60 protein-coding genes and 1 riboswitch (2 of these 61 cut by a window edge) are annotated in these 57671 nt (G+C 36.9%); of the genes, 19 read left to right on the top strand and 41 right to left on the bottom strand.

Annotation, left to right across the window (positions count from 1 at the left end):
- From ABC382_RS18850 to mutY, 7 genes are all read right to left on the bottom strand, one after another.
- Nucleotides 1-714: the 5' portion of an ABC transporter substrate-binding protein gene (locus ABC382_RS18850; RefSeq protein ID WP_322612012.1), read on the bottom strand. 903 nt of this gene lie to the left of the window's left edge; 714 of the gene's 1617 nt are visible here — the first part of the coding sequence; it begins with the start codon at nt 712-714; its stop codon lies beyond the left edge, outside the window.
- Between the two features lie 31 nt (nt 715-745).
- On the bottom strand, nt 746-1726 hold the full coding sequence (locus ABC382_RS18845) for an ABC transporter ATP-binding protein (protein ID WP_274794502.1): 981 nt from the start codon (nt 1724-1726) through the stop codon (nt 746-748).
- Nucleotides 1701-2714, bottom strand: coding sequence for an ABC transporter ATP-binding protein (locus ABC382_RS18840; protein ID WP_312507507.1), 1014 nt, complete (start codon nt 2712-2714; stop codon nt 1701-1703). The genes ABC382_RS18845 and ABC382_RS18840 overlap by 26 nt, the downstream gene beginning before the upstream one ends.
- A gap of 285 nt (nt 2715-2999) precedes the next feature.
- Nucleotides 3000-4745 (bottom strand): ABC transporter ATP-binding protein, encoded by a 1746-nt coding sequence (locus ABC382_RS18835; protein WP_322612011.1) that lies wholly within the window; start codon nt 4743-4745, stop codon nt 3000-3002.
- A gap of 286 nt (nt 4746-5031) precedes the next feature.
- Nucleotides 5032-5580 carry a nucleoside tri-diphosphate phosphatase gene (gene ntdP / locus ABC382_RS18830; RefSeq protein ID WP_274794505.1) on the bottom strand — a complete coding sequence of 183 codons (549 nt, stop codon included), beginning with the start codon at nt 5578-5580 and terminating at the stop codon, nt 5032-5034.
- 321 nt (nt 5581-5901) lie between these two features.
- On the bottom strand, nt 5902-6078 hold the full coding sequence (locus ABC382_RS18825; protein ID WP_274794506.1) for a gamma-type small acid-soluble spore protein: 177 nt from the start codon (nt 6076-6078) through the stop codon (nt 5902-5904).
- An 80-nt stretch (nt 6079-6158) separates the two neighbouring features.
- Nucleotides 6159-7208: an A/G-specific adenine glycosylase gene (mutY, locus tag ABC382_RS18820; protein WP_274794507.1), complete on the bottom strand. Its 1050-nt coding sequence runs from the start codon at nt 7206-7208 to the stop codon at nt 6159-6161.
- 197 nt (nt 7209-7405) lie between these two features.
- On the opposite strand from mutY, the gene ABC382_RS18815 reads away from it, so the two are divergent.
- On the top strand, nt 7406-8392 hold the full coding sequence (locus ABC382_RS18815; RefSeq protein WP_322612010.1) for a metal-dependent hydrolase: 987 nt from the start codon (nt 7406-7408) through the stop codon (nt 8390-8392).
- A gap of 35 nt (nt 8393-8427) precedes the next feature.
- Here ABC382_RS18815 and ABC382_RS18810 read toward each other — a convergent pair whose 3' ends face one another.
- The 3 genes from ABC382_RS18810 to recX are packed head-to-tail and all read right to left on the bottom strand — an operon-like array spanning nt 8428 to nt 9827.
- Complete coding sequence (locus ABC382_RS18810) at nt 8428-8697, bottom strand: YfhJ family protein (protein WP_274794509.1); 270 nt, start codon at nt 8695-8697, stop codon at nt 8428-8430.
- The gene (locus ABC382_RS18805) at nt 8698-9027 is read right to left on the bottom strand and encodes a YfhH family protein (RefSeq protein WP_274794510.1); all 330 of its coding nucleotides are present in this window, start codon (nt 9025-9027) and stop codon (nt 8698-8700) included.
- Nucleotides 9024-9827 (bottom strand): recombination regulator RecX, encoded by an 804-nt coding sequence (recX, locus tag ABC382_RS18800; RefSeq protein WP_274794511.1) that lies wholly within the window; start codon nt 9825-9827, stop codon nt 9024-9026. The genes ABC382_RS18805 and recX overlap by 4 nt, the downstream gene beginning before the upstream one ends.
- Nucleotides 9828-10081: 254 nt before the next feature.
- On the opposite strand from recX, the gene ABC382_RS18795 reads away from it, so the two are divergent.
- From ABC382_RS18795 to rlmD, 3 genes are read left to right on the top strand one after another with little or no spacing between them, the layout of a single operon-like run.
- Nucleotides 10082-10990 carry a TIGR01777 family oxidoreductase gene (locus ABC382_RS18795; RefSeq protein WP_322612009.1) on the top strand — a complete coding sequence of 303 codons (909 nt, stop codon included), beginning with the start codon at nt 10082-10084 and terminating at the stop codon, nt 10988-10990.
- Nucleotides 10991-11046: 56 nt separating this feature from the next.
- On the top strand, nt 11047-11871 hold the full coding sequence (locus tag ABC382_RS18790; RefSeq protein WP_274794513.1) for a polysaccharide deacetylase family protein: 825 nt from the start codon (nt 11047-11049) through the stop codon (nt 11869-11871).
- A gap of 37 nt (nt 11872-11908) precedes the next feature.
- Entirely contained in the window at nt 11909-13288 is a 1380-nt protein-coding gene (gene rlmD, locus ABC382_RS18785) for a 23S rRNA (uracil(1939)-C(5))-methyltransferase RlmD (protein WP_412927012.1), read from the top strand.
- 333 nt (nt 13289-13621) lie between these two features.
- Here rlmD and ABC382_RS18780 read toward each other — a convergent pair whose 3' ends face one another.
- Nucleotides 13622-14257 carry a hypothetical protein gene (locus ABC382_RS18780; RefSeq protein ID WP_274794515.1) on the bottom strand — a complete coding sequence of 212 codons (636 nt, stop codon included), beginning with the start codon at nt 14255-14257 and terminating at the stop codon, nt 13622-13624.
- A gap of 239 nt (nt 14258-14496) precedes the next feature.
- On the bottom strand, nt 14497-15681 hold the full coding sequence (locus ABC382_RS18775) for an MFS transporter (RefSeq protein ID WP_274794516.1): 1185 nt from the start codon (nt 15679-15681) through the stop codon (nt 14497-14499).
- Between the two features lie 369 nt (nt 15682-16050).
- On the opposite strand from ABC382_RS18775, the gene ABC382_RS18770 reads away from it, so the two are divergent.
- Nucleotides 16051-16236: an SE1561 family protein gene (locus tag ABC382_RS18770; RefSeq protein ID WP_274794517.1), complete on the top strand. Its 186-nt coding sequence runs from the start codon at nt 16051-16053 to the stop codon at nt 16234-16236.
- Nucleotides 16237-16354: 118 nt separating this feature from the next.
- Here the strand turns inward: ABC382_RS18770 and ABC382_RS18765 are convergent, their stop codons facing one another.
- Nucleotides 16355-17155, bottom strand: coding sequence for a YwqG family protein (locus ABC382_RS18765; RefSeq protein ID WP_274794518.1), 801 nt, complete (start codon nt 17153-17155; stop codon nt 16355-16357).
- 190 nt (nt 17156-17345) lie between these two features.
- Here ABC382_RS18765 and ABC382_RS18760 point away from each other — a divergent pair, with 190 nt between their 5' ends.
- Nucleotides 17346-18884 (top strand): fumarate hydratase, encoded by a 1539-nt coding sequence (locus tag ABC382_RS18760; protein WP_412927011.1) that lies wholly within the window; start codon nt 17346-17348, stop codon nt 18882-18884.
- 289 nt (nt 18885-19173) lie between these two features.
- Nucleotides 19174-21078: a heavy metal translocating P-type ATPase gene (locus ABC382_RS18755; RefSeq protein WP_412927010.1), complete on the top strand. Its 1905-nt coding sequence runs from the start codon at nt 19174-19176 to the stop codon at nt 21076-21078.
- Between the two features lie 54 nt (nt 21079-21132).
- On the opposite strand, the gene ABC382_RS18750 is transcribed toward ABC382_RS18755, so the two are convergent.
- Nucleotides 21133-22047: a YihY/virulence factor BrkB family protein gene (locus tag ABC382_RS18750; protein WP_274794521.1), complete on the bottom strand. Its 915-nt coding sequence runs from the start codon at nt 22045-22047 to the stop codon at nt 21133-21135.
- A 22-nt stretch (nt 22048-22069) separates the two neighbouring features.
- Nucleotides 22070-22396, bottom strand: a complete 327-nt coding sequence (locus ABC382_RS18745) for a YtxH domain-containing protein (protein WP_274794522.1) — start codon at nt 22394-22396, stop codon at nt 22070-22072.
- A 177-nt stretch (nt 22397-22573) separates the two neighbouring features.
- Here ABC382_RS18745 and ABC382_RS18740 point away from each other — a divergent pair, with 177 nt between their 5' ends.
- Nucleotides 22574-22795 carry a DUF1128 domain-containing protein gene (locus ABC382_RS18740; protein WP_036123318.1) on the top strand — a complete coding sequence of 74 codons (222 nt, stop codon included), beginning with the start codon at nt 22574-22576 and terminating at the stop codon, nt 22793-22795.
- Nucleotides 22796-22850: 55 nt separating this feature from the next.
- Here the strand turns inward: ABC382_RS18740 and motB are convergent, their stop codons facing one another.
- Together motB and motA are read right to left on the bottom strand one after the other, a co-directional pair.
- Nucleotides 22851-23615: a flagellar motor protein MotB gene (gene motB / locus ABC382_RS18735; protein WP_274794523.1), complete on the bottom strand. Its 765-nt coding sequence runs from the start codon at nt 23613-23615 to the stop codon at nt 22851-22853.
- The gene (gene motA / locus ABC382_RS18730) at nt 23599-24402 is read right to left on the bottom strand and encodes a flagellar motor stator protein MotA (protein WP_274794524.1); all 804 of its coding nucleotides are present in this window, start codon (nt 24400-24402) and stop codon (nt 23599-23601) included. The genes motB and motA overlap by 17 nt, the downstream gene beginning before the upstream one ends.
- 189 nt (nt 24403-24591) lie before the next feature.
- Here motA and ABC382_RS18725 point away from each other — a divergent pair, with 189 nt between their 5' ends.
- The 3 genes from ABC382_RS18725 to ABC382_RS18715 all read left to right on the top strand — a co-directional run bounded on the left by ABC382_RS18725 (nt 24592) and on the right by ABC382_RS18715 (nt 26838).
- A complete protein-coding gene (locus ABC382_RS18725; protein WP_274794525.1) occupies nt 24592-25833 on the top strand; it encodes an aminopeptidase in 1242 nt (413 codons plus the stop codon).
- Nucleotides 25834-25972: 139 nt separating this feature from the next.
- A complete protein-coding gene (locus ABC382_RS18720) occupies nt 25973-26107 on the top strand; it encodes a hypothetical protein (protein ID WP_274794526.1) in 135 nt (44 codons plus the stop codon).
- Between the two features lie 167 nt (nt 26108-26274).
- Nucleotides 26275-26838 (top strand): beta-class carbonic anhydrase, encoded by a 564-nt coding sequence (locus ABC382_RS18715; RefSeq protein ID WP_274794527.1) that lies wholly within the window; start codon nt 26275-26277, stop codon nt 26836-26838.
- A 71-nt stretch (nt 26839-26909) separates the two neighbouring features.
- Here ABC382_RS18715 and ABC382_RS18710 read toward each other — a convergent pair whose 3' ends face one another.
- The gene (locus tag ABC382_RS18710) at nt 26910-27497 is read right to left on the bottom strand and encodes a GNAT family N-acetyltransferase (RefSeq protein WP_412927009.1); all 588 of its coding nucleotides are present in this window, start codon (nt 27495-27497) and stop codon (nt 26910-26912) included.
- Nucleotides 27498-27715: 218 nt separating this feature from the next.
- Entirely contained in the window at nt 27716-28519 is an 804-nt protein-coding gene (locus ABC382_RS18705) for a polyphosphate kinase 2 family protein (protein ID WP_274794530.1), read from the bottom strand.
- Nucleotides 28520-28719: 200 nt separating this feature from the next.
- Between ABC382_RS18705 and ABC382_RS18700 the strand changes: the two genes are divergently transcribed.
- Nucleotides 28720-29433, top strand: a complete 714-nt coding sequence (locus ABC382_RS18700; protein ID WP_274794531.1) for a hypothetical protein — start codon at nt 28720-28722, stop codon at nt 29431-29433.
- Between the two features lie 28 nt (nt 29434-29461).
- Here ABC382_RS18700 and map read toward each other — a convergent pair whose 3' ends face one another.
- Nucleotides 29462-30217, bottom strand: a complete 756-nt coding sequence (gene map / locus ABC382_RS18695) for a type I methionyl aminopeptidase (protein ID WP_274794532.1) — start codon at nt 30215-30217, stop codon at nt 29462-29464.
- A 281-nt stretch (nt 30218-30498) separates the two neighbouring features.
- Nucleotides 30499-31059 (bottom strand): energy-coupled thiamine transporter ThiT, encoded by a 561-nt coding sequence (gene thiT / locus ABC382_RS18690; RefSeq protein ID WP_322611954.1) that lies wholly within the window; start codon nt 31057-31059, stop codon nt 30499-30501.
- Between the two features lie 119 nt (nt 31060-31178).
- Nucleotides 31179-31286: riboswitch (TPP riboswitch) on the bottom strand.
- Nucleotides 31287-31413: 127 nt separating this feature from the next.
- On the opposite strand from thiT, the gene ABC382_RS18685 reads away from it, so the two are divergent.
- Both ABC382_RS18685 and ABC382_RS18680 read left to right on the top strand, forming a co-directional pair.
- Nucleotides 31414-31737, top strand: a complete 324-nt coding sequence (locus ABC382_RS18685) for a magnetosome magnetite crystal formation protein family (protein ID WP_274794534.1) — start codon at nt 31414-31416, stop codon at nt 31735-31737.
- 55 nt (nt 31738-31792) lie between these two features.
- A complete protein-coding gene (locus tag ABC382_RS18680) occupies nt 31793-31915 on the top strand; it encodes a hypothetical protein (RefSeq protein ID WP_274794535.1) in 123 nt (40 codons plus the stop codon).
- A 40-nt stretch (nt 31916-31955) separates the two neighbouring features.
- On the opposite strand, the gene ABC382_RS18675 is transcribed toward ABC382_RS18680, so the two are convergent.
- The 9 genes from ABC382_RS18675 to ABC382_RS18635 form a co-directional block, all read right to left on the bottom strand.
- Nucleotides 31956-35036: an SMC family ATPase gene (locus tag ABC382_RS18675; protein WP_322611953.1), complete on the bottom strand. Its 3081-nt coding sequence runs from the start codon at nt 35034-35036 to the stop codon at nt 31956-31958.
- Nucleotides 35033-36190 carry an exonuclease SbcCD subunit D gene (locus tag ABC382_RS18670; RefSeq protein ID WP_274794537.1) on the bottom strand — a complete coding sequence of 386 codons (1158 nt, stop codon included), beginning with the start codon at nt 36188-36190 and terminating at the stop codon, nt 35033-35035. The genes ABC382_RS18675 and ABC382_RS18670 overlap by 4 nt, the downstream gene beginning before the upstream one ends.
- A gap of 137 nt (nt 36191-36327) precedes the next feature.
- Nucleotides 36328-37230: an SGNH/GDSL hydrolase family protein gene (locus ABC382_RS18665; protein ID WP_322611951.1), complete on the bottom strand. Its 903-nt coding sequence runs from the start codon at nt 37228-37230 to the stop codon at nt 36328-36330.
- A 31-nt stretch (nt 37231-37261) separates the two neighbouring features.
- Nucleotides 37262-38491, bottom strand: a complete 1230-nt coding sequence (locus tag ABC382_RS18660; RefSeq protein ID WP_322611950.1) for an aminopeptidase — start codon at nt 38489-38491, stop codon at nt 37262-37264.
- 1 nt (nt 38492) lies between these two features.
- The gene (locus ABC382_RS18655) at nt 38493-39641 is read right to left on the bottom strand and encodes a DEAD/DEAH box helicase (RefSeq protein ID WP_322611949.1); all 1149 of its coding nucleotides are present in this window, start codon (nt 39639-39641) and stop codon (nt 38493-38495) included.
- Nucleotides 39642-39862: 221 nt separating this feature from the next.
- The gene (cuyB, locus tag ABC382_RS18650; RefSeq protein WP_274794541.1) at nt 39863-40564 is read right to left on the bottom strand and encodes a cysteate racemase; all 702 of its coding nucleotides are present in this window, start codon (nt 40562-40564) and stop codon (nt 39863-39865) included.
- A complete protein-coding gene (locus ABC382_RS18645; RefSeq protein WP_322611948.1) occupies nt 40561-41793 on the bottom strand; it encodes a carboxylate--amine ligase in 1233 nt (410 codons plus the stop codon). Before ABC382_RS18645 ends, cuyB begins: the two co-directional genes overlap by 4 nt.
- A 61-nt stretch (nt 41794-41854) precedes the next feature.
- Nucleotides 41855-42844, bottom strand: coding sequence for a C39 family peptidase (locus ABC382_RS18640; RefSeq protein ID WP_322611947.1), 990 nt, complete (start codon nt 42842-42844; stop codon nt 41855-41857).
- Nucleotides 42845-43032: 188 nt separating this feature from the next.
- Entirely contained in the window at nt 43033-44529 is a 1497-nt protein-coding gene (locus tag ABC382_RS18635; RefSeq protein ID WP_312507228.1) for a class I adenylate-forming enzyme family protein, read from the bottom strand.
- Between the two features lie 379 nt (nt 44530-44908).
- On the opposite strand from ABC382_RS18635, the gene ABC382_RS18630 reads away from it, so the two are divergent.
- Nucleotides 44909-45511: a metallophosphoesterase family protein gene (locus ABC382_RS18630; protein ID WP_322611946.1), complete on the top strand. Its 603-nt coding sequence runs from the start codon at nt 44909-44911 to the stop codon at nt 45509-45511.
- 44 nt (nt 45512-45555) lie between these two features.
- On the opposite strand, the gene ABC382_RS18625 is transcribed toward ABC382_RS18630, so the two are convergent.
- The 6 genes from ABC382_RS18625 to ABC382_RS18600 all read right to left on the bottom strand — a co-directional run bounded on the left by ABC382_RS18625 (nt 45556) and on the right by ABC382_RS18600 (nt 49240).
- On the bottom strand, nt 45556-47307 hold the full coding sequence (locus ABC382_RS18625) for a methyl-accepting chemotaxis protein (RefSeq protein WP_322611945.1): 1752 nt from the start codon (nt 47305-47307) through the stop codon (nt 45556-45558).
- 283 nt (nt 47308-47590) lie between these two features.
- Complete coding sequence (locus ABC382_RS18620; protein ID WP_274794548.1) at nt 47591-48175, bottom strand: DUF305 domain-containing protein; 585 nt, start codon at nt 48173-48175, stop codon at nt 47591-47593.
- A 94-nt stretch (nt 48176-48269) separates the two neighbouring features.
- Entirely contained in the window at nt 48270-48461 is a 192-nt protein-coding gene (locus ABC382_RS18615; RefSeq protein ID WP_274794549.1) for a cysteine-rich CWC family protein, read from the bottom strand.
- A gap of 80 nt (nt 48462-48541) precedes the next feature.
- The gene (locus ABC382_RS18610; protein WP_274794550.1) at nt 48542-48739 is read right to left on the bottom strand and encodes a gamma-type small acid-soluble spore protein; all 198 of its coding nucleotides are present in this window, start codon (nt 48737-48739) and stop codon (nt 48542-48544) included.
- Nucleotides 48740-48752: 13 nt separating this feature from the next.
- On the bottom strand, nt 48753-48962 hold the full coding sequence (locus ABC382_RS18605) for a hypothetical protein (RefSeq protein ID WP_274794551.1): 210 nt from the start codon (nt 48960-48962) through the stop codon (nt 48753-48755).
- A gap of 44 nt (nt 48963-49006) precedes the next feature.
- Nucleotides 49007-49240, bottom strand: coding sequence for a hypothetical protein (locus ABC382_RS18600; protein ID WP_274794552.1), 234 nt, complete (start codon nt 49238-49240; stop codon nt 49007-49009).
- Between the two features lie 132 nt (nt 49241-49372).
- On the opposite strand from ABC382_RS18600, the gene ABC382_RS18595 reads away from it, so the two are divergent.
- Nucleotides 49373-49867, top strand: a complete 495-nt coding sequence (locus tag ABC382_RS18595; protein ID WP_274794553.1) for a L,D-transpeptidase family protein — start codon at nt 49373-49375, stop codon at nt 49865-49867.
- A 54-nt stretch (nt 49868-49921) separates the two neighbouring features.
- On the opposite strand, the gene ABC382_RS18590 is transcribed toward ABC382_RS18595, so the two are convergent.
- A complete protein-coding gene (locus ABC382_RS18590) occupies nt 49922-50686 on the bottom strand; it encodes a DUF2935 domain-containing protein (RefSeq protein WP_322611944.1) in 765 nt (254 codons plus the stop codon).
- A 245-nt stretch (nt 50687-50931) separates the two neighbouring features.
- On the opposite strand from ABC382_RS18590, the gene ABC382_RS18585 reads away from it, so the two are divergent.
- Nucleotides 50932-52605, top strand: a complete 1674-nt coding sequence (locus tag ABC382_RS18585; protein ID WP_322606337.1) for a ribonuclease J — start codon at nt 50932-50934, stop codon at nt 52603-52605.
- 47 nt (nt 52606-52652) lie between these two features.
- On the opposite strand, the gene ABC382_RS18580 is transcribed toward ABC382_RS18585, so the two are convergent.
- Entirely contained in the window at nt 52653-53309 is a 657-nt protein-coding gene (locus ABC382_RS18580) for a restriction endonuclease subunit S domain-containing protein (RefSeq protein ID WP_322611943.1), read from the bottom strand.
- Nucleotides 53310-53521: 212 nt separating this feature from the next.
- Between ABC382_RS18580 and ABC382_RS18575 the strand changes: the two genes are divergently transcribed.
- On the top strand, nt 53522-53911 hold the full coding sequence (locus ABC382_RS18575) for a helix-turn-helix domain-containing protein (protein WP_274794557.1): 390 nt from the start codon (nt 53522-53524) through the stop codon (nt 53909-53911).
- A gap of 35 nt (nt 53912-53946) precedes the next feature.
- Here the strand turns inward: ABC382_RS18575 and ABC382_RS18570 are convergent, their stop codons facing one another.
- Entirely contained in the window at nt 53947-54822 is an 876-nt protein-coding gene (locus ABC382_RS18570) for a radical SAM/SPASM domain-containing protein (RefSeq protein WP_274794558.1), read from the bottom strand.
- A 191-nt stretch (nt 54823-55013) separates the two neighbouring features.
- Here ABC382_RS18570 and ABC382_RS18565 point away from each other — a divergent pair, with 191 nt between their 5' ends.
- A complete protein-coding gene (locus ABC382_RS18565) occupies nt 55014-55430 on the top strand; it encodes a hypothetical protein (RefSeq protein ID WP_312507233.1) in 417 nt (138 codons plus the stop codon).
- Nucleotides 55431-55485: 55 nt separating this feature from the next.
- Here the strand turns inward: ABC382_RS18565 and ABC382_RS18560 are convergent, their stop codons facing one another.
- Both ABC382_RS18560 and yhbH read right to left on the bottom strand, forming a co-directional pair.
- On the bottom strand, nt 55486-56889 hold the full coding sequence (locus ABC382_RS18560; RefSeq protein ID WP_274794560.1) for a SpoVR family protein: 1404 nt from the start codon (nt 56887-56889) through the stop codon (nt 55486-55488).
- Between the two features lie 44 nt (nt 56890-56933).
- Nucleotides 56934-57671: the 3' portion of a sporulation protein YhbH gene (yhbH, locus tag ABC382_RS18555; RefSeq protein WP_274794561.1), read on the bottom strand. 420 nt of this gene lie beyond the right edge of the window; the window shows 738 of its 1158 coding nt (coding positions 421-1158); the start codon falls outside the window, past its right edge; it ends in the stop codon at nt 56934-56936.

The following is a 57671-nucleotide window of genomic DNA, read 5'->3' as shown; positions in this document are numbered from 1 at the left end:
AATATAGTAATCTGGATTTTTTTCAATTGTGATAGAATCATTTCGTACCCAGCTAACAAACTTGAATGGACCTGTTCCTACAGGATTTGTTGATAATCCTTCTTCATCTGCCTCAAAGGCTGTTGGAGAAGCAATCGCAAATGGAGACATGGCTAAATTTTTCAGGAACGGTGCTTGTGGTTGGCTTAGTTTAAATACAACTGTATAGTCACCCTCAGCAGTTACTGAGTCAATAATTTGCTTGCCACCAACGACAAATTGAGTACTAAAGTATGGATATTTATCAGTACTTGATTTCCAACGTTCAATATTTTTAACAACTGCCTCGGCATTGAAGTCTGTACCATCATGGAATTTAACACCTTCTTGGAGCTGGAAAGTATACGTCAATCCATCCTCTGATGCCTCCCAAGATTTTGCTAGACCAGGATTAATTGTTACATCTTGCTCACCAAAGTTTACAAGCGTCTCGTAAATATTAGCTGTCACTGTAAAGGATTCACCGTCTGTGACAACAGCAGGGTCTAGTGCTACAGAATCTCCACCACGACCATAAACTAAAATTTTTGGTTCACCACTGCCAGCTGAATCGCCACCAGTTGATGTATCTTTACTACCCGTATCCTTAGTATCTGAGCCGCCACAAGCTGCTAAGATCGTCGAGAGAATAAGGAGTAGCATTACACCCAAGGTCCAAAGCTTCTTTTTCTTCATTGATTTTCCCCCTATGTCGTTTTTATATCATTTAATGTTGGAGCGCCTCATACAGATGGCAAGCAACATAATGACCTGGTTTTACTTCTTGCATTTTAGGCACTACTTGTGAGCATTGTTCCTTTTTAAAAGGACATCTCGTATGGAAGGTACAACCGCTCGGCGGATTTGATGCACTTGGGATATCTCCAGAAATAATAATCTGTTCACGCTCAAATGTAGGATCTGGAACTGGAACTGAAGATAAAAGTGCCTGTGTATATGGATGAAGCGGTTCAGCATACAAGTCCTCACTCGCTGTCAACTCAACTAATTTACCTAAGTACATTACGCCAACACGATTGCTAATGTGACGTACAACCCCTAAATCATGTGATATAAAAATATACGTTAGCTTTAAATCTTTTTGCAGCTTTTGCAATAAATTCAAGACTTGTGCCTGAATGGACACATCTAGCGCCGAGACTGGCTCATCCGCAATAATTAAGCGAGGGTTCGTCATCAATGCTCTAGCAATGCCAATACGCTGCCTTTGCCCTCCACTAAACTGATGCGGATAACGCTTGATATGATATTCATTTAACCCAACAATCTCCAGAAGCTCCAACACTTTTTGTTTTCGCTCTTTGGCATTACCGATGCCATGGACAATAAGTGGCTCCTCTAATATTTTGCCGATATTATGGCGCGGATTTAATGAGGCATAAGGATCCTGAAAGATCATTTGGATATCCCTGCGTGCCTTCCTCATTTCGTTGTTAGATAATTCTGAAATCATTTTACCTGCAAATTCTATTTTACCTTCAGTTGGCTCTAGCAAACGCATTAATAGGCGACCCGTCGTCGATTTGCCACAGCCAGATTCTCCAACAATACCTAATGTCTCTCCTTCAAACACTTCAAACGAAACATCATCTACCGCCTTTACATCTCCTGCATGAGAATTAAGGACACCCTTTCGAATAGGGAAATATTTCTTTAAACCATCAACCTTTAATAACGCTTTCGACACGTTGCTCCACCTCCTGCTCCTCTAGTAAAAAACATCTTGATTTATGGTTCTCTGCTGCCTCAAATAAAGGTGGTGTTTCCTGTAAACAGCGTTCCATCGCATATTCGCAGCGTGCCGCAAAGCGACAACCAACTTGAATACTTCCAGGTTTAGGAACACTGCCAGGGATGGAGTATAGATTATCCTTTTTATAGCGCATATCAGGCACTGATTGAATAAGACCTTGTGTATATGGATGTTTAGGATTCTTAAAAATTTCTTGAATCGGCGCCTCCTCTACAATTTGTCCAGCATACATAACAATCACACGCTCACACGTTTCTGCTACAACACCCAAATCATGTGTAATTAACAATACAGCTGTATTCAATCTTTTATTTAAGTCTTTCATTAGCTGTAAAATTTGTGCCTGAATGGTAACATCCAACGCAGTTGTTGGCTCATCTGCAATTAGTACCTGAGGGTCACAAACCAGTGCCATGGCAATCATCACCCTTTGGCGCATCCCTCCAGATAGCTGATGCGGATAATCTTTTAGTAGGTCCTCTGCTCGTGGTAAACCTACAAGTTTCATAATGTCGATTGCTCTTGAAACCGCTTCCTTTTTCGACCACTTAGGATTATGAATTAATATAGCCTCTTTGAGCTGATCACCGATTGTAAATAAAGGGTTTAGAGAAGTCATCGGTTCTTGGAAAATCATTGCTATGTCTTTACCACGTATTTTTTGCATTTGTTTATCTGTACATTTCGCAAGGTTTTTGCCATCTAGCAATATTTCACCACCTGTAATTTTTCCTGGTGGTGATGGAATTAACCCCATGATGGATAGCGACGTAACACTTTTACCACTTCCCGATTCCCCTACAATCCCTAAAATTTCTCCTTCATGGACAGAAAAATCGATATCGTCTACAGCAGGAATTTCTCCATTATCTGTAAAAAAGGTTGTTTTTAACCCTTTTATTTCTAGTAGCTTTTTCCTCATGTGTAACGCCTCACCCTACCTATATTTTACTTAATTGTATAATAATATTAATAGAATACTATAACTTTCGTTAAATTCCTTATTTTCAGATAATTCTAACTAAAATACTGAACTCTTTCAATCATTAATATTCTGCAAATTACATAGAATTTCTACAATAATCGCCTTCAATAATAATTAAATCTTATAAAGGGATAATTTTTTACATTTATCACAAAAAAATAGCCTTCCATTTATAAATAAACGAAAGACTTTTTTGAAATAATTTCATAATTTGTACGAATTTTAATCCAAATGCTGTACTTGGAATAAATTATAATACGTCCCTTGTTTGTCCATTAACTGCTCATGTGTACCGCTTTCGATTAATTGACCATGATCTATGACAAAAATTTTATCAGCATGGGTAATAGTAGAAAGTCGGTGTGCGATGACAATAGTTGTCCGTTCATGAGCGAGCTGATCTAAGGATTCTTGAATCAATGCTTCACTTTCTAAATCTAAGGCAGAAGTAGCTTCATCCAGAATTAAAATCGGTGGATTTTTTAAAAATACACGTGCAATAGCAACACGCTGTTTTTGTCCTCCCGATAGCTTTACTCCTCGTTCACCAACCTTTGTGTCATAACCATTTGGCAGACTCATAATAAAGTCATGGGCATTTGCCGCTTTGGCTGCTTCGATGACCTGTTCATCTGTTGCATCTGGGCGACCCATTAAAATATTCTCTTTAACAGAATCACTAAAAAGTATATTATCTTGCAGGACGATCCCAATTTGTGAACGCAACGAATGTAAAGTGACATCTCGTACATCGTATCCATCAATGGTTACTTGACCACTTGTTGTATCGTAAAAACGAGGAATTAAACTGATAATCGTGGATTTACCACCGCCACTCATGCCAACAAAGGCAACAGTCTCTCCAGGATTAATCGTAAAATCAATTGAACTTAAAATAGGTGACCCCGTTTTTTCATATTGGAAGGATACATTGTGAAAGCGAACTTTCCCATTTGCACGTGGTAGTTCACGTGCATGTTCCCTATTTTTCACTTCATAGGGCTCGTCTATTAAATCAAACATCCGATCCATTGAGGCAATTGATTGCGTTAAAGTGGTTGATGAGCTTACAAGTCGTCTCAGTGGACCATATAATCGCTCAATATAAGCAATAAAGGCAACCATCGTACCGACAGAAAGTGAGCCATTTATTACTTGGTAGCCCGCATAGGCTATAACTAGCAATGGCGCAACATCGGTAATAGTATTCACGACTGCAAATGATTTTGCATTCCATTTTGTTTGATCAAGTGCCTTCTCTAAAAATTCCCCATTTGCTGTATCAAATAATTTTTGTTCATGCTTTTCTAACGTAAAGCTTTTAATAATACTCATACCCGCTACACGTTCATGTAAATAGCTTTGTACACCTGCAAGTGCTTGAGAACGTTTACGTGTTAAGTCTCGCAGTTTGCCAAAAAAGTATTTAACACTCAATGCATAAAATGGAAAGGCAACTAACGCCACTAATGTCAGCTTTACATCCATCGTTAGCATGATGACAATGGCAATAACAATTGTCGCAAGATCCAGCCATACATTCATTAAACCTGTCATAACAAAGTTTTTCGTTTGTTCGACATCATTAATGACCCTTGAGATCACATCTCCAGCACGTGTATTGGCATAATATCTTAAACTTAATCGCTGTAAATGTGCATAGATTTCCTTACGAATATCAAACAAAACCTTATTGCTTACGTGTTGTGCAAAATATTGTCGATAATACTCAATTGGTGGACGGATAATAAAGAACACAATAATCGTTCCGCCTAGCCAATAAAACAGCTCTTTCGTTTTTTCTACATCTGTTAAATCTTCTGCTGCAATAATATCGTCTAACACAATCTTAATGAGCAGTGGAATAAATAGAGGAATAGCAAATTTTACTATACCAATGATAATCGTTAAAATAATTTCCCATGTATATGGTTTTACAAAGCGCATATACCGCCTGATACTTCCCAATTTTTTATCACATCCTTACAAAAAGAAACAGACATTCAATGATGAATGCCCTAAGTATTATAGCAATATTTTGATTAAAATACAGTTATGATGACTTTATAGCGAACTATTTTATATTCGCTGTTATTACACCTAATTTTCCGAGGACACATACAACATGTGCTGAAATTAACAAAAAACAGGCAAAAATCATTTACGCGTCTTGATTTACCGAGTGACTTAAATAGAAAAACCGAACTATCTGGAGTCACTACTATAGAGTCTCACAGAATAGTTCGGATTTTCTTTAACAATCATCTGACTGCATATCAAGTTGGAATTTGTAACGATTTGTCCAGACATCGATGAAATCGGGTGCAAATGGTCCTCTTTTTTGTTGAATCCAGCTTATTAATTTATCGACATTGCGCTTTAAAATTTTATCAATGACATCAGGATAAGACATTTCCTTACGATGAAGCTCATATTCATCCTCGTCTAAGAGGGTATAAGACATATCAGGAAAAACTTTAATGTCTAAATCATAGTCGATATATTTAATGGCATTATTATCGAAAACAAACGGTGAGCTTAGATTGCAATAATAATACACTCCGTCTTCCCGTAGCATACAGATGATATTAAACCAGTGTTCCGCATGGAAGTAACAAATAGAAGGCTCTCTCGTTAGCCATGTACGACCATCGGATTCTGTCACAAGTGTCCGTTCATTCGCACCGATCATGATATTCTTCGTACCTTTTAAAACCATCGTTTCTTGCCAAACACGGTGGATACGGCCATTGTGCTTATAACTATGTATTTGTATCGTTTCTCCTTCTACCGGTAATGCCATTTTGAAGCCCACCTTTTCGTCTATGCTACCTAAATCTAGCAGTCTCTAGTATATTATAGCAATGTGTACGCGAAAGGTGTAGTTAGAAAACCACAAATTTCACTACGCTATTTTGAATTCGTATAAAATTTAGTCAATTATAAATGAATTTTATTATAACATCCACTTTGTTGATATTTTTTAGTTTTTTCACCAACTATTCTACTTCTAAAGGCACGCCTATATTCACTTCTTTCCTCAATAAGAAAGGGGCTGTCTTATTCATCTTTTCGGATTTCAGACAGCCCCTTAGAGGTAAATGCATTATGCAATTACAAAGTGTTATTCACCTAAATCTTGGTTAGTTTTCGAGAAACGACCTGAAGATTGAGCTTTCTTTTGCTCTGCTTTTGCATTTTGCTTTTGCACTTCATTTACGTCCGTTTCAAAACCAAACTCTTCACTTTGACGTTGCATGTTTTTATTCGGTTGGAAATTTTGGTTGTTTTGCTTTTTCATTATTCATTCACCTCCACGCTAATTATTGTGTACGGAGGTGATGACATTTATGCTCATGAATTGATGATTTACAGAAGGATTTATTTCCCTATGATTTGCTTTTTTACTTCTTCCCAAATTTTTAACATAGGAACCGGCATCGGTAATCGTTCTATCTGCTCCGGCGTTAACCAATTGCCCATTGTAGCTGTCTCACATTTCATATAATAGCTATTTAAATGCCATGTTAAATGTGAAAAAACATGTTTAAAAGAAATCAGCTCCTGTTTAGCTTGTCCCTCTAATGGGTATTCCTTTGTAAAGTTTTCAATTGATGATTGACTAGTATCAATCATCGGAAATTGCCATAATTTAGCCAGCAATCCTTCCTCAGGTCGTTGTTCCATTAGAAATTTTCCATTAACATCTTCACATATAAGGACTTCGTACGTGAGATGCTTCATTTTTATTTTCTTTGATTTGACAGGTAACTTTTCTGGTTCGCCCTCATTAAATGCGGTGCAATACTCTCTTACTGGACATAATAAACATTTTGGAGAGGTAGGCGTACAAATGAGTGCCCCTAGTTCCATTAGACCTTGGTTAAAAGAGGAAGCATGATTAGGATCAATTAGCTCTTCGACCGCTACTTCAAAAATTTTCTTCGTTTTTGGCAAGGCTATATCATCATGTATATCAAGCACTCTACTTAAAACACGCATAACATTGCCGTCAACTGCATGTTCAGGCTTATTATAGGCAATACTTAAAATAGCTCCAGCCGTATAGGGGCCAACACCTTTTAATTTCGATATTTCGTGACGATTATCGGGCACAACGCCACCGTAATTTTCTAAAACTTCACGAGCACCTGCTTGTAAATTACGTACACGGGAATAATAACCAAGACCTTCCCAATGCTTCAGTAAATAGTCTTGTGGTGCTTCCGCGAGTAAATCTAATGTTGGAAAACTTTCCATAAAACGATTGTAATAAGGAATAACTGTGTCGACACGTGTCTGCTGTAGCATCACTTCCGATACCCAAATTTTATAAGGGTCTGTTGTATGTCTCCACGGTAAGTCGCGTTTCTCAGCGTTAAACCATTCGACTAAAGATTGTCGAAATTCTGTTACATATGGGTAATTCACAGTGACCTCCGATGTTTTTACGATTTAATTTATGATGAAAAGGGTATACAATTAGGAAAAGTACATTCGGGAATAATCGACAAAAATTGTCTTTATTCCAAGACTGAATGTTAGAAATTTCAATATACCTTTTATTATTGAAATAAAGATGTATGCACATTGTACTCGATTTTATTGCATACTAGGAGTGGATATTTTTGGATTCAGGTACACATTTCGTTATGGGTATAGCCCTTGGCGGTCTTGCATTAGCCGACCCTGTAGTAGCCAACCATTCAATGACTTTTACTGCAGTAATGGCAGGTACAATTATTGGCTCACAGGCTCCAGATGTCGACACTGTGCTAAAACTACGTAATAACGCCATCTATATTCGTCATCACCGTGGAATTACACATTCACTACCAGCTGTAGCTATTTGGCCCATTTTAATTACAGTTGTTTTATCGCTTATTTTGCAAGACGTAAATGTGTTTCATTTATGGCTTTGGACATTTTTAGCTGTAGCCCTTCACGTCTTTGTTGATATTTTTAACGCCTATGGTACTCAAGCAATACGACCATTTTCTAGAAAGTGGGTAGCGTTAGGTGTTATAAATACATTTGATCCAATTATTTTTTCCTTACATTGTCTTGGTATTGTGTTATGGGCATTTGGTACAAATCCTGTTTGGACATTTAGCATCATGTATGTCGTCATTGTAGTTTATTATATTTTACGATTTTCTGTTCAAAAAGCTGTAAAAAAAGCTGTGCATCATACCTTACAGGACGAAGAATACGTCATTGTAGCACCTACTATGCGCTTCTTTCATTGGCGAATCGCAGCCAAATCTAAAACACATTACTATGTAGGGCGAGCTTATGGAAGGACAGTTAATATTTACGATAAATTCGAAATTAAGCCTTTACCAAAAACTGCGCTTATCCATGCTGCAATGAAAGACCCTAACTTAGCAGCATTTGTGTCCTTTTCCCCCATGTACCGATGGGAAATCTCAGAGCTTGAAAACGGCTTAACAGAAGTAAGATTAATCGATCTGCGTTACCGTAGCGATAATCGTTATCCTTTCGTGGCCGTTGCACATTTAAATGATAATAATGAAATCATGACGTCCTATACGGGCTGGATTTTCACAGAAGATAAGTTACAGAAAAAACTACAAATCGGTGCAAGTAATTAAGCAGTAAACCCTGACCAATAGTGGTCAGGGTTTTCTTATTGGATCATATCATCACTAGCATCTAATAAATGAGAGTACTTTGGATTGCGTCCTGCAAAGGTATGGAGTTTATCACCATAGCTTGTAATTAATTGGCGTACTAGATTTTCTGTATAATCTGCGCCTCGATAAGCGTATCCTGCTTTGGCAGCTGTTGATTCAAAGTCACTCCATAACAGTTCAACCCAAACACGTGCTCGGCCCACTGACATTTGCGGATTTTTTGCCAGCAACTCAGCTGTCAATTTTTCAATTTTATCTTCCACTTACTTTCCCACCTTTACAGGGGATAGTATAGATACAGGTAATGCTTCTTGATACTTGTTTCCACCTAAACGGTGTCCCCAAGCAAAGCGTCCCTTTAGATAATCTACTTGGAAAAATTCATTATCCGAACCATCAATACGATACATTTCTCCTGGTACAATCGTATCCAGATCTACTAAATAAGCAGCTGCCATTAAGGCTTTGCGTTCATAAACAGCAAACTCATTGATAATTCCTAGCTGCTCGGCCTTACGTGCTTTTTCTTTTAGAAAAGCTATTTCCTCACGTAGTTCATGCTCTGACATAGCAGCATAATTTTTTTCGTTCATTCTTCATTCTCCTTCTCTTCTATAAAACGATCTATTACCTCTATAGGAAAACCCTTTTGATAGAGCGCCTGTTTAATTTTCATTTTCAGCTCATAACCAGTATACTTCGATACGTACTTTTTCCAAACTTTTTCGCCTTGAACATCGAGGAGCTGTTGCCAGTTGTCTTCATCTTGTCCAAGCTCTATTTGGTTAAGCACCTCTTCAACAATAGAAAATGCATAACCTTTTCTTAACAGATAATCTTGGATTTTTGCCTTTACTTGTGTTGGTGTTTTTTTGTTTTCTGAACGAACAATTTTATCGGCTAACTGGCTAGCTAGGTTTAATTGTTCTTCGAAACTATATGTAGCAAGCACCTCATCCTGTAAGTTTTTATCTATGCCTTTTTTGATAAGATCTTGTCTAATCGCTCTTGGCCCTTTTTTCATAGTAGCCTTTTTTGTATCGAGCAATGCCTTTGAGTAATTTTCATCATTGATAAAACCATATGTTTTTAACTTCTGGATTGCCTCTAACACCACTGCTTCTCCAAATTCTAATGCAAGGAGCTTTTTCTTAACCTCATGCTCACTTCGCATTTGATAAGATAAAAAATTTAATCCTTTATTAAATGCCTTACGTATTTCATCCTCATAGGCAATTTCCTGGATTTCAAATTCGTCCAGTACTTTCCCCTTTGTTAAACCAAATTGAATGAGAATAGCTTCATCAACCGGAAAAGCATATTCTTCATTTAAATAAATATTATAGCGCTCAGGATTGTTTTTTTGACGTGCAATTTTTGTAATCATACGCATAGCAAACACCTCACTCTAGTTATTATAGCATTTCTTTTTAAAGGATTTGATAATTGGTATTAGTATTTTGCCTACGTACACTGGTATTCACCTCTCTAATTAGGTAGTTATCTCTGCTTGCATGGGTACTATATATTAACGAAGATTTTTTGCGCCTCTGACACATACGTTTTCAAACCATACGCTACAGATGTTCACTAATAGGTTACATGGTAAACTTACAAGTAAGCTTATATTCGAAAAGAGGTGTTGTTATGAAAATCGTTATTGCAGGTGGTACTGGCTTTGTTGGAAAAGCCCTTATAAAGCTATTGCAAGACTATGGTCATAACCTTTTTGTCTTAACACGTCATCAATCAAAAATAGATAATGGCGTTCACTATGTACAATGGCTACAGCCGCACCAGCCTTCTGTAGAGTTATTTGAAGGTGTAGATGTTTTTGTTAATCTTGCAGGTGTTTCTTTAAATAATGGGCGCTGGACGAAAAGACAAAAAAAGGCTATCTATTGGAGCCGAATGACTACGACACTTGAAATAATACGGATAATGGAAATACTTACGAAAAAACCTAAAGTATTTGTTAATGCTAGTGCGGTAGGTATTTATCCGACTTCAACAGAAGCAATCTATGATGAAGATTTTACGGCTTATGCAACTGACTTTTTGGGAACAACCGTCCATGATTGGGAACGCCATGCAAAACGAGCAGAGCGTTTTGGGATTCGGGTTGCTCTCGCACGTTTTGGTGTCATTTTAGGACGAGACAACGGTGCACTCCCACCAATGCTATTACCGTATAAAATGCATGTAGGTGGAACTATTGGCTCCGGTGAACAATGGCTGTCATGGGTACATATCGATGACGTAGCACGTGCCATTTATTTCGCTATAATGAATGAAAGTATCCATGGACCATTTAATGTAACGGCCCCAAATGCTATGAGAATGAAAGATCTTGGACAAACACTTGCAAAGGTCATGGGTAGACGTCATTGGATGCCTGTGCCAGGTTTTGCTATACGTTTAGCTCTCGGTGAACAAAGTAAACTTGTTTTAGAGGGGCAACATGTCCTCCCAACAGTTTTAGAAAAACATCATTTTACATTTCAATATCCTTATTTAACACAAGCACTTGAAGACATATTAAATGCTCGGAAATAGTGGATAATTTCTAGCTTTTTTACGCATCCTAATGAAAAAGAAAGGATGCGTTTTTTATGTGGAAACAACATATTGTAGGTGCGGTAATCGCTACTTTTATTATTGCCGCAGGAATTAGCTTTAATCCAAATTTTGCTGCCGGTTCTGATGAACACCATTGGGGCTTTAAGCGCGCTAAAAATGGGGAGCAGGCAGAGGCAGGAGCGCAGCTTGATCAGTTACTTGATAAATATGGAGCTATTTACAAAGGAAAGCCGGATAAAAAAATTGCCTATTTAACATTTGATAATGGCTATGAAAACGGCTTTACCGAAAGTATTTTGGATACATTGAAAAAGGAAAATGTACCTGCAACCTTCTTTTTAACAGGACATTATTTAGACAGTGCCAGCGATTTAGTGAAACGCATGGTAAAAGATGGTCATACAATCGGGAATCACTCTTATGGTCATCCCAATATGGCTCGTCTCTCTCCAGATGGAATGCGTGCAGAATGGAAAAAGTTCGATGGAAAGCTACGCGAATTAACTGGAATTGACCGCACAACTTATGCCCGTCCACCCGAAGGTATTTTTAATGCAAAAGTGTTAGAGGTGGGAAATGCAGAAGGTTATCGTCATATTTTCTGGTCTGTAGCATTTAAGGATTGGATGAAGGATGAACGACGTGGTGCGGATTATGCTTATAATGCACTAATGGAACAATTGCATCCTGGAGCGGTTATATTAATGCACACAGTAGCACAGGACAATGCTGAAGCTTTACCAATGTTTATTGCAGAAGCAAAAAAACAAGGCTATACATTTTTATCACTTGACGATTTAGTATTAGAATATGATGATTTCCCTGTTGCTTTGCAATCCCCTGTACCTTCGTTATAATGGGGAGATGACATTATAAAGCAGGGACGTGGAACGTTTGACGCAGCAAACAACGATGACCGTGGGACAAAAATTCCCATTAACAATAAAAAGACTTGGTATTAATGGTGAGGGTGTAGGATTTTACAAACGTAATGTAGTATTTGTGAAAGGGGCAATTCCTGGAGAAGAAATTACAGCTCAAGTAACAAAAACACAGCGTAATTTTGCTGAAGCTGAAATATTATCAATCCGAAAAGCTTCAAAATACCGTCAGGAAGCACCTTGTCCAGTTTACAACGAATGTGGTGGCTGTCAGCTTCAGCACATGACTTATGACAAACAGCTAGTGGAAAAGCGTGATATTGTTATTCAAGCATTAGAACGTTATGCAAAGCCATTAGCTGAAACTGTAGAGGTACGGAAAACACTTGGTATGGATAATCCTTGGCACTATCGTAATAAAAGCCAGTTCCAAGTGCGTAAAGAAGGCAAGCGCGTATATGCTGGCTTATTTGCAGAAGGAAGTAACAAGCTATTGAATATAAATGATTGCCTTGTTCAGCACCCCGTCACTTCTAAAATTACTGTTGCAACACGTAAGATTTTACAAAAATTGAATATAACTATTTACGATGGTCGTACGCTTGATGGTTTAGTTCGTACGATTGTAGTTCGTACTGGTATACGCACTGGGGAGACACAAGTAGTACTTGTAACTACTCGTAAAGAAATTCCTCATTTAACTGAACTTATAACACGTATTAAAAAGATTGATCCTAGCATTGTATCCATTGCACAAAATATAAATCGTGAGAAAACTTCTTTAATCTTTGGTGATGAAACGATTGTTCTTGATGGTAAAGAAACAATCCACGAGGAGCTTGGTGAATTGGCCTTTGATTTATCAGCACGCGCCTTTTTCCAGCTAAACCCAACGCAAACTGTTCATCTCTATAATGAAATTAAAAAGGCTGCTGCTTTAACTGGTAAAGAAATAGTTGTAGATGCTTATTGTGGAGTCGGAACAATTGGACTTTGGCTAGCAGATCAAGCGAAGGAAGTCCGTGGGATGGATGTCATTCCTGAAAGCATTCAAGATGCACGTAAAAATGCACGTAATCATGGCTTTAAGCATACTAAATATGCAGTTGGTACAGCAGAAAATGTCCTAGCTAAATGGAGAAAAGAAGGGTTTACACCAGATGTTATTACTGTAAATCCACCACGTACAGGACTTGCTCCTGAGTTTATTCGAACAGTGCTTAAGCTTAAACCTAAACGTTTTGTTTATACCTCTTGTAACCCATCGACTCTAGCTAAGGACTTACAACAATTATCGAACCTTTATCATGTTGAGTATATTCAGCCTGTTGACATGTTCGCTCAGACAGCTCAGGTGGAATGCGTGGCAAAGCTTGTATTGAAAAATAAATAAATGGCAAAAAGGACGTCTCAAAAAAATCGAGACGTCCTTTTCTTTATTTAGCACAGCACAAGCTGCCTGGTGGATGATAGACGGTCTAGAAAAGTCGATACCTTAACCATTTCCCCAGGATTTAAAAGATTTTTAAATGTTGAATTTTGAGCTTTTACCAAAAGAACTTTAAGACGTAAGCTTTGTACTTTTATCTTTACTCTTTAAGCTTTCAATTTAGTTTAGTTGAAAGTTTCCATTGGGTAAGGCATGTTTAAGGTTTTTACTCGCACACATGCCTTCAAGCGCGAGCGACTTTTCGTTCTCTATTTTCGCTAGGTCATGCAAATCTCGTTAAGCTTGTACTTCAATAAATGTTGTGGCATTCGACTCTGATAGAACAGCATCAACCTCAGATTCAAATTCTTCAATTCGATTACTCAATGTTTCTATTTGTTTTTTGACGTTTAGTGGATCGATTAATTCATACTCATTTCTTTTCATAAATGTTTCAGTATGTAGTTTGACTTCCTCTGGAGATTGTTTGTCTTTATTGCCTAATATGTTAATTAAATAAGTTTCCAACTTGGCTGGTAATGCATCATTTTCTTTGGCAACTGTATGAATTGCTGAACGGTATTGATGCTGCATAACTTCGAGCAAATTCTTTTCAAATTGAATAGATTGCTTTCGTTCAATTGCCTCTGCAACTGTCATTTCTTCCTTGCCAACTTTAACCTTAGTTTGGGCATTAGATTGAACAACGAGTGCTTTTATTTTATTTCGATAGTGAATTAAGCCAATCACCTTATCATACGAAGCTTGCATTTGTTTTTCATACTCACCAATTTCTATACCATTAATCTTACTATTACTTTTTCGATTAGCTAATACCGAGCTAACCTCATTTGTTGCTGCTTCAATTCTTATATTCAACATTTTTAATTCTGTTAACGCACGATGAATAGATAATTTTTTCATTTCAGTCATGATAAAATCTCCCTGTCTAAACAAGTGTATTTTTTTATTATAAATGGTAATATTAACAATGTCCAAAATATACCTTTAATTTTTTATTGATTTCAAAAGAACATGTCTGTATAATATCTTTCTAGGTGCCAAACCTATGTAACTTGGACGGAACATCCTTGTTACGCAAAAAACGCCATAACAGCACGGATTTGCTGGGCGTTTTTTTGTTTTGAGCGGGAAGATGAGCCCCGCTCTTTTTATTTTGCCATCGATGGTTGTTTATGCTTCTGACGTCCAAAAATAAGTAAAACGATTGCAACTGCAAGCAATAGCATTGCCACAAGTAAAAGGAAGCTATAATTTTTTACATATTCTAAATAAACCCCACCTAAAAAAGGTCCTGTTAAGCTACCAATGCTTAGAGCAATACCGCACAGTAAATTTCCTGTAGGTAAAAGCTCCTTTGGTGTTAAATCCGCCATAAATGTAATTCCTAAAGAAAACATCGAGCCAACTAACGTACCCGTTAAGAAAAACGCTACAGCCACAGCCATTTGGGAATGCTCTAAAAAGCTTGCAATTCCGAAAATGATAGCACCCCCAAATGACCCTATCAGCAAGATGTTCCTTCTCCCGATTTTATCGCCTAGTGCACCTAGTGGAACTTGAGTCAAAATACCACCAAATGTAAAGACAGATAAAATAATAGGAATCATACCGACTTCAAAGCCTTTGCGTAAAGCATAAACTGGAAACAACGCATTTAGTGAAGACTCCAGAAACCCATAAACGAAAGGTCCTAAAAAGGCAATCCAACCAAATACAATGGCCATTTTATAACGTTGCCATCCTCTTGCTTTTAAGTCACCAGTTAGTCGCTCTGGTTTTTCATTTTGTAAGAAAAATACAAAGGACCATGCGAATAGGCACATGATGGATGAGACGATAAACGGTAAAGCTTCTGTAATTTCTATCAGCTTGACTAAGAGTGGCCCAACTGCAAAGCCTATACTAAATGATAAACCATAGATGGCCATGCCTTTCCCCAAACTTTTAGGATCTGCTGTACTTGTAATCCATGTTTGTGTCGCATAGTGTAAAGCATGATCTCCTACACCGATTAGTAAACGAAGTACAAACCAAAAGGTCACACTCTTCCATAAGGGAAATGCAAGTAAAGACGCAAAAACAAGTGCTCCACCAACTAATATAATCGGTTTGTAACCCCATTTCCGTAAAGGCTGCTCAATAAAAGGTGAAATTAATAATGTTCCTATGTATAAGCCTGTTGCATTCAAGCCATTCAATGCAGAGGATACCCCATCACGTTCAAATATGATCGAAATAAGCGGTAGTAGCATCCCTTGTGAAAAGCCTGATATGGATACAATTAAAACTAAAATGGTAAATCTTTTTTTGCTGTAATCTGAGAAGTACGTCATTTTTCCCTCCAATATCAAGTCATTCTTCCAAAGAACAGCATACCAAAAAGCCTTAGCGCTCACCACATGTGATTTTACGCTAAGGCCTAACTAATACTTATCCTCATTTAATTGTATAAACACGAATTTCGGCTTTTGATTATTACCGAGTACTTGTTTAAACTCCCTCCTTTTCGAGTTAGTGTCGCAATTATTTTTTCAATCAGCTCCTTTACTTTATCTTAAAACAACTTTAACATACATCAACAATATTGTAAATATTCTGTCTATTCATTTTTAAAATTAATCGCTAAGTCCTAGGTGTTTACCTAAACATTGAAATTTCAGCTAAAATCAGCTACGATGAAGGGGATGAAATGAGGTGTACGAATGTCAAATCCAATCACTGATAAAAAGCAGCAAGTAACTTATTTAAAAGAGCGTCTTGAAATGTTTTTAGAAGTATTAGATGCCCTTGATCCTGAAACAGCTGAATTAGAAGATATTGATCGTTTAATTCAAATGATGGATGATTTAGAAGATAAAATGGAGCAATTTAATGCTCGTGAACAATAATGAATCGTAAATAGACAAGCACTATTTATACTCGCCTAAAGACTATTGGCAAACTTCAACATTTAAAAATTTGCCTATAGTCTTTTTACTTTAGTAAAGCTTTAATTTTCGCTTGTTTTTAATGACAGTCCCAGTTATATAATACTTTGCTAAAATCTTTATTCTTTAATTCTTCCTCTGTAATGAAGAAGTTACCAACACCACAATCACCCCAAAGAATATCATCCCCCACACTATCTACTTGTAACAGCAAGATTGTAGAGTCAGTATAATCTCCGTATGCTCTTGGATCTTCTTGTGTAAAGAACGGATAACCACCTATTTTATGACCATCCCCCGTTAAAGCATCATAGAATGCATCCTCTAACATTTCATCCTCCTCTATAGAAGTTAAGATGCTGCCATACTTGTCATTACTTCTAAAATCATCAATCGACAATGGTTCCAAACCTTTTTCAAAGGATAATGCCATTTCACGCTCTACAGGAAAATACATTTCCTCACCCTCAATATTGACAAATGAAAAATCCTGGACAAGTTGCGATTCATCATACGTGATTGTTTCATGGAAAATAACCCGAAAACCTTCTTGATGTTGTCCATTATCGAAATCCATTCCTAAAACGTCATCATACCCATCAATATAAAACTGCAATATTCCTTCCTCGGGGAAATTTGGTAAATGGTTAGGTACCTCTGCAAAATTAATTTGAGCTAATAGTTTCAATGGTTGTCCATTGATGTTTTTGGGGTACTCCATCGACAATGGAAAATAAGGATCCCCTGCAAACTTACTTTGAAACAAAGTTGTTGTACTGATTTCCGTATCAACTAATACAACAGGTTTCATAGTTTCCTCTATTAACGGTCTATATTGTTCAATTTTCTCGGGTAACTCAAGTAACGTTTTAGCACACATACTAGTTCCTCCTTAATTGTGGATTCTCCTTCATATTAGAACAAACGTTCTGTAAAATCAACTCTCAACTAAAATACTATTAAAATATGCTCTTATTTAACACTCTCAGATAAGGACTCTTTTTTTCATTAGTTGAAAAGAGTATAATGTAACGTGGAAATAATCAATTTTTCTATGGGGGGCAATACCAATGAATCTACAAACTTTGGAGAAAAGTCTTTACGATTTAATTACTGAAACATCTACGAATTTACCTAAGGATGTTCGTCGTGCTATTAAAAAAGCAAAAGAGGCTGAGAATGCTGGCACTCGTGCAGCAATGAGCTTAGACACAATCTCTACTAATATTATTATGGCAGAAGATAACGTGTCACCAATTTGTCAGGATACAGGACTTCCAACTTTCAAAATTTATACACCTGTTGGCGTAAATCAATTAGAAATTAAAGCTGCAATCAAAAAAGCAATCAATGATACGACAGCAGATGCAAAATTACGTCCAAACGCAGTGGATTCCTTAACTGGTGCAAACAGTGGTAATAACCTTGGTGATGGTTTACCAGTTATGAAATTTGAACAATGGGAAAAAGACTACATTACAATTAAGTTAATTTTAAAAGGTGGCGGCTGTGAAAATAAAAACATACAATACAGTCTACCATGTGAACTAGAAGGTCTTGGTCGTGCGGGTCGTGACTTAGACGGTATTCGTAAATGTATTATACACTCAGTATACCAAGCTCAAGGGCAAGGCTGTTCAGCTGGTTTCATTGGTGTTGGTATTGGTGGAGATCGTTCTTCAGGCTATGATTTAGCAAAAGAACAATTATTCCGTCATGTAGAAGATACAAATCCAAATCCAGATCTTGCAAAATTAGAAGAGTATGTAGTTAAAACAGCTAATACATTCGGTATCGGTACAATGGGCTTCGGTGGTGAGGCAACATTATTAGGATGTAAAATCGGCGTAATGCACCGTATCCCTGCTTCTTTCTATGTATCTGTAGCATATAATTGCTGGGCATACCGCCGCATGGCTGTAGACATTGATCCTCAAACTGGCGAAATTATTAAATGGCACTATCAAGAAGGCGAAAAAGTTACCTTCAAAGAAGATGAAGTGGCTGCTACAACAGAAGATACAACAACAAATGTAGTAGAGCTTACTGCACCAATTACTGAAGAACAAATTCGCTCACTAAAAGTTGGTGATGTCGTTTCTATTTCTGGTCGTATGTATACTGGTCGTGACGCTATCCACCACCATTTAATGAGCCACGATGCACCAGTTGACCTAAACGGACAAGTTATTTATCACTGTGGACCTGTTATGGCAAAAGACGAAGAAGGTAATTGGACAGTAAAAGCTGCTGGTCCAACGACATCTATTCGTGAGGAACCATACCAAGGTGATATCATGAAAAAATTTGGTATCCGTGCTGTAATCGGTAAAGGTGGTATGGGACCAAAAACATTAAAAGCTCTTAATGAACATGGTGGTGTTTACTTGAACGCTATCGGTGGAGCAGCTCAATACTACGCAGACTGCATTAAAGGTGTTGACGGTGTTGATTTAATGGAGTTTGGTATTCCTGAAGCAATGTGGCACTTAAATGTTGAAAACTTTACAGCAGTTGTAACAATGGACTCACACGGTAACTCATTACATGCAGATGTTGATAAATCATCATTAGAAAAACTAGCTTTGCATGCTGAAAGAGTCTTCTAATTAAATAAAAGGTTGCAGTGATCTATTTTACTGCACAATTTAGTAAGGCACAGAATATTCCTAGTGAATAGACTGTGCCTTATTCTTTATTCGAAACAGACTCCCCTAACCGCCTTATGAACAACATAAAACTCCTTCAAACTTCCTACTTTATTTTTATAAATTCCTTTGTTATAATAATTCTAAATAAAATAGATGGTGATTGAAATCTATTTTCAATTAAAACCACTGAATAAACACTTATTTATAGAGGTTTTGATATTGATTTTCATTATCAGGAGGGATATGAATGGAATACTCTAATCGAGAAAATATAAATTTAATTGAGAAAGTTAAGGAGCATGCTGAATTAATCGCTGCTCTTATGGCCGGCATTTTTATTTTACTTGCTTGGCGTTTAGATACAAACGGACAAACAACTGCATCAGTTCTACTGTATTTAATAGCGTTTTGTGTAGGTGGTTTTGCAAAGGCCAAAGAAGGTATTGAAGAAACGATTGAAGATCGGAAACTTAATGTGGAACTACTAATGGTATTAGCCGCCATTGGTTCGGCAGCAATAGGCTATTGGACAGAGGGAGCTATTCTTATTTTTATCTTTGCTGTAAGTGGTGCTCTTGAAACATATGCCATGAATAAAAGTCACCGTGAAATATCAGCCCTTATGAACTTACAGCCAGAAGAAGCTTGGTTAGTGCGAGGCGGTTTTGAGCCAATGAAGGTGTCAGTCTCAACGTTACAAATCGGTGATCATTTACTTATTAAACCTGGAGAACGCATTCCAGCAGATGGGGTTATTTTCAAAGGGCAGTCTTCCATTGATGAATCTGCGATTAGCGGTGAGCCATTACCTGTTTTAAAAAACGAAGGTGATGAAGTATTTGCAGGCACAGTTAACTTAAATGGTGCTATTACGATGGAAATGACAAAAGCTAATTCAGAAACACTATTCCAAAAAATTATACAACTTGTTCAAAGTGCACAAAGTGAAAAATCACCCTCTCAGCAATTTATTGAGAAATTTGAAGGGACTTATGTAAAATTTGTATTATTAGCTGTTGCCATAATGATGTTCCTTCCCCACTTTTTACTTGGCTGGGACTGGACAACAACATTTTACCGAGCAATGGTGTTATTGGTAGTTGCCTCGCCATGTGCACTTGTTGCATCCATCATGCCTGCTACATTAGCAGCAATCTCTAATGGTGCAAAAAATGGTGTCCTATTTAAAGGTGGTTTACATTTAGAACATCTCAGTGTTTTACGTGCATTAGCAGTTGATAAAACAGGTACTTTAACACAAGGTAAACCCGAAGTTACAGATTTCATTGTCCGAGATGGTGAAGATCATGCTAAGGCTTTAGCCATTCTTGCAGGGATTGAATCTCAATCCAATCATCCACTTGCCCAAGCCATTACCTCGTATGCTAAGGCTCAAGGCATTACTGCCTTGCCTCAAGCAACAATAGAGGATATTCCAGGCTGGGGTATGAAAGGAACAATTCAAAACAAGGAATATCAAGTAGGAAAACCAGAGTTTGTGGATGCGCAACTTGCCAATGATTTTGCAAACGGCGCAGTGACTAAGCTGGCAGCAGAAGGAAAAACAGTTATTTTCATTCGCGATGAACATGGAATTGTTGCATTAGCAGCATTAAAAGATACTGTACGCTCCGAAGCTAAGAAAGCTGTCAATTTATTAAAAGAGCTTGGTATCCAAGTGGTAATGCTAACAGGCGACAATGAAAAAACGGCTAAAGTGATTGCTCAAGAAGCTGGCGTTACGGAATATGTTGCAGAATGTCTGCCTGAAACAAAGGTAACTGAAATGAAACGATTACTTACCCAACATCAATTTGTTGGTATGGTCGGCGATGGTATTAATGATGCTCCTGCGCTTGCTACTGCAACTACAGGGATTGCTATGGGTGAAGGCACAGACGTTGCACTAGAAACAGCAGATGTCGTGCTAATGAAAAATGACTTATCTAAAATCGCTTATGCTGTTCGCCTATCACGAAAAATGCAGCGAATAATAAAACAAAATATATTCTTTTCAATTGGAGTTATTGTCCTATTAATCGCCTCAAACTTCTTACAAGTAGTCGACTTACCTTTAGGTGTAATTGGCCATGAGGGTAGTACAATTCTAGTAATATTAAACGGTTTACGCATGCTTAATAAAAATGTCTAGGCTAACATAAAACAGCCCCGCTCATCTTGTACCAAGAAGCGAGGCTGTTTTTTCTTATTTTAGCATTTCCTTTTGAAGTGCCCTTTTCTGCATTGTAGCATTTAATATCCCACCAAAGATAAGGATAATCCCCGTAAAATATAGCCAGAGCATTAAAATAATGACGCCACCAATACTACCATATGTAGCAGAATAATTAGCAAAATTATTAATATAAAAAGAGAAACCATATGTGACTGCTAACCAAGCGAATGTAGCAAACATCGCTCCTGGCCAAACGCCCATTATTTTCAAGCGAGGACTTGTATTAGGTACAATCCAGTAGATCCCCATTAAAACGATAAAAATAAGTATTGGTGGAATGGACCATCTTAATCTATGCCAAATGGATTCAAACTGCTCCTCTATTCCAATGATTGAGAATAGGAAATGGCCAATTTGCTGACCAAATACAGGCAATAAGAGAGCAATCGCAATAACAAAAACGAGAGCGACTGTAAAAACTAATGACAAGCCTCTATCTAGTATACCTACTCTACCCTCTGTATCATAAGCTTTATTTAATGCACGAATCAGCGCATTAATGCCTTTAGATGCAGACCAAATTGTACCTAGTACCCCGATCGACAATAAGCTACTATTTCTATTTGTTAAAATCTCATTCAGCGTATTTTCAATCAGTTTATACACTTCATCTGGTAATACATTCACTAAAAATGAATAAACCTGTGTCGTTTTTAAGTTTAAATAAGGTAATAACGTCACTAAGAAAATAAGTAAGGGGAAGAACGATAATAAAAAGAAATAAGCCAATTGTGCAGCAAGCGCAGATATTTCAACTCGCTTTAGCCGACCTATTAAATCTTGGACAAAGCCTTTGGATGTCATCACACTCACTTCCTCTTCAGGAGAGACGAACGATTTCACAACTCCAAAAGCATTATGCATAGTTGCTTTTTTCTTCTCCATACAATTCCTCCTAAAACTACCTTTATTCCTTATGAGGTACAGTAAAGGCTGATTTGGTGTCTTCAATCATTCCCTGTATTGTAGAAGGTAAATCTTTAAATTCATCAACCTTTTCTGCAATTGTGTTGACATTTTCTGACACACTTTCACAAAGTACCTTCGCAGCTAATACTTTTTCCTCAACTAAATCCTGTAATTCTTCTCGATTGGTTGCATAATAAGAAATGGCTTCCTTCATTTTTTTAGTTGTGGCAATTGTTTTTTCCCGAGTTGTACGATCTAGCATACTTAATGCAGCACCAACTGCTGCTCCTGCCACGATAGATGCTAATAATTTACTTTGACCCATATTAAAACCCCCTGCTTGTGTAATTGCATATTCCCTATTATTTCATAAATAAACAGTCTACTGCCCTTATTCTACCCAATAACAGTCTATTTTTAAAGCAATGCCCAAATACGGAGTTGACATTTTTTTTATTCAATGAAATGATATGTGCGAGGAGAACGAAAGGTAGGGTAAAAAATGGATTTATCAGTTCCATCTAAAGAAAACGTTGTTTATATGGTTGATCAAATGAAAGACAAGCTTCGCATGGTGAATGTCGATGCGATGAAATCGGAACACTTCGATGAAGCAAATTATGAAGATTTAGTGTATTTATATGAAATGGTTATGAAAAGAGAAACATTTAGCCCAAGTGAAATGCAAGCAATTGTCGCTGAATTAGGATCTTTACGTAAATAAGTCAATAAAAAGGCCATTAGCAAGAGACATTTTGTCTGTTGCTAATAGCCTTTTTTTATTGTGTATTTTTAGCTTCCGAACCATCCTCAGTCACTAATGGCTGGATGAGCACCTCAACACGACGATTCTGTGCACGACCCTCTGCTGTATCATTCGGTGCAATAGCTCGGTTTTCACCATAACCCTTCGCACTAAAGTTCTCCGATTTTAATTGTGAATTACTATCCAATAATACCATGTAAAAATTGGATGCACGCATTAAGGACAACTCTAAATTTGATGAGAAATTAGGTCCAGCTGGCACATTATCCGTATGACCCGTAATGACAATGTTACGTGGCGGATTAGACACTAGTACATCTGCAAGCTCTTTGGCAATTGGAATATATTCTGGTTTAATCGTTGCTTGACCAGGATCAAATAAAATACTATCTCGAATTGTCACAAGTAACCCTTCATCCGTCATCTCTGTTGCAAATTGTTCTTCCATTTCATTGACGGCAATAAAGTTATCCACACTATCTTTAATAGCTGCTAGCTCTTGCTGATCTTTTAAATAGGCTGAATTTTGCTGTGGTGTTTGGTCGCTGTCCGCATTTGGAGTTGGTACTGGTGCTGGTTGCTCTAAAAAGCTTGTTCCACCTTCAAATACTTGATTAAATACTGCTGACATTCTATCTAACTTTTCTTGGTCGACTGAACTTGAAGCAAATAAAATAATAAACACCGCTAAGAGCAGCGTTAAGATATCTGCATATGGTACTAACCAAGATTCATCAATATGCTCATCATGCTTTTTTTTCTTAGCTTTCTTTGCCAAGGCCACCCGCCCCGCTTTCACCAGAAATTTGACGACGTTCTTCCATCGTTAAGTATGATGATAATTTCTGTTCAATAACACGTGGAGCCTCCCCTTCTAATACTGAAAGGATACCCTCAATCATCATTCTCTTTTGTTTTACTTCTAAAGCAGACTTACGCTTTAATTTGTTTGCAAATGGGTGCCATAACACATAACCAGTAAAGATACCGAGTAATGTAGCCATGAAGGCTGCCGAAATAGCATGTCCAAGTTTTTCAATATCGTTCATATCTGCCAATGCGGCAATTAACCCTACTACTGCACCAAGAACCCCTAGAGTAGGTGCATATGTACCTGCTTGCGTAAAGATAGCAGAACCACTAGCATGACGCTCTTCCATTGCCTCTACTTCTTCCGTTAGTACGTCACGAATGTAATCAGCATTTTGACCATCAATTGCTAATGTAAGACCATTTTTTAAAAATGGGTCTTCAATTTCCGAAGCTTTACTTTCTAGCGCTAATAATCCTTCACGACGAGCTAAATCAGCCCATTGTGAAAACATTTTAATAATTTCTATATCATCTGCTAATTTAGTTTCTTTAAAAAGAATTTTAAATAGCTTTGGTACACGCTTTAACTCCTTCATAGGAAAGGCAATTGTTACTGCGGAAATAGTACCAAAAATGATAATTAGAATGGCTGCTGGGTTATAAAATGCAGATAAACTTACACCCTTCATGACCATCCCTACTAACAGCGCTATTAACGCAATTATCAACCCTATAACTGATGACTTATCCATCCTAGAACCTCCAAATCTACTAATAATGTTAATTTCGGCTGTTTTTCCATAATTTAAATATATAAATGTAGTATAAATGTATTTCACTTATTTTTCGATGAAATTAATGCTTTTTATTCACATTTCGACCATTTTTGATTATATTGAATTAAGAATATTACACTAAACTGTCTTATTTCGAAAGGGGATATGAATTTGTTATTATCATTCGACACAAAATTAATAAAATATGCTGAATTGGCGGTAAAAGTAGGAGTAAATATCCAAAAAGATCAATATCTTTATATAAGCTGTTCGACCGATAACTTAAAATTAGCACAAATAATTACTAAAATTGCTTATAAAAATGGTGCAAAGCAAGTATTCGTCGATTTATCAGATGACGAACTTGTACGCGCTCGCTATGAAGGAGCACCAAAAGACTCATTTGATTTCTTCCCTCCTTGGAAAGTACAAGAGCGTGAATGGTTGGCGGATCATGGAGCTGCATTCTTAAGCATTAGTTCACAAAACCCAGATTTATTAAAAGGTATAGAACGAGACAGAATCATGGCCTTTCAAAAAGCATCTGGTCAAGCATTGGCTAACTATTATCAATGGCTACAAGCAGATAAATTTAGCTGGTCAGTGATTGCTGCACCTTCTAAGGCTTGGGCAGCAAAGGTTTTCCCTAATTTACCAGAAGAGCAACAAATCGATGCCTTATGGGAAGCGATCTTTGCAGCGACACGTATTGACGTTGAACAGTCTGTTGAAGCTTGGCATGCTCATGATCAGGAATTACATAGCAAAGCCGACTATTTAAACTCAAAGCAATATAAGTCACTTCACTATACTGCTCCAGGCACTGACCTCATGATTGAGCTACCTGCACATCACATATGGACAGGTGGGAGTAGTATCAACATACAAGGCCAGGCATTTATGGCCAATATGCCTACAGAAGAAATTTTTACTGCACCGTTAAAAACAGGTGTTAATGGCTATGTAACAAGCACTAAGCCATTAAGCTACGGCGGCAATATTATCGATCATTTTACATTAACATTTAAAGATGGTCGTATCATTGACATCAAGGCTGAGCAAGGGCAAGACATTTTAGCTGCTCTAGTTGAAACGGATGAGGGAGCTCATTACCTTGGTGAAATAGCATTAGTACCACATGCATCACCTATTTCACAATCTAATTTGTTATTTTACAATACATTATTCGATGAAAATGCCTCCAATCATTTAGCCATCGGAAGTGCTTATGCATTTTGTATAGAGGGTGGTAAAGAAATGACTACTGAGGAATTAAGTGCACATGGACTTAACCAAAGCTTGACTCATGTTGATTTTATGATTGGTTCGAACAAAATGAATATAGACGGAATTACTAACGATGGTCAAAAAGAACCTATATTCAGAGATGGAAATTGGGCATTCTAAATAATCCATTCCTACTACTAGTATTCTAGGCTAACTATGTTAAGGTTGTCATAAATTATCCTTAGATTTTACTAGGAACCTATTGTATAATTGTTTTAGGGTAATTAATAGATCATTTAAGTAGAGAGGAGCTCTAATAATGTTCATTACAACTGTTCTTGGCTTTACAGTAGTTTTATTAATTTCTATGGCATTCTTCATCCACTACCTACAAGTTGGTTTAGATAGCAAGTCTTCAGTAACTGTAGATCCAAAGCCAAACGAAAAATTCTAATGTATAAAAAACAGCTACTATAAAGGTAGCTGTTTTTTTATAGCCTACATTTTAAAAATGTATGAAGTTGCTCCTTTATTGTAAAAATTATCTGAATAAAGTCTTTATAGTTTGCATATTTAAAATTTTGCTCTAAAATATTTTTTGTAAGGAAGGGAGCAATTTTCATGACAATGTTACAAGATATTTTAGAGTTTAACAAAGTGTTTGTCGAAGAAAAAAAATATGAACCATTCATCACTACAAAATATCCTGATAAACGTATTGTTGTTTTATCTTGTATGGATACTCGACTTGTAGAGCTTTTACCGAAAGCAATGAATTTACGTAATGGCGATGTTAAAATTGTGAAAAGTGCTGGCGCTTTAGTTAGCCATCCTTTCGGCGCAGTTATGCGTAGTTTATTGGTTGCTGTTTATGGCCTACAAGCAGATGAAGTTTATGTCGTTGGGCATTATGACTGTGGTATGAGTGCAGTTGATCCCGAAGCAATGTTAAGTGAAATGATTAAAAGAGGTATTGATCCAAAAACAATTAATATGCTAGAATATTCCGGTTTTGACTTAAAAGAGTTTTTACGTGGTTTTGGTGATGTAGCGACAAGTGTTAAAAAAAGTGTTGATACAATTCGAAATCATCCGCTAATGGTGAAAGATGTACCTGTTCATGGCCTCATTATCGATCCAAATACAGGTCATCTAGATTTAATTGAAGATGGTAATAAACAATAGTCATTACCTTTTGATTTACAACTAATAAGGTGCCTATCTTTCTCCATAACGAAAGATAGGCACCTCTCTAATTATTCATCCTCTAAACGTGCATATATAAAATGATCTACCCATTGACCATTTATATACAACAGCTTTCTTAACAGACCTTCCTGTTGAAACCCTGCTTTCTCTAATACGCGCATAGAAGGTGCATTTTGAGTAGAAACATATGCCTCTACACGATGTAGGTCTATTTGATCGAACGCGAATCGTACCACCATATTTACGGCCTCTGTGACGATTCCCTTCCCTACATAAATTTCATCCATCGCATAGCCAACAAATGCACTTGAGTATGGTAAGCGTTTTACAGCATAAAGTGCAATATGTCCTATTAGATTGTTTGTACCATGCTCAAAAATACCAAAAGTATATTCTCGCTTTGACTCCATCAAATAGAGACTTTCTTGAATTTTTTTATATTGAGCGTCAATTGTATAATATTCTGGTCTTTGTAGTGGCTCGTAAATAGACCAAAAGTATTTATTTCGGCTTACGAGACCCGTTAAACTTCGTGCATCTTTTTCTTGGAATGTGCGGATGTAGCATTTTTCTCCCTTTATCGTTACCACATTCCCACCCTTTTTTCTTAATAGATTCCAAATTTTAAGCACCATTTCTCCACACTAGCCTTCCAATAAATATCAGTACATTCATCATTCTGGTAACATCACTACTTTGAATTTAACATAGCTTAAAAAATGGTTTTCATTCGCTACATTTCAAAGGTTGAACATTTAGTTTATTTCATTGTATGTAAGAAAAGATGCTGCTACAACTAAAACAACTCATGTCCTATTTCATAGCAGCACAATTCATTATTTTAATTTGGTTCTTACTTCTCGTCCCCAATTTCTAAACTGGACGAATCAGCATCCTCTAGTTGGCCATTATCTAATACATTTGTTAAATGGAGACCACGTTTTAGAGCCTCTCGTTCAATATGTGCAATGGTTTCCTGCAGCACCTGTACACGGGCGTGCTTTTTATCATCACCAGCAACTAAGATCCATGGAGCATCCTTTTTATCAGTCTTTTCAAACATTTCATTTGCCGCTTCAATATACTGTGGTGTTTTTTCACGATTTCGCCAATCTTCGTCTGTTAGCTTCCAAGATTTATAAGGGTTTTGTTCCCGTTCTTTAAAGCGTTTTAATTGTTCTTCATCTGATACATGAAGCCAAAACTTAATGATTATGTAATCTCCTGCAGTTAAAATTTTCTCGAAGTTATTGATTTCTTCATACGCACGAGACCATTCATCCTTTGATGCGAATCCTTCGATACGTTCTACTAATACACGACCATACCAAGAACGATCAAAAATAGCGATTTGCCCATGCTGCGGTAACTTTCTCCAGAATCTTTGTAAATAGTTATAGCGCAATTCATGAGGCTGTGGAGCTGAAATAGGGTGTACAACATAACCTCGTGGATCGACACGTTCAATTAGTCGTTTAATAGCGCCACCTTTACCAGCGGCATCCATTCCTTCAAATACCAAAATTAAACCAATTTTGTTTTTTAATAAAAACTGTTGGGCATTTAACATTTCATATTGGAGTACTTTTAATTTCTTTTTATACATTTTTTTATCTAGTTCAATCGATAAGTCTAGATTTTTCAAATTTTGTGCCAATGAAACTTCACTCCTTTTATGTAGATAATCCCATTGTACTAAAGAAAAATATAGATGCCTATTGAGATGGTAAATTGTAGTGATTATTAGCAAAACAACACGATACATTGTTGGAAATTTCCGTTATAATAAAAAAAGTGACAGTACTATACTTATTTGTCTTTTCCCTATACAATCTAAACACGAAGGGAGAGGAAATCATGCCTCGGTTTATCTTGATGACAATCTCTTATCTTGTCTCATTCATCCTAACCTTTTTATCCTTTTTCATGAAAATAAACGGTCAATCTTCTCTAGAAATTTCTAATCGGTTTTCTGTAGTATTTGCACCAGTTGATATTAGTCATGCAATATGGATTGTCATTTATTTATTAATTGGCTATTGGTTATTGGTGAACATTAAAAAGACATCTATGAAACAGTCTGCTCTCTTTAGTTGCATAAATATTTTGCAAGCCTTAACGATATATGTATGGCATCATGAGTTATTTATTGTTTCTCTTGGCATCACCTTGCTTTTGGTCTTGTACTTATTTATGTTGTATAATACGTACTCTCTTCACGACAAAGCGTTGTCAGGTCGTATTCCTTTCTCCATTTATTTTGCATGGATGACATTTATCTTGATTACGAATAGTAGCTTTACGTTAACGGCTTATGGTTGGAACGGCTTTGGTCTTAGCACTCCTCTTTGGGCAGTAATTTTACTGACACTTGGTGGAGCTATTGCACTACATATCCGCTTTCATCACTTTGATACCATGTATCCGAGTGTTTTTATTTGGGCTTATTTAGGAATCGCTTTACATAATGGTTTTGATGAGCTTCTTGTAACAACTGCCGCCTTATTTTTATGTGGTGTTCTCTTTGTTGGTATTTTATTTATTAAAAAAAATCCTGCCCACCAAAAATAAATTGGTTAGCAGGATTTTAAATTATATCCTATTCTTCATCTAAGGAAGTTAAAATAATTGGTTTATCTTTAGTGACAATAACTGAATGTTCAATTTGAGCTACAAGCGATTTATCAGGTGTAACAAATGTCCAACCATCACCAGCTTCTACAATATGCTCTGCTTTTGCTGAGATAAATGGCTCAACAGCAAGCACCATTCCTTCTTTCATAATCGTAGAATCCCATGCATCATAATAATTTAAAATATGATTAGGCTCATCATGTAAAGATTGACCTAAGCCATGTCCTGTTAAATTCATAATAACAGTTAAACCATTAGCATTCGCCTCTCGTTCAACCGCTTTACCTATTTGATTTAATTTAGACCCAGCTTTAACCTTTGTCATTGCTCGATCAAAAGCACTTTTAGCAACTCGGCATAGTTTTTCTTTGTCCTCATAACCCTCACCAACAACAAATGAAATGCCAGTATCTGCAAAGTATCCATTTAAAGACCCAGAAACATCGATATTCACAATATCCCCTTCTTGAATAACACGTTTTCCTGGAATACCATGTGCCACTTCTTCATTGACACTAATACATGTATATCCTGGGAAATCATATTCCCCCTTAGGTCCAGAAATAGCACCAGCCTCTGCAAACATGCGGCCAGCAATTTCATCTAGCTCAAGTGTTGTAACACCTGGTTTTGTTGCTGCTTTCATGGCTTCACGAATTTCGGCACAAATGCGTCCAATTTTTTTAAAAGCTTCAATCTCTTCTTGCGTTTTTACAATCATTTATAACGTCCCTTTCATCTAATATCTATTCTTTAATATAACATAACTTTTTATGCGTATAACGATAAACGCTTTAAATATTGTATGCTTTCCTACAATGCAAAGTGCTAAAAGAGCTATTCATGACCAAAAGTCCCTTCACATGAGTGAAGGGACTTGCTTGTTGTTGAAAAAAGTTGATAATTTTGCTAATGATTCTGTGCGAAAGCGAATATCATCAAGTAGTATAGAACGAAAAGCTTTTATACCCTTTTACAATAAATCATTTGAGGAAACTTTTATTATGCTTTTCTTTGCATTAATTGTGGAGCGGCTGTGAATAAAAGCACCCCTACAATTGCCGTTAAAATGGTTGCTGGCAACATATATGTACCATTATAAATGATAGAATAGATCCATGCATTTTGATCACCCGCATACTCTGCAAAAAATACAGCTCCAGCAATTGTATGTGCTGTGTATCGTAAAAAGCCTGCAAAAACAGTACCTATGATAATGTAAAGTGCCATTTTCGTTTTGTTCATATTTTTTGCAGCATCCAACACAGGTCCACGTACAACAGCTGCTAATCCTACAACTGTAAAGGCAACACCATAATCCAATAATCCTTGAAGCCAGTGCACAATATAAGCACCAAACATGGTTTGCATAACACCCACAAGTACTCCCGTTGTTAGCCCAGCAACTAAGCCCCAACGAAATGCAATCAACATAATAGGCACCATGACAAGACTAACAGAGCCACCTTGTGCCCATACTTTAAAGGATACTTGATCGAGCACAAGGCCAATCGCTGCAAATATCGCAATCTCCACAAGCATTAATAGTCTTTTTTTGTCCATACATATTCTCTCCTTTGTTCCGATGTAGGATACAAGAGCAGGAATAGAAATGCAGACATCTTTTTTATTCCTAAAGAATGAAAAAACGATGCCAGGACAGAGCCTGACATCGTACAAGTGTCGGTTTCTATCCACATCCCTACGCAAGTGTTAACTTACAGGTTCAAAGAGTCAAGGCATTACGTGCCCAGTCTCAGCTGACATCATCAGCTCCCCTTGTGGTCGTTACATCTGAATTTATTTGAACAATCCCATTGTACGCAAAGGATTGGATGATTACAACCTCTTCCATACATTATTTTTTTGAAACTTTGCCGTTTTTCATGCGTAAATATTAAAAAAGGAGGTACAACTATGGAGAACCAAAAAATTTTATCTGCCTTTAGTTATCTTAGTATTTTCTTCGCCCCTTTTATCGTCCCATTAATTGTTTACTTTGTAACGAAAGATAGTGATGTAAAAAGACATTCAATTCGTGCACTTGTCTCTCATTTAATTCCTTTTGTTTTTGGCATCCTATTTTTTATTGTCTTTGTTTTTTCTACATTAAGATTAGATCCAACGTCAAGTAATAATACTGTGATGGTTGTTTGGTTAGTTTCATTTGCCGTTTATGCCATTGTCTCACTTGGTATTGTCATATGGAATATTATTCAGGCTGTTCGAGTAATACGTTAATGTTTCAATTTTAAGCGAAACAGGTAGTAATAATTGTAAAAGGAGCTGTTTTTTAATGAAAGTATCAAACGTTGTGAAAACTGCTGTAAAATTGGCACCTATTGTTATTCCTATCGTCAAAAAAGTAATGGCTGCAAAAAAAGGAACAACTCCTACAGCCACTTCTCGAAAAAAATAAAACAAAGGCGTATTCCCTATTTCGGAAATACGCCTTTCACTTATTTCACTTCAAAGTATGTCTGACTATGGCCATTTAATGTCTTTTCTACATGTAAAACCGCTGGCATTGCAGATTTTAATTCAGGCACATGAGAGATTACGCCAATCATGCGACCAGAATCCTGTAAATCAATTAATGTATCGATTGCTTTATTTAATGATTCCTCATCAAGCGAACCAAAGCCCTCATCAATAAACATCGTTTCAATATGAATATTACCTTGGAAGCTTTGAATTACATCTGCCATTCCTAAGGCAAGGCTTAATGAGGCATTAAATTTTTCGCCTCCCGATAATGTTTTGACATCTCGTAGTTGATCGGTATAGGCATCGTAGACATCAAGACCTAGTCCGCTTTGTTTCGCATGCTTTTCCAATCTATCTGAACGTCTGAGCTCAAATTGACCATTTGATAAATGATAAAGGCGAATATTGGCAGCTTCAGTAATTTGGTCTAAGTAATTAATTTGAATATAGCGCTCAAAAGATAGCTTTTTCGAATTTTGGCCGTTTAATAATCCATAGAGCTCCTTTACTCTTCCCGCTTCTTGCTCAAGTAAATGAAGCTCCCTCGCTATTTCTTCTACTCTTTCAATAAAACCTTGGCAAGCTTGAGCAAAACCTCTCAACTGTTGTAAACGTTTAAATGCTTCCTCATAAGATATACGAAGTTGTTCTACTTTGGCTTCCATGGACACTAAATCTTGTTGCTCTTTTCCTTGAAGATACATAGCCCCTTCAGTAATTTGGATTTGCAATGTGTGTACCTGTAAAGCATAGTCACTACAAGCTTTTCGAAGGGTCTCTATTTGCAATAAACTCCGTTTGGCAGCTGTATATTCCTCGTAGCTGTCAAAGCCTATCTCCTGCATGCTTGCTGAGAATTGCTGACGTTTTTCATTCATTTTGAGTTGTAATTCTTCAAAAGTTTGTTTGGCTATTTCCATCGTCAATTTTGCATTACTTGTTGCTTCCTTCGCTCTATGCAATTCGTCTTGACTCTCTTGCCATCTTTTTTGCAAATCCATTTTTTGTTTACTGATATCTGTAAGCTGTTGCTGTAATTGCTGCAAGGTTGGTAAATGGTTTGGCATATGTTTAAGCTGTTCTTCAAGAACTGCTTGCAGTCTTGTCATTTCTTTCAACTGCTCAGCTAAATATTGCTCTAAGTTCATCTGTTTAGTTCGTAGCTGCTCTATTCTCTCACGTTGCTGCTTAAGTTTTAATCGCATATCTGCTAATTGATGATGAACAATTTTTAATGTCGCAATCTCTTGCTCTATGTTGTTTAATGTAGAGATGAGCTGTGCATGGTCTTGCTGTGTAATGTGCTGCTCTTCTAGTTGCTGACAGGTTTCTTGATAAAGCTGTTGCGCAGATGACAAGAGCGCTTCTTTTTCTAGGTACTTACGCTCATCTAAAGAAGCCTTAGCCCTTAACACTTCGACTTCAGAGAGCTCTATCATTTCCTGCTGCTCATTATGTGTTTTCTGGTGTGTCAAACTGCCACATACAGGGCAAGGTTCCCCGTCCTTCAACTGTTCAGCCAAAATACTAGCCTGACTTGTCAACCAACGCTGCTCTAATAATTGTAGAGCCTTTTTACTCTCCTGATAGTGAATGTCAGAAGTGGCTACGTCCTGCTTAGCTAACTCTACAGCCCCTTTGTATTTGTCTACTTGTTTTATTAATGCTACCTGCTCACGAAGTTTCGGTAACTGCTCTAAGTAGCTTTCATATGGCTCAACCTGTTTTTCATATTGTTCCATCGTTTGAGAAAATTGCTGTAACTGCCCTTGTTCTTTCTCCAATAACATAAGATTATCAGCTACTGCCTGTTTTGCTGTTTCGACATATTGTTCTGCTATTTGCAGCTGCTGCACATTGTTTTCATAGGCTTCAAATTTAGGCAATAAAGTCTGTAATTGCAATTCCTGCTGCAACATCTGTTGACGTTCAGGCTCTTTCGCCTCTTCAATCTGATACTTTTCTTGTGCCCGTTGTAGCTGCTCTTTTGTTTGTTGAAGTTTAAATTGAGCCTGTTGAAATGTTTGTTCTTTTAAGTTCAGTTCAGCACGTAAATCAATACATTGTTGTTCAAGTGGCACAAGTCGCTCCGCTTGTTCTGCTAAAACAATCTCCTGCTCCTTTGCTCGGTATCTATCCTGTTCTTTTAACAATAGTTGCAGTCTCTGCTGCCGACTAGCTTGCTCTTCGAACTGCTCATTTATTGTTTTTGCTAGTCGATAATATTCCTGCTCCTTTTGATGAAGACTATAAGCTTCATCATATTGCTGCTGTTCTTCCTCTATACATTTCTTATAGTAGCTAAACTCCTCCTCAAGTGCCTGTGTCAGTTGATGTAAATTTTCCGTATTGTCAGCAATCAAGGTGAATAAAGAGGATGAACGTTGCGGTAAGGCACCAACAATTTGACCTAATAGATGTTCCTTTAATTGCTTGGCACGTTCAAAATCCTTCTCCGCCTCTTTCCGTTTGGCATCCAGTTTTTTTGTCATGACGCCAAAACGATCTGTTTTAAAGATTTTTCGTAAAATAACTTCCTTATTTGTAGAGTCAGAGGTCAATAACTTGCGAAATTCACCTTGAGGTAACATTACAATTTGGCTAAATTGATCTTTTGTGAGACCTATGATTTCCAACAATTTTTTATCGACTTCAAGCGTTTGTTGTTTCTCTACGATGCTATAATCGAGCTTTCCCTCTCTTACTTCAGCTAATTCTATTTTCTTACCTGTGATCGTTTTATTTTTTTCTTTAATATGACCTGGCTGTCTTACTATTTGATAAACTCTGCCATGCATTTCAAATAGGAGCTCTACAGCTGTATAGACATCATCATGAGCAAAGCCGCTTCTCAGTAAAGCCGTATCCTGGCGATCCTCACCACTACCTGATCCGTAAAGCGCATAACAAATAGCGTCGAAAATGGTTGTTTTCCCAGCGCCTGTTTTTCCGGAAATGGCAAACAAACGATGTTCTCCAAGCTCTTGGAAATCAATCACCTCAGTATCTTTATACGGACCAAATGCAGTAATCGTTAACTTTAATGGCTTCATTTTACTGTCTCTCGCTCCTCATCTAATAATTCCTGTAACATCTCGGTAAAAAGGCGTTCCGTATCTTCATCTGGCTGGATGCCGATAATATTCGTAAAGAAAGAACGGAACAAGTCTATATCCTCTAGCTTTTCTGTTTCTACAACTTGTAACTCACGTGGTGACTCTTGTCGTAGTATCTTACGTTCTACATGCATCGCATGGGGAAAAACACTACGAATGCGTTCCATCGGTGAAGAGACGGTTGTCGTATCCGTCAATCTGACAAAGACATAATCATCACTCGGTGGTAGCTTTAACAGATCCTCCAATTGACCTTCTACTACTCGTAAATTTCTTCTTGGTACGAGCTTTCTTTTGGTTACTATGCTTTTACCGTGTTCATCTAATTCAATGATTAAAAAGCCTTTTTCATGTAAGTGCTCTGATAATGAATATTTTAACGGAGAGCCTGCATAGCGGATCGTTTCATTTAAGACAAAATGTGCCTTATGTAAGTGTCCAAGAGCGGTATAGTGGAAAGGTTTAAATAAAGCTGCATTCACACAATCTGAGCCCCCGATAGAAAGCGGACGCTCTGAATCACTGGTATTGGCTTCTTCCTCACCATACTTTGTGACGAAAGCATGTCCCACAAAAATATGACGCTTACTCGCATCCATATCCTGAGTAATATGATCTATAATTCTCTGCATAGCGTCTTGATGAGAACGAATCGTTTCATCTTCAAAAATATGACGAATTGAGGCGGGCTCAGCATACGGTACAAGATGAAAATGTACCTCTCCATATTGATCATTCAAAATAATAGGGACATGATCTTTCGTAAATTGCCCCTTGATATATAAACCACTATCACTCATCAATCGACTCCCAAAATTTAAACGACCCGCACTATCATGATTTCCCGCCACTGCTAAAACAGGAATCTGCTTCTCTAATACTATTTTCGCTAATACATCATTTAGTAAATTGACTGCCTCAATAGGGGGCATTGAACGGTCATATAGATCACCTGCGATGACAATTACATCTGGTTTTTCATCATCTATCGCTTGTATAAATTGTTGCAGAATATATTGTTGATCTTCTGTCATATAAACACCTTGAACAAGCTTCCCTAAATGCCAATCTGCTGTATGAAATATCTTCATTCTAGTCCCTCCTAATCTTCTTTATATTTTAGCATGACTACTGCCTATCTAGTGGTATTCAGCAGTATAGTAGTTCTATCCAATATTGGATTTCATATAAAAAAGCATCTAAATAGATGCCCTTTAATAACGATTATTTAAATGTTTTCTATAAAAGCTTTATAGCCAGGAAATCCTTGAATAGCATAAGCTGTACGGGTAGACTGCCGTTGTGTCGTTTCCCGTTCCTTGGATTTCGCTGATAATTGTTGCTTTATAATTTCCTCAAACGATAGAGGATTGGGCTTGGGTAATTCGGATGAAGAGATCGTCAAAGCATTACTACCACTATAAGACTGTAAAAATGCATTAGCCATTTGACGGTAGCCTTCAAAGTTTGGATGAACATCTGCACTATTTGGTAAGTAGTTTATGGCATCCAATCCAAAGCGATCATAAACATCTACATAAACCGCTCCTGCATCCTCTGCCTGTTGTTGTAAAATCGTATTTAATTTAACTAGCTGTTCGTTCGTTCCCTTTTTTTGTGTAGGATGAACATATGGATACGCAAAATAATAGCCCATTACAAAAATCTTTGCTTTCGGCGCAAGTTCATTTAACTCATCTAAAATGGTTATCATATTTTTTCTAGCCAAGTTTAAAGTGGAATCTGTTTGAAGCTGTGAAAATGCTAATGTGCCAGCAGTTGGGTTCACTTTAACAAGGCGTAATAAATCATTGGCCCCTGCTGACACTGTAATAAGGGTCGCATTTTCTAGTAAGTGTTTGGATTCCTCAGATTGGATTCGTTCTAGCACATCGGCCGTTGTTAAGCCTGGAAAGGCAAGTTCTTTTGTATAAAATGATAATTGACCCATTGAACTTAACTTCATGGCTATTAAATCACTATATCCTGCATCAATTTCTTGATAAGGTGTTTGACCAGCAGCTAAGGAATCTCCAATAGCTATATAGCTTTCTGTTTGAGCATAAGCAGATGAAGCCCAACATGTCATTGCTAATATCGTCACACCGATGAAGCTCCATAATCGCTTCATCTACTCTCCTCCTTTGCACTTTGACTAGTGATTAAAAGGCCCAGCTACCCTTGCGGAAAATTGGCTCTACTGTACCATCCGGTAAAATACCATCTATATCCATTTCTCCACTACCAATCATAAAGTCTTCATGTGTCACAGAAATATTTGCACCTAGTGCCTCAAGTTGACCATTTTCTAAATCTCTTCCACCTTCTAAGCATGTCGGATAGGCTTCACCGATAGCTAAATGGTTTGAAGCATTTTCATCGAATAACGTATTGAAATATAAAATCTCCGACGCTGAAATTGGTGATTCATGAGGGACAAGTGCTACTTCACCTAAATAGCTAGAGCCTTCATCTACTTGTATCAGCTCTTGCAGTAAATCATGACCCACTTCAGCTTCTGCTTTAATAATTTTGCCCTCTTTAAAGGTTAATTTAAAGCCATCAATGATATTGCCTTGATAAACTAAAGGCTTGGTATTACTTACGTACCCATTTACACCTTGTTTCATCGGAAGTGTATAAACTTCTTCTGTCGGCATATTGGCAATAAAAATATTACCATCTGGTGTTTGACTGCCACCTGTTAGCCATTTATGCTGTGGCGCTAAGGCAATTGTTAAATCTGTTCCTGGTGCTGTATAGTGAAGCTTTGCATATTTTTTATTATTTAGCAATTGTGCACGTGATTCTAAATTAGCTACATGCTCTCGCCAATTATCCACTGCATTCCCTTCCCCAATATGAACCGTTTTAAAGATAGCTTCCCACAATGCTGGAACTTGCTCCATTTCCGTTAATTGAGGAAATACCTTCGCTGCCCATTTTGGTGAAGGAACCGCGACGATAGACCAAGCAATTAAATCCTTCATGACTGCATTACGATAATTTTTCAATGCTGCTCCTGACACTTTTTGGTGTGTTGCTAATCTGTCTGCAGGTATTCCTGTCAATTTATCAGGATCAGCAGCATCAATCCATAGTAAAGCACCTTTACGCTCAATTAGTTCATCACGCATTTTTACGACCCATTCAGGGAAACGATTAAACTCCTCATCAGAAGCGTGTTCAAAATACGCACGATCCATTTCATCATCCGAAAAGTTTACATGGACACGCCCTGCGCCAGCCTTATAAGCCTCTTTTACAACTAAACGAGCAAAATCTAAAGCTTCTACTGATGTATTCACTAACAAATATTGACCTGGTTGAATATTGACACCCACTTTTACCGCAAGCTCTGCATATGCCTGTAATTTTTCATCAAATGTCATGTTAATTCCCTCGCTTTTGTCCAATTGTTTTAGAATTACCTTCAATCAGCTTGCCATCATGCCATATTTTTTGCACAGGCTTGCCTGGAATTTCTCTTGTCCATTTTTTATAGGTCTTCTCATCACGATAAGATAATAACGTCAATACTTCTCCGTCTGCTCCTGCACGACCAGTACGCCCTGAGCGATGTAAGTACTGTTCAATTGTTCTTGGTACATCAACATGAATAACATGTGTTAAACCTGCAATATCTAAACCACGAGCGGCGATATCTGTTGCGATTAAAATACGTGCATCCCCTTTACGGAATGCATCTAATGCCTTTTTACGTTCTTCCTTTTTCATGTCGGAGTGAAGTGTTACGATTGGCGCAGAGCGATATTGTAATTTCGTTTCCTTCATTAATAATTGATCGATATTATTGACGAAAGCAAGTGCTCTTAACCCTTCAGTATGTGATAGTCTTCGTAGAAAATCAGTTTTATCACGTTCTTCTACCTTCACAAATGAGTGGATAACTTTGCCGACCTTTAACATATCCTCTGGCTTAATTTTAAAACGAACTGGTTCGAACATCATACGACTTGCTACTAATTCAATTTCCTCTGTAATCGTAGCTGAAACAACAACGACTTGTCGGCCATAGGCAGAACCTTCGATAAAGGATTTGATAACTACACGGTATTCGCGACTAAGCAGTTGATCACACTCATCTAAAATAATCGTTTCTATTTCTTTTAGTTTTAATTTTCCTGCTCGTGCTAATTCATTTAAACGGCCAGGGGTTCCAACAACAATCGTTGGTTTTTTCTTGAGCTTTTCAATTTGACGAGCAGAATTGGCACCACCAATAAGCTGCTGAACTGTAATATCTGTGCCAGCTGTCCATTCGCGGATAACTTCTACAATCTGCATAGCAAGTTCTTGTGAAGGAGCCACGATCAGTCCCTGTGTTTGTTTTTTTGCCCCGTTTACTTTATTCAATAGTGGTAAAACATACGCTAATGTTTTACCTGATCCCGTTGGCGATTCCGCTACAATGTCTTTACCTTCAAGCATAGCTGGTATCATTTCATCTTGAATTTTCATAGGTGTTTCAAAGTTCCATTTTCCTTGAATTTCTTCTTTTAATAAATTAATGACTGACATGTTATTTCCCACCTTCTATCTACTTGACACTAGTTTAACACACTCCGCCGTTTCCTACTTTATATGTACGAAGCAATGGACCATTCGTTTCAAAAATCAGCGGTTCCTTCCATAAAAAATCTGCCTAACCTAACACGGAAAAAGTAGCATGTCCACAACTCTTTAAAGACTTGTAGCTTACCCGTGAAAAGCAAGCAGATTCTTTTCAATTCACTCAACAACTAATCGACTAGCTCATAACCGCAAGCCAAAATGGCACATTCAGCTAATACGATTAGTGAATCGATATATATTTCATTTAATTTCAAATCCCGATTAACAATAGATAGCTCTGTACAGCCTAACACAATGCGATCACAATTTAATGCCAGCATCGCATCTTCTAGTGGTTGCCAGTCCTCCAGCGTAACATCCTTACCAGCCTTGACATAATCATAAATGATAGTCATGACATAGGCTCTCATTTCATTATCTGGTACTACTGGTGTAATGCCATATTCCTCTAAGGCTTCTTGGTACATACGAGATGTTAAGGTACCTGTCGTTGCTAAAATACCAACACGTTTTGCACCTAAGTCCGCAGCACGCTTCGCTGTTTCACGAATCATATGCAGTACTGGAATGGGTGAACCCTCTTGAATATCATGATAAAACGTATGGGCTGTATTACATGGAATAGCAATCATATCTGCCCCTACAGAAGCTAATTTTTTTGCATCCTCAATTATGACTGGAACTGGATTATCCTTCGTTTTATCTAAAATAAAAGCTGTACGGTCAGGGATATTTGTATCATTATCTATGATCGTATGTAAATGCTCCTGATCCTTTTGTGCCTTCGTACGTCTTACAATCATTTCACCAATAAACATTGTTGCAAGTGGCCCTACGCCACCAATGATACCTAAAGTTTGTTTTTTCATATATTAGACAGACCTTTGTTATTAAAATATTTCTTATATTTGCGATAAAAGCTTAAATTATCAAGCGTAACATTCAACCATCGTTTCGCATTCATATCCTTGTAATTAAAAATAGAATCTGTAGCCATCCCTTGACGAATCAAGCTTTTCGCTTCAATCACTAATTGTTCATTTTGAACATATTTGAAAAGAACACCATTTGGTACAATCGTCCAAAGATGCTTGTTTTCCACGTATGTTAACGATTGTTTACTCCCTCGAACAAAATCATCCGCTACATACTGCATAAAGTTATAGCCACTAGCTGTCACATAATAATTGGAAAGCTCATTATGTAATTCTATACTCAACAATTTATATTGACCATCACGATCATCATATTTCATATCGAATGTAGCAAAGCCTTGGAATTGTATTGCTTCAAGGAATGTCTTCACGATATCCATCAATTCCTTATTATAAGTTGTCATGATGGCTACATAACGACCTATTCCTTCTGGAGAATGCTCTTCTAAAATGGGATTGCCCACAGCAAGAAGTTTTGCTTTTCCATCTTGTCCAACATACGCATTGACAACACGCATATTAGCATCTTCTCCTGGAATATATTGCTGAATCATCAGATCATCACGATAGGCTGATTCCTTATAAATAGCATGGAATATACTGTCCTTTTCATCCTTATCATGTGCAATATATACTTTTTTCTTACCAGGAAAAATACATGCAGAATATTTTTCCATATTCATGGGCTTAATGACAATTGGATACTCAAAAGGCATGTCGAAGTTGTCATAATCATTAACCGTGCATACATGCATGGCAGGAAATTGAAAACCATATTGTGCACAAAGCTCATACATCTTTTCTCGGGTTAATAGCTGATGAGCAAGTGTAGCATCTACATAAGGAATAATGAAATCCTCTGTTAATTCTGCTTTATGCTCTACAATTTTTTTGACATAAAATTCGTCACAGGCTAGGAGCAGTAATTTTTTATCTATAAATTCCTGGGCAATTGACTTAAGTGCCGTAACAAATCGTTCTTCTATATGAAGTCTCGGTACCTCACGAAAAGTCAGTAAATCACTTTGCTGAATTTTTTCCATGTTTGTATGATTTAGTGCAAGGGGCTTTACACCATAGGCTTCGTAAAATGCTCTGGCCATGCCATAAGCATTCATTTCATCCCCAAGCAATACGGGTAAAAAAGCGTGTTCAATGGCCATTCTACTCAACTCACTTTTTGCTTTTTTTATTAGTGTAACATACTAAAGATTTATAGCTTGCTTATTTATGGACAGCTACAGCCTGTTTGCCTAACTCACGATAGCTATTAAAGAACTGATCCACATTGTATGTTACGTAGCCCTTTAACGGGTCCATTACAACTACTTTATCGCCTAAATGTCCTGTTAAAACAACAGCATGTAAATTCATAAAGGCATCCCGTGAAGTTGACTCACCTTCATAAATCCAGCCTCGTTCAGCTTTTTGTTTAGGCTTTGATAAATCCAGTGTCACCCATGTCACAACAGGAACTCCCTCACGGACTAGCTCTAAAATATCTGCCTGTGATGCCTGACTCATATTCGTTACGCGTAAATTTTCCTGTTTATTAGCAATGACTGCCTCTGCCGCTTTGACAATTGGTGCAGCAAAAACATACATCCCATGAGCCTTATCACGAGGATTGCCAGCAAAAGCTACATTTGGATTTGGTCCAAAACGTTTTCCGCCTACTGTACGTATTTCTTGCTTTGGTAAATAATGATCTGCCATTTCAAGCTTTGTCACATTCATTCCAAAATAATTTAACACGGCTGTGAGTGATGTGATTTCACAGCCATGTGGCAGTTCAGGATTTTGCATAACAACAGGTACATCTAATTCTTGCTCGTCTCTAGAAAAATGTGTTTGCAATCGATAGTACGGCTTTGTTGTATCGTACGTAAAATTCTCAATTGTTGTATATCCGACATTTGCCTCACTATTTTCTAGTGTAGTTGCAGCAATTGCATATTCTCGTCCTGCCTTTAGCTTCGAAAATATTGCTTCCCCTTCTTCAGAACCAATTGCTTCTTCTACTACATCACCTGTTTGTACATCAGTGATCGTTAAATATAAATTAGGGATAGGTGCTCCACTATTAAATTCTACTGTTAAAACTGTTAATTGGTTTTTTTGTTGTGAATCTTGCTGTGAAAATGGCTGGCAGCTAGACAGCAACATGATGATCAAAATGCCAATAAGTAAAAGGCGCTTATATCCTGTCCACAAGACAAATTCCGCTCCTATTCTAATTCAAAGAGTAATCTCTTCTCCAATTCTATTAATACAATTTGTCGTAGACTCTATTATACGATACTTTCCTAGTTGTTCCTATTAGAATAGAAGCTTATTCGAGCATGAATTCTATCACATGTAAAGCCATTATGGTGATGCATCCAAAGCGTAATGGATAATACTTAAATCGTCGTTTCTTTTGGTCGTAATGTATGCTTTAATACCTTACCAGAGGCATTCCGCGGTAGCTCAGCTAAAAATTCGATCTCATAAGGGACTTTATATTTGGCAAGTCTAGTCTGACAATAGGAGAGTATCGAATTTTCATCAAGGGATTTGTCTTCTTTTAAAACAACAAATGCTTTCGGCACCTCACCATACACTTCATGTGGTAAGCCAACCACTGCTGCTTCTAAAACTTCTGGCATTTGATATAAAACTTCCTCCACTTCGATTGGGTAAATATTTTCCCCTCCTCGAATGATCATATCCTTTTTCCGATCTACTATATACAAATAGCCTTCATCGTCAAACCGTCCTAAATCACCTGAGTAAAGCCACCCATCTCTAATTGTTCTAGCTGTTTCTTCTGGATTGCGCAAATATCCCTTCATAACCTGTGGCCCTTTTACACAAATTTCCCCTACCTCACCAGCTGGTACTGACTTACCTTCACTATCAACTACACAGACCTCTGTATGCGCTAATGGCTTACCAACGGAGCCGATTTTCGTTAAAGCATCCATATCAAGTAAGGATGTGGCCGCAGGTGAATTTTCTGTTTGACCGTATAGATTTTGAACTTTTACATTTGGAAATGCCTCTTTTACTTGTTTTACAAGCTCATAAGGCATTGGAGCTGCCCCGTAACATAATAAACGTAAATGGTTTAAGCTATGTTCCTTAAATCCAGGCGTATTTAAAATGATCGTGTACATGGATGGAACTCCGAAGAAAATCGTCGCTTCTGTTGCTGCAATTTGCGCTAATGTTTTAGTTGGTGAAAATACTTCTTCAATAACAACGGTTCCCCCTTGATAAAACATCGGCATAGCAAAAACATGCAGGCCAGCACAATGAAATAAAGGTGTGCAAATAAACATCTTATCCTTGCTCGACATGTTCATAGAAGCAGACCAAATTTCTGCTGTAGCCGCAATATTATGATGGGTGAGCATGACACCTTTTGGTTTACCAGTTGTACCAGAGGTATACATAACAACGGCTGTATCATCCGCCACCAATGGAACGATCGTTCTTTCACGATCCTGTTGTTCAATCCTATTATTCATTTCCTGAAGTTCAATAGCATGTTGGAACGAATAGGAAACATCCTTCAATGTTTCTGCTAATCTTTCATCATAGATTAGTCCCTTTGCCTGTGAGTGATTAAAAATATAATCAACCTCTGGTGCCGCTAATTTAGTGTTAATGGGCATCACGATAAAGCCTGCTAATTGAACACCTAAATAAGCGATTAAAAACAAATCGGAATTAAGCGTATATAATGCAATTACATCCTCTTTTTCATAACCTTGCTCCTGTAAGTAAGCAGCAAATCGATCAACACGTTGATAAAGTTCACGATAACTTAGCTTTTTTCCATCATACAAGGTTGCTATCGTATTTGGTTGCTGTACAGCATAGTTTTCAAGAATATCTGTCATGCACGTCGTCATTATAAGCCCTCCAAAAGTTCATTTTTTAATCCGAGATAGAGTAAATTAATTCGCCTCAACATTCATGCATCCAGAATTCTTCAATCCGTCCCATACATTTGAGTGGAACCTTTGGGATAACATGATGTCCCTACACTTTCATTGCCATATACACGTTTAACAGGTCTTCCCTATTTACATGGAATACCGCTAAATTAACACCAGCACACAAAATCAATAAAATTCAGAAAATTATGATTATATTTTAACAAGCAATGAATTTCTTGGCAATTTTCCTCACGTTCAAATTAAAGAAATATTCTTAGACGTTTTACTTTTCTAGTAATTTCTAATAGGTGTATGATGTTTGTACGATTATTAAAGGAAAGGCCGGGTTTACATGCTTTATGCACTTTTAGGAGATTTACATTCTAATATAGAAGATACTAAAGCTGTTCTTGCTCATATACAACAAACAGCAGAGGAAGCAACCATCATTGGGTTAGGTGATTTATATGAATGCACTGTTAGTAAGAAAAAGGCGCAAACTATGTCTGGCTTGTCGTTGGAAAAGGCAGCCATAGTAGAAGATGAATTTGAAGAACTACTAACCTTCCCGTCTATACGAGGCAATCAAGAAGAACGCATTACTCAAGTTACAGGCATCCAACGTTTTAAAGCTTTACCTGAGTCAATGGAGATAGATGGTGCGACACTTATGCACGGACATCAATTTAAGTGGAACGTCAACTGGCAACCTACATTTCCTCCTTTTCATCAACCATTGTTATTCTTTGGTCATAGCCATGAATCGGGACTCTATCATCAGCAAAAAAAATTACCTATCCGTATTCGTTACGGCCAACCGATTGCAATACAAGAGAAACAATATGGGGTTAACGTAGGTTCAGTTATTGACCACCGTGAATGGTGTCTCTATGATAGTAAAAAACGGACAGTGACATTTATGTGTGTCCCCACTACTATAAACGTAACTGAATAGCAAACATAAAGAGCAAGCTAGTTTTAACTAGCCTGCTCAAATTTTTAGTGTATATATTGTTTTTTACTGTTTAGTAAAATTTCCTTTAACGCCTGTAGTTTTTCTATGACAACAGAAGATTCTTCCGTAATTTCCTCCAGGTATTTCTCAGCCTCCACTCTATTACCTGTATTATATTCACGGACTGCTTTTTTAGCTATATCATGTATATGAATAAACGGTTGTTCAAGCTCTATATAGGCCCGCTCATCACCTAACAGCTTTTTGCCTGTGCCATAATACCATTCGCCAAGGCGCGATTCCTCCGGTGAACCTACGTCCTGTTCAGTCATCGCTTCAAAGCCCAGCAGTAAATTATAAATCTTCCAACGCCATAATAAATGGTCTGTAATCGCTAATTGAATAATATCCTCTTGGCTAATAATAAAGTTTTTAGAAATCGTTGTTGATCGGTATCCATCAATCATTTTACTTAGCTTATAAATGGCAGAACCCATATCAAAAACAATTACCTTACTTTTTTGCATACTCTCTGTGATTGTATGATTACGTTCAGAAATAATTGTAGCGGATTGTGCTTGTACCTTGGTTGTAGTAGCTATTTCCTCAAAACGAGCTCCTTGCTGCTGTAAATTTCTGTTTATTTCTCCAAGGGTTTGTGAAACATGTAAGGTATCCGTAACACCTTGATGTAAATCTTGTGAAAATTGTGTTGTTAAAAAACTAATATTTTGCGTAATTTGAAGTAATTCCTGGATATCTGTATGTATCGATTTAACAGATGTATTTGTATCATCTGCAAGTTTTCGCACTTCCTCTGCAACAACCGCAAAGCCTTTCCCTGCTTCACCGGCACGAGCCGCCTCAATTGATGCATTTAATGCCAACAGATTAGTTTGATCTGCAATTTTCTTAATTAATTCCATTAGTTTTGCGACGCTATTTACACGATCTACTAAACGTTTGATATCCTCCTGCATGGATTTATGCCCCTCATCGGTCGTTTGCAAAATGGATGAAATTTGTTGTAAAGATTCCAAATCCTCATTTAATTTTTTAAACGCCTGCTTTGTTTGCTCGGAAATATCACCAACAGATGTGGCGATTTCTTCAATACTTTCATCTAACTCATGCATCAATTGGTCTGCCGCAATAATCTCCTGATGTTGAATATCTTGAAATTCAATCAATTCCTTTATTGTATCTAACTGTGTATTATAAGTAATGATTTCGCCTAAACCGTTCACTACAGATCCTGCTTGAATTTCAATATAGGTCTCCAAAATAATTTGTTGGTCAATCGTTACTAAGCTATCATAAGACAATAAAACATCAAGCATTTTTTCTTGATCTCGTGATAGTTCTTTTACAATAAGCGGAATAATTAATTGATTGATCAACGTATAGGCTGAAATCATCCAATTCGGGAGTACACCAATGCGAGCATGAATGTAGGCGATTTTACGTCGTTTAAATACATAATCTAAATCTAACTCATCGTCAAATAAGCTAATAAAATGTGAATCAAATAAGCCTTTCAAACGCTCTACTGATGAATGCGTATTGATGACCTGGTTAAACTCTGGAATTTCCAGTAGACGATCATAAAAATTATCCAGTATATGCTGACGATTGTTCTCATACATTTTACGTAAAAAACCTACAGACTCCCTTCTTATTCTAGACAAAGCAAGAAAATCTAGTTTTTCTTTAAAACGTTCATTGGCCTCAATGTCTGAGTTTTTTGTTGCTGAGAAATAATCATAGTTTTGACTAATCTTCTTCCTTTTGAACATAGTTCCCACTCCTTTTCGAATCTAAAGTAAATATAAATTCCCAGTGTTTTAAAACGAATTATAGATCTTTCCTCATTACCTTCAACAAAATAAAACATATATATTTTACCAACAATAAAAAAACAAAAGTATATTCTCCAAAAATTCTTTACACTTTCTTATTTTTTTGTCCACCTTATTGACAATTTCTCATTTTCTAGATAAACACTATTTTTACGCAGAAAAAACGCTAAAATCATCATTTGACTTTAGCGTTTTTTACCGTATAAGATTAAAATTTGACCTAGCACTCGCAATCGCAATTTTGTAAGCTATCCAGTAACTTTTCCATCTCCTCTAGTTGCTCACAAAGCGTTTGAATCATGCACTTTAGAATTGGAATTAATTCTTGGCAAATACAGAATCTAAGGACATTTTGTGCTAGTCTTATACCTCCCTGATGATGGACAATCATTTCCCTTAAATAGTTAATGTTAATACTATTGGATACTGGTGGTGCACACATGCAATTAAACATTGCTTCCGTGATTTCTTTGTAAGCACACATATACTCGTATAATTCGTACTCTGAATTTTGTACGACACAACATCGATTTTGTATCGCTTCAAGACTTTCAAGCATTTCTGTATGTGTTCGAATGATTTCTAATGCGAGATCCTGTACAGGAATATTTGTTGTGTAGCGTAAAACATTTTCTGACATTTGGATTGCCGCTACTTGATGAGGAATGATTTGCTTAATAAAATTTTCTGAAATACTACAAGTAATGGTTACATAGGTCATACCCTGCATCATTTTTTTGAGGATTCGTTGATATTCCTCTAAATATGCCTTTGTTACATTACTAAGTTCAATTGGTTTAACCATTAGACACACTCCTTTCAGAGTAATGTATGCCCGCTAGGTTGTTGTGCGATAGACAATTGTACCAATTACTTAATAATTACGGATGCATCATTTCTCAATGCTTGTATTTTTCTTTATATGTATCTAAGCATGTTTGACAAATACATTTATCTGACTCTTTCTGTGCAACTTTTAAAACTTTCTCTGGAAAGTTGACTGTCATACACCAGCATTCTTTTTCACCTTTTACTAGACCACAATGGTTTTTCCCCCCACATAATGGACAACTCTCTTCTCCTATTAACAAGATGCTCACCTCCCTTACTTTACTCACCATTGTAAAGTAAAAAAGGAAGAGCACTCAATACCTTACTCCTCCCCATACATTTATTGCTGATTCTTGTGTATTTCTTGTCTTACTTCTTCAAAATCTGTATCACTATAGATAGCCGTCCCATGTCCTCCGGTTTTAGCCAATAGCGCCTTTACGTCATTATAGGATAATCCTGCCTCTGCGTTTTTTTGCTTCACTTCATTAATATTTGTACCCGCAGAGGTAAATTGGACTTCTTTTTCATCATGCATATACTTCTACCTCCTATAATTCATCAGGCTGCATTTCAATCAATTCATCGCCTTCTCTTTCCACTCTCTTATTAAGTTCTTCAATTGGAATAGCGTCTACAGTTTGCATATCCTCATGCAAATCGAAAAGACTAATGTTATCTGATTCAACCATATCAGGCTTATCTTTACTATTTAAATTCATAAACATTTTCTTTTGATGTGGTACTTTATTCATATCCATCTTGTCACACTCCTTTACCTATAATGTGTGTAGTGCTGGATATATTATGTGTTTTTCTGTTTTGTACTTTTATCAATACGATGATATTCAGATATTTGAATAACTCGTACATGCCTTGTATGCAATTCATGATAGATACCTCTACTGTCTGTAAAGGATATATATTGATCTCTTTCACTTTTAACCAATTGCTCTGCTTCTTGCTGAGATTCAATATAAATAAATCTTCTCACATAATGCATCTCATCAAAAAAATAAGTAATCTTAAATTCCTTCATTCTCAATGCTCCTTGGCTATACATGGTACTCTATATTCTATCCAAAGAGCTGAAAAATTTACGTTCTTAAAATTACTTAAATCATTCAAGCATATAGTAAAACAATTACCAATGCTTAGGAGGAAATCAAGATTGAATCATACAGTCAAAGCGGGAGAAACACTGTCCCAAATTGCTCAAGATTATCGCACCTCTATCACATCAATCATTGCTGCTAATCCAGGGATTCAGCCAGATCATCTTTTAGTTGGTCAACAAATTGCTATTCCTGGCTTTCCCAATCCTGATACAATTCCATACCGTATTGAGATATCTACCAATAATCGTTGGCTACGCTTGTATAGAGACAATATCCTTCAAAAACAATACCCTATTGCAGTTGGACGCATGTTACATGAAACACCAGTAGGCAGTTTTATTATCATCAATAAAGCCCCAAACCCAGGTGGTCCTTTTGGAACAATGTGGATGAGCTTATCTAAAGAACACTACGGAATTCATGGCACTAATAATCCTAGTTCCATTGGGCATGCTGTTTCACACGGATGTATTCGCTTGCATAATCGAGATGTTGAAGAGTTAGCAAGTATTGTGCCTATTGGTACGGAAGTAATAATCCATCCATAATAAAAGGGCTATCTTTTTTGATGAATCAAAATAAGATAGCCTTGTTTATTATTTTTACCCATCGCTTCTAGCTTGTGCAAGCTTTGTTAAATAGTATTGCTCTTCACGCCACATATGGTCTGCCATTGGCGCTGTAAATGTGCCTAATACCTCTGCACTTAACTCCATTTCTTCTAATTCTTTTAAAAACGTCTTAAATAAAGCCATTTCGATTTCTACATCTTGATTAAAGCGCTTTAAAGCTGGAAAAGAATGCATATTTGTACGTAAATAGCCCGTTAATTCGACTGCCTTTAAATAAAATCCTTCAAAATGCTTAGCAAATGCATGACTCTTCTGCTTTAATCGTTTCTCTACACCATCTAAATCATCATTGATGATGCCTGCGTGTCCAGAGGCGTCTAAAAGCCACACTAAATGATGATGTAGCTCGTGAAAGATTGGTGGAGCCTCACCTTTTTTCAAGTAACTCAGTACATTTTGGTATTCTTCTAATTCATTAATCATGTGATTGATAAATGTAGGCGTTAAATGGATCCCAATATCACCCGACAGTTGATGTCTAAGTAGATGAAGTTTGTATTGCTTCAATTGCTCGACATTGTCATCCACTGTTACTGAAAACGAAACAGCATTTGAATCATCGAGAGAAGGAATATAAGTAAGTAGCTGTGAGAATTGTAGGATATACTGATTAGCTCTTTGAATATCACCTTTTTCTGAAGGATAAAGTGCGTCATGAATAAATTGAGCGTGGTTTTGCATGATTTCTAGCCAAAATCGATGTTCGAAAATGGCATGTTGCATAAAATTAGACAATCATTTACCCCCTTTATTTTAACTTTTTTGAGTTTAACTTTTAAGGAACAAAAAAATTTAAACAGAAACATGCTGTTCGTAAGGATATCTCTCCATTCTATTCATCGAGCAATTCAAATAGTAGCAATCCATATAAGTAAGATCGTTCATTGTAAATATCGTATAGGATGAAATATGAAAAGCTATACTACCTATGGCTAAAGAAATTTTTAATGCATTTAGTGAAAACTATAGGAGGGAATACGTTGTCTACAAGTAAACAATTATTATCTATATTCGCCCTTGGTGGCATTAACGAAATCGGAAAAAATATGTATGTAGTGCAGTATGCAGATGACATTATCATTATTGATTGTGGGGCAAAGTTTCCAGATGAGACCTTGCTTGGTATTGATTTAATTATTCCTGATATTACTTATTTACTTGAAAATAAAGAAAAAATTAAAGCTTTAATTGTGACTCATGGACATGAGGATCATATTGGTGGAGTACCTTATCTACTAAAAAAAATAAATGTACCTGTCTATGCAACTCGATTCACTTTAGGTCTTATTGAATTAAAGTTAAAAGAACATAAACTTTTAAGAGAAACCGATTTAATTGAAATTCACGCTGACTCTTCTTTACATCTAGGACAAATAGATATTAGTTTCTTTAGAACCAATCACAGTATTCCCGATTGTTTAGGAATCGTTCTAGCCACACCCGAAGGAAATGTTGTCCATACAGGAGACTTTAAATTTGATCTAACACCTGTGAATAATCAGTTCGCCGATATTCACAAAATGGCAGAAATTGGATCGAACGGAGTGTTAGTTCTTATTTCTGAAAGTACCAATGCAGAAAGGCCAGGTTTAACGCCTTCTGAACAACTTGTCGGACATCATATCGAAGAAGCCTTTTTACACGCTGAACGTAAAGTAATTATCTCAACTTTTGCTTCCAACGTTAATCGTATCCAACAAATTGTTAATGCCGCTATTACTACGAATAGGAAGTTAGCATTATTAGGTCGCAGTATGGTGAACGTCGTTGATGTTGCAATTCAACGCGGTTATTTAAATGTTCCAGAAGATATGCTGATTGATGCTCGCGAAGTTAAATACTTTCCACCAGAGGAGGTTGTAGTGCTATGCACAGGTAGCCAAGGTGAACCACTAGCCGCACTCGCTCGTTTAGCAAATGGCAACCATCGTGAAGTAAAAATCCTACCAGACGATACCGTTATTCTAGCGGCCTCTCCTATTCCAGGCAACGAGAAGGGTGTTTCTCGTATTGTCGACAATTTGTTTCAACTAGGTGCAAAAGTCATTTATGGATCTTCTAGTCATACTGGAATGCATGTTTCAGGTCATGGACATCAAGAAGATTTGAAGCTTATGTTAACATTCATGAAGCCTAAATTTTTTATTCCTATTCATGGTGAGTACCGTATGTTACATCAACATCGTTTATTAGCTGAAGCCGTTGGCGTTCAAAAGGGACATACATTTATTATGAAGAACGGTGATGTCGTTGATATTGAAAATTCAAAGGCAAGACAAACACGTAAAATTCCAGCTGGTGATACGTATGTTGACGGTATCGGAATAGGAGAAGTCGAAGGAATTGTTCTACGAGATCGCAAACAGTTATCAGAAGATGGAATGCTTGTCATTGTTTTGACACTTAATAAAACAGATGGTGCTTTTATTTCCGAACCAGATACTATTTCACGAGGTTTTGTTTATGCAAAGGATTTCGAGGAGCTCTTAAATAAGGTCAATGTCCTTACTAAAGAAATAGTCAATGAGCTTCAAGAAGAAAATAGACAACAAATACATGTTCTACGAAGAGAAATTAAAAGGGCTGTAGGACAATATTTATTTGCACAAACGAAACGCAAGCCAATGATTTTACCGATCATTATCGAAATTTAACATGTCGGTGCAAGGATTTTTTACATCCTTTTGCACCGACTTATTTTTTATTGGTTTCCTAGCTGTCGAAGAGTGTCATTCAAAAAATCACCATTGAAAATTTTATGTAACATTTCACTATAAAGATGTTGGATCTGTTCAAAGCCATGATGTAAGTCTTTTGAATGCTGCTTTGCTTGGCTTGAAATATGATCGAAACGCTGTGGAAGCTCCTCTATCGCCATTACTAAAGAGTCTTTATTCATTGTTAAATGTTGAATAGCATTTAATAGTTGAACTATTTTAAGCTGAATATCTATAGGAGGTAATTCAAGCATTAGCCGATAAATATTACGCTTTTCCTTATTTTCTTGGTACCATTTTAAAAAATGAAATAAATAATCACTGATAACAATAGATTCATTTGGGATAATGGCAATGATACCATGTCCAATGTATATATCTTTATTACATCGATAAATGGATGCTTCCTTCAAATTTATTTTATTAAGAAGAATACTTTTCGCAGGCACTTGTAAAACGGTAAACTCATTAATCGAATAATCTATCCTAGGCACTTGACTAAAATCGTCTTCTATCAATAATTTCAGTAACGTTTCTTCAGTTATAAATGGAGTACCTTCCCTAGTAAAAAATTGATCATTCATAATTCTATTGCCAATTTGAATTTTTGCTACTTCTTCTAAAAAAACCTGTTTCACCATGTGAACCCTCCAATCCTCTGTCTCAAGTTATACCCTTTCTGTAACATTCATTAACGCATTATACCTAGTAATTCAATTAGGTCATTTGTCTAATAAAAGTTACTACTCTAAAGATTGTACCATTTTAATATAACATTTTCTCTATTATACCACTATAATAGTATAGTCAACTCCTTTGTTTTTCACTAGCTTTTAACATAGAGGTGAATCATATGTCAGATTTCTTAAAGCTAGTAGGTGAACAGCTCCGCATTATTAGATTATCCAAAGGGCTAAGTCAGGAGGAAGTGGCCGAAAGAACAGGTAAGTTAGGTTTCAGTAAAGGGCGAGTGTCTAATATTGAACACGGTCAATCAAATATTACGCTAAGTACATTGGAAACAATCATGAAGGCTTTAGATATTGCCCCTGAGGAGCTTTTTAATTTTCAAAAATTATCAGGCGTTACTGATATTGAGGAAAAGAACCTCATGCTAGACATTCATCGATCATTATTAAGAGAACGAAATTTAGACGAGGTAAAATATGTAGTTCGTATTACAAAGGATTTTTTAGATACAATTGATTCTCAATCGAAAAAAAACAGCTCCAATGGTCAATGACGCATTGGAGCTGTTTCTTTATTACGTTTTAGTCGTTACATGCCAAATTTTTGTCGATAGCCGCATTTTCTACAAAGCTCTTCAACAGCCTCTCTTCGTGAAAATCCATCTACAATTTTAGTAGCACGTTCCCCTTCTACAATTTCAGAGAAGGATTTTTCATGGACATTTCCTAAATTAATAACTCCTTCACCATCTAAGCAGCAAGGCACAACGGTCCCATCTACAAGAATTGCTGCTTGACTACGAAGTGCGTGACAAAAACCTTTTCCTTCATCCTCATGCTCGAGCAAGCTTGGCCATCTAAATTCATGATCTTGATTCAAATAAACATGAGGGGCAATTTTGACCCCTTTACCCGGCTCTACTTTTTCCTCGATGCGATAGTCAAGATTATATTCTTTTTCTAAAATTTCTAATGTCTCACGGTTGCGACGTGCTGCAATATCAGAAACATGATCCCTTTGTAAATTCCATAAACGATAAGAAATAATTGTATTATATTCTCTAGACGCTCGTACAAAAGTCAAAATATCCTCTAAATACTTTTCGCGGTTTTCGGAACCCTCATGACCATCAAAGCTATGCAATGAAAAATTAATTTGACGTAATGCTGGTTTTCCTAATATTTTTTCATGGTTCTTTTTAATCAACGTACCATTCGTTGTAATATTGACTTTAAAACCCTTTTCATGGGCAGCATCTAATAATTGATCAATTCTTGGATGTAAAAGCGGCTCTCCCTTCACATGCAAATAAATGTATTTTGTATGCGGTCGAATCTCATCTAATATTTTATTAAATTGTTCTACTTTTATAAGACCTTTTGCACGTGCCGTTGGTGGACAAAAACTGCATGCTAAATTACAGACACTAGTTATCTCTATATAAACCTTTTTAAATGTTCTCAATGTTGCTTCTCCGTTCCAGTTCGCTAAATATTCAAATCCTATTTATTTTAACAAATTTATTGTATAGATAGCAAAATTCGACGAGTTTTCATATAAACACCCTTTTCTCTATAGAACATGGCTACACGTACAAGTGATCTTACAAAGCACTAATATCCTAATAGTAATATTAAACGAAAGGAGGAGAAACGATGTCTAGCTTTAATTCAAAGAAATTTTATGGACCAGAAGAACCTGAAAACGAATCCTCTAATAAGTCAGCCAAAAACCATATAACAATTAATTTGACATTCAATATAGGAAATACAGATTTTCACTTTGCACAACGAGCAGAAGGTGGAGGACAAATCAACCATGACGTGGGGACAAATGCTAACCAAGGAGGACAAAACGCTAGTGATGGTAGTCACACCCGTAACGTCAATTCTCAATTTGCTGATGGTAATGGCAGAAGTGGCATAGCTGGTAATAATAATGATGAGGCTGGTGGGCAGCAAGGCATAAAGGTGCGGGACAGCCTAGTCATTGATAGCGATATCCACTCATCTTCTAACCATAGTGAAAGTAATGAAAAGGAAAATGATGTATTAACTGAAGAAGGTGAATAAACGATCTAAAAAACTTCTATCTGTTCGAGCAGGTTCAACAGATAGAAGCTTTTGGTTACACATTGCGTTTATAGTTTTTTGTACCATCAAAGGAGTAAAGCATTGGTTTATTATCCACATACGTCTCTAAATGAACCGGACGTCCCCACAGCTGATAAATATATGGCAATACATTTTCTAAATAATGAGGGTCTAGCTCCATTCCTTCGTAGCCATGCACTAAATAAAGCTCACCATTACGTAAATAATCACCATTTTTCACCACAATATAAGGAAAGCCACCATTGACACGCATCGATACAAGCTGATCTCGAACCATCTCATGATCCTTATCAGTAATACGATACTCATTACCTTTCTTTTGGAACAAATATAAATCTTCACGCTTCGCTAAATCCTTAGTTAAGTAGTTTCGGATAAAGGAAATATCGGATTCTACCTCTCTTACCTCAAAAATCTTTTCACGCCCCGAATTTGGCAGTACACCTAACTTCTTCATTTCCTCTGTAGGGTTATTATAGCGATTTTCAATATCTTCAAATATTTTAATCCCGAGGTAATATGGATTTATCGATGTTTTGGAGGGTTGCACGACCCCTGCATTTAATTTTGCATATTCGATGGTCTCAGCGGTTGTTAGCTTTAACTCCCGCATAATTCGTTGGTGCCAGAAGGATGCCCATCCCTCATTCATGATTTTCGTTTCTAATTGAGGCCAAAAATAAAGCATTTCCTCCCGCATCATCGTTAATATATCACGTTGCCATTCTTCCAACTCACGACTATGCTCCTCTAAAAACAACAGCAGGTCCTTTTCTGGCTGCGGCGGAAATTGCTTTAATCTGCGGCGGATAGGTTTATAAACTTTTTCCTTTTCTTCTATGCTCCACAAATCATCATATGGTGATTTTGTTGGTGGTTTTTCCTCATCAAGCTCATCGTCCTCACTCCAGGATAACTTCGGTCGTAAAATAGATGGATCAATATGTTCTTGAATCGCTAAAACTGCATCTAAAAACTGTTCAACCTCATCTTTGCCATATTCTCGTTCATAGCCAGCTATACGCTCAGCCGTTGCGGTCATGCTCTCTACCATATCTCTTCTTGTATTGGAAAAACGGACATTATTTTTAAAGAAATCACAGTGCGCTAAAACGTGGGCGATAATTAATTTATTTTGGGTCAGTGTATTTGTATCAAGTAAAAAAGCATAGCATGGATTAGAATTAATGACGAGCTCATAGATTTGGCTAAGTCCTAAATCATATTGAAGCTTCATTTTATGAAACTGTTTTCCAAAGCTCCAATGAGAAAAGCGGGTAGGCATACCGTAGGCACCAAATGTATAAATGATATCCGCTGGACAAATTTCATAACGCATTGGATAGAAATCTAAGCCAAAGCTAGTGGCAATTTCGGTAATTTCATCTATTGCTCGATGAAGCTCTTTCGTGTCCATTTTACGTCCCCTCCTTTGAACGTGATGCTAATCAAACAATCATACTATTCTTCATTTTTCTTAAAAAAGCTCTTTAAGGCATCATATACATCGCCTTTTTTTCTCAAAATATGATATCTAAATTTGGGATCATCAATTTTCTTATACGTATACATAAGTGTTGAGAAACGATTATGCTGATTGACTTCACCATAGCCAAACATGCTGGATACATCCATTAATTCTCCTACTAGTTTCAAACATTTTTCATTATCCATCGAAATATTTTCACCATCTGAAAAATGGACAGGATAAATATTGTAGCGAGATGGATGATATTTATCCTGTATCAATTCCAATGCCTTTTTATAAGCTGAAGAACAAATAGTTCCCCCACTCTCTCCCTTCGTGAAAAACTCCTCTTCTGTGACAACCTTCGCCTCCGTATGATGGGCAATAAATTCAATCTCCACCGTTTCATATTTTGACCGTAAGAACTTAGTCATCCAAAAGAAGAAACTACGTGCACAATATTTTTCAAAGGATCCCATCGAGCCACTTGTATCCATCATGGCAAGCACTACTGCTTTGGATTCTGGTTTTTCAACCTCATCCCACGTTTTGAAACGTAAATCATCATTATGGATAGGTGTTATTTCCGCTTTTCCATACATCGCATTTCGCTTTAACGCATTTAAAATGGTACGTTTTTTATCAACGTTACCCATTAACCCCTTTTTGCGAATATCATTAAACTCAATTTTTTCGGTTTTAATATCTGCCTTTTCTTTTTGCTGTAGATT

The organism is Lysinibacillus phoenicis, from assembly GCF_047238325.1.
Classification (GTDB): domain Bacteria; phylum Bacillota; class Bacilli; order Bacillales_A; family Planococcaceae; genus Lysinibacillus; species Lysinibacillus irui.
This window is presented reverse-complemented; position numbering and strand designations above follow the sequence as displayed.

Excerpts from the sequence above, each read along its gene's own strand:
- ABC382_RS18840 (WP_312507507.1), bottom strand. The coding sequence starts at position 2,714 with ATGAGGAAAAAGCTACTAGAAATAAAAGGGTTAAAAACAACCTTTTTT.
- ntdP (WP_274794505.1), bottom strand. The coding sequence starts at position 5,580 with ATGGCATTACCGGTAGAAGGAGAAACGATACAAATACATAGTTATAAG.
- ABC382_RS18825 (WP_274794506.1), bottom strand. The coding sequence starts at position 6,078 with ATGAAAAAGCAAAACAACCAAAATTTCCAACCGAATAAAAACATGCAA.
- ABC382_RS18805 (WP_274794510.1), bottom strand. The coding sequence starts at position 9,027 with ATGAACGAAAAAAATTATGCTGCTATGTCAGAGCATGAACTACGTGAG.
- recX (WP_274794511.1), bottom strand. The coding sequence starts at position 9,827 with ATGCGTATGATTACAAAAATTGCACGTCAAAAAAACAATCCTGAGCGC.
- ABC382_RS18795 (WP_322612009.1), top strand. The coding sequence starts at position 10,082 with ATGAAAATCGTTATTGCAGGTGGTACTGGCTTTGTTGGAAAAGCCCTT.
- ABC382_RS18790 (WP_274794513.1), top strand. The coding sequence starts at position 11,047 with ATGTGGAAACAACATATTGTAGGTGCGGTAATCGCTACTTTTATTATT.
- ABC382_RS18780 (WP_274794515.1), bottom strand. The coding sequence starts at position 14,257 with ATGACTGAAATGAAAAAATTATCTATTCATCGTGCGTTAACAGAATTA.
- ABC382_RS18775 (WP_274794516.1), bottom strand. The coding sequence starts at position 15,681 with ATGACGTACTTCTCAGATTACAGCAAAAAAAGATTTACCATTTTAGTT.
- ABC382_RS18770 (WP_274794517.1), top strand. The coding sequence starts at position 16,051 with ATGTCAAATCCAATCACTGATAAAAAGCAGCAAGTAACTTATTTAAAA.
- ABC382_RS18765 (WP_274794518.1), bottom strand. The coding sequence starts at position 17,155 with ATGTGTGCTAAAACGTTACTTGAGTTACCCGAGAAAATTGAACAATAT.
- ABC382_RS18760 (WP_412927011.1), top strand. The coding sequence starts at position 17,346 with ATGAATCTACAAACTTTGGAGAAAAGTCTTTACGATTTAATTACTGAA.
- ABC382_RS18755 (WP_412927010.1), top strand. The coding sequence starts at position 19,174 with ATGGAATACTCTAATCGAGAAAATATAAATTTAATTGAGAAAGTTAAG.
- ABC382_RS18750 (WP_274794521.1), bottom strand. The coding sequence starts at position 22,047 with ATGGAGAAGAAAAAAGCAACTATGCATAATGCTTTTGGAGTTGTGAAA.
- ABC382_RS18745 (WP_274794522.1), bottom strand. The coding sequence starts at position 22,396 with ATGGGTCAAAGTAAATTATTAGCATCTATCGTGGCAGGAGCAGCAGTT.
- ABC382_RS18740 (WP_036123318.1), top strand. The coding sequence starts at position 22,574 with ATGGATTTATCAGTTCCATCTAAAGAAAACGTTGTTTATATGGTTGAT.
- motA (WP_274794524.1), bottom strand. The coding sequence starts at position 24,402 with ATGGATAAGTCATCAGTTATAGGGTTGATAATTGCGTTAATAGCGCTG.
- ABC382_RS18725 (WP_274794525.1), top strand. The coding sequence starts at position 24,592 with ATGAATTTGTTATTATCATTCGACACAAAATTAATAAAATATGCTGAA.
- ABC382_RS18720 (WP_274794526.1), top strand. The coding sequence starts at position 25,973 with ATGTTCATTACAACTGTTCTTGGCTTTACAGTAGTTTTATTAATTTCT.
- ABC382_RS18715 (WP_274794527.1), top strand. The coding sequence starts at position 26,275 with ATGACAATGTTACAAGATATTTTAGAGTTTAACAAAGTGTTTGTCGAA.
- ABC382_RS18710 (WP_412927009.1), bottom strand. The coding sequence starts at position 27,497 with ATGGTGCTTAAAATTTGGAATCTATTAAGAAAAAAGGGTGGGAATGTG.
- ABC382_RS18700 (WP_274794531.1), top strand. The coding sequence starts at position 28,720 with ATGCCTCGGTTTATCTTGATGACAATCTCTTATCTTGTCTCATTCATC.
- map (WP_274794532.1), bottom strand. The coding sequence starts at position 30,217 with ATGATTGTAAAAACGCAAGAAGAGATTGAAGCTTTTAAAAAAATTGGA.
- thiT (WP_322611954.1), bottom strand. The coding sequence starts at position 31,059 with ATGGACAAAAAAAGACTATTAATGCTTGTGGAGATTGCGATATTTGCA.
- ABC382_RS18685 (WP_274794534.1), top strand. The coding sequence starts at position 31,414 with ATGGAGAACCAAAAAATTTTATCTGCCTTTAGTTATCTTAGTATTTTC.
- ABC382_RS18680 (WP_274794535.1), top strand. The coding sequence starts at position 31,793 with ATGAAAGTATCAAACGTTGTGAAAACTGCTGTAAAATTGGCACCTATT.
- ABC382_RS18675 (WP_322611953.1), bottom strand. The coding sequence starts at position 35,036 with ATGAAGCCATTAAAGTTAACGATTACTGCATTTGGTCCGTATAAAGAT.
- ABC382_RS18670 (WP_274794537.1), bottom strand. The coding sequence starts at position 36,190 with ATGAAGATATTTCATACAGCAGATTGGCATTTAGGGAAGCTTGTTCAA.
- ABC382_RS18665 (WP_322611951.1), bottom strand. The coding sequence starts at position 37,230 with ATGAAGCGATTATGGAGCTTCATCGGTGTGACGATATTAGCAATGACA.
- ABC382_RS18660 (WP_322611950.1), bottom strand. The coding sequence starts at position 38,491 with ATGACATTTGATGAAAAATTACAGGCATATGCAGAGCTTGCGGTAAAA.
- ABC382_RS18655 (WP_322611949.1), bottom strand. The coding sequence starts at position 39,641 with ATGTCAGTCATTAATTTATTAAAAGAAGAAATTCAAGGAAAATGGAAC.
- cuyB (WP_274794541.1), bottom strand. The coding sequence starts at position 40,564 with ATGAAAAAACAAACTTTAGGTATCATTGGTGGCGTAGGGCCACTTGCA.
- ABC382_RS18645 (WP_322611948.1), bottom strand. The coding sequence starts at position 41,793 with ATGGCCATTGAACACGCTTTTTTACCCGTATTGCTTGGGGATGAAATG.
- ABC382_RS18635 (WP_312507228.1), bottom strand. The coding sequence starts at position 44,529 with ATGACGACGTGCATGACAGATATTCTTGAAAACTATGCTGTACAGCAA.
- ABC382_RS18630 (WP_322611946.1), top strand. The coding sequence starts at position 44,909 with ATGCTTTATGCACTTTTAGGAGATTTACATTCTAATATAGAAGATACT.
- ABC382_RS18625 (WP_322611945.1), bottom strand. The coding sequence starts at position 47,307 with ATGTTCAAAAGGAAGAAGATTAGTCAAAACTATGATTATTTCTCAGCA.
- ABC382_RS18620 (WP_274794548.1), bottom strand. The coding sequence starts at position 48,175 with ATGGTTAAACCAATTGAACTTAGTAATGTAACAAAGGCATATTTAGAG.
- ABC382_RS18610 (WP_274794550.1), bottom strand. The coding sequence starts at position 48,739 with ATGCATGATGAAAAAGAAGTCCAATTTACCTCTGCGGGTACAAATATT.
- ABC382_RS18605 (WP_274794551.1), bottom strand. The coding sequence starts at position 48,962 with ATGGATATGAATAAAGTACCACATCAAAAGAAAATGTTTATGAATTTA.
- ABC382_RS18600 (WP_274794552.1), bottom strand. The coding sequence starts at position 49,240 with ATGAAGGAATTTAAGATTACTTATTTTTTTGATGAGATGCATTATGTG.
- ABC382_RS18580 (WP_322611943.1), bottom strand. The coding sequence starts at position 53,309 with ATGGTGAAACAGGTTTTTTTAGAAGAAGTAGCAAAAATTCAAATTGGC.
- ABC382_RS18575 (WP_274794557.1), top strand. The coding sequence starts at position 53,522 with ATGTCAGATTTCTTAAAGCTAGTAGGTGAACAGCTCCGCATTATTAGA.
- ABC382_RS18565 (WP_312507233.1), top strand. The coding sequence starts at position 55,014 with ATGTCTAGCTTTAATTCAAAGAAATTTTATGGACCAGAAGAACCTGAA.
- ABC382_RS18560 (WP_274794560.1), bottom strand. The coding sequence starts at position 56,889 with ATGGACACGAAAGAGCTTCATCGAGCAATAGATGAAATTACCGAAATT.